Raw genomic sequence first — 55558 nt, 5'->3', positions numbered from 1 at the left:
CTTCTGCACAAACATTCGTTCGTCGAACTCGGCGCCCGGCAGCGGGCGAAAGCCTTGCTCGACGCCGGCACCTTCCGCGAATTGCTCGACCCGTTTCAACGCGTCATGTCGCCATGGCTCGAACGTCAGGGCGTGGTGCCGCAGGCCGATGACGGCGTGGTGATCGCCAAGGGCAGCCTCGAGGGTTCGCCGGTGGTGATCGCGGCGATTGAAGGCGCGTTTCAGGGCGGCAGCCTCGGTGAAGTCGGCGGCGCGAAAATCGCCGGCGCACTGGAACTGGCCGCCGAGGACAACCGCAAAGGCATTCCGACCCGCGCCATCCTGCTGCTGGAAACCGGCGGCGTGCGCTTGCAGGAAGCCAACCTCGGGCTGGCGGCGATTGCTGACATCCACGCGGCGATTGTCGATTTGCAGCAGTTCCAGCCGGTGGTCGGCGTGGTCGCCGGCAGCGTCGGCTGCTTTGGCGGGATGTCGATTGCCGCCGCGCTGTGCAGCTATTTGCTGGTGACCCAGGAGGCGCGCCTCGGCCTGAACGGCCCGCAGGTGATCGAGCAGGAAGCCGGGATCGAGGAATACGACTCCCGCGACCGGCCCTTCATCTGGAGCCTGACCGGCGGCGAGCAACGGTTTGCCAGTGGTCTGGTGGACCGTTATGTCGCCGATGACGTGGCGCAGATTCGCCAACAGGTCGGCGAGTTGCTGCAACAAGGCCTGCCAGCGCAACCGCGCAGTCAACGGGCCGAATGGTTCCTGCAACGCCTGACGAGCCTGGACACTGACAAGCAAATCGAGCCTTCGGTGGTTCGCGATCTGTATCAAGGAGAGCGCTCATGAGTGGTTATTCCGTGCGCGGTTTGAACTGGTTCAACGCCTTGAGCGCTGGGGCGAATGCCGTTCAGGGTTTGCCGGCATCGCTGAAGGTCGCTGACGGTGAGCTCGGGCGCTTTATCGCGGTGGTCGCCGATCCGCAAAACCGTTTCCCCCGCGCTCGCAACGGCGAAGTCGGTTTGCTCGAAGGCTGGGGTCTGGCCAAGGCGGTGGATGATGCGATCACCGCCGACCGAGACAAAACGCAAAAGCGCCCACTGATCGCCATCGTCGATGTGCCGAGCCAGGCCTACGGTCGCCGCGAAGAAGCCCTCGGCATTCATCAGGCTCTGGCCGGTGCGGCGGACGCTTATGCCCGCGCCCGTCTGGCCGGGCATCCGGTGATTGCGCTGCTGGTGGGCAAGGCCATGTCCGGGGCGTTTCTCGCTCACGGTTATCAGGCCAATCGCTTGATTGCCCTGCGTGATCCGGGGGTGATGGTGCATGCGATGGGTAAGGCGTCGGCGGCGCGGGTGACCTTGCGCAGCGTCGAAGAACTGGAAGCCCTGGCGTCCAGCGTGCCGCCGATGGCGTATGACATCGACAGCTATGCCAGCCTCGGGTTGCTCTGGGAAACCCTGTCGGTGCAGCAGATCGAGCAGCCGACGGCGGAGGATCTGGCGCGAGTAAGCGAATGCCTGAAGCAAGCCATCGGCGATATTTCGTCGACTGATCTGAGCAATCGTCTCGGCGCGAAAAATCGTGAAGCGTCCAGCCGCGTACGGGAACTGCTGAGGGCGCAGTGGTGAACACGCCTCTGGCCCACGACCTGCTGTGGGGCATGACGCCGGCGCAGTTGCCGGCGGATGCGCCGCAGTGGGCGATTGATTCGCTGGCGGCCGGGCAACCGGTGGTGGTGCGGCGGGCGTTGAGTGAAGACGGGTTCGTGGCGGTGGGCGTGCGCGGTCGGTTGCGCGAGCAGCGCTTGGCGGCGTTCATGGCGATCGATTCGATTGCCTGTCGGGTCAGCCCGGAAGCGCTTTGTCAGGTCGAGAGCGAGCGTGATCTGCCGGTCATGCACACGCTGCGGCAACTGCGGCCGGTACTCGATGATTGCGGCTGGATCTGGGGCGTCAGTGGCAGCGTCGGGTTTGAATTGGCCAGTGGATTTACGGCGATGCACCAAGCCAGCGATCTCGATTTGATCCTGCGTACACCGCAACTCATCACCCGTAATCAGGCACGCAAACTGGTGGCGGTTTTCGATCAGGCGATCTGCCGGGTCGATCTGCAATTGCAGACGCCGTTCGGTGCCGTCGCCCTGCGCGAATGGGCCGGAAATGCTCTGCGGGTGCTGCTGAAAAACGCCCATGAAGTCTGTCTGGTGTCTGATCCGTGGAACCCGCAGGAGCAGGCAGCGTGAGCAGTCTGCTGGTGTTTCCCGGTCAGGGCGCGCAGCAGCCCGGCATGCTCCAGCGTTTGCCTCGGGAAACGCTGATCGAGGCCAGTGAAAGCCTCGGTGAAGATGTCTTGCGGCTGGATTCCAGCGAAGCGCTGCGCGGCACCCGGGCGGTTCAGCTTTGCCTGCTGATCGCCGGAGTCGCGGCCTCGCGGCAATTATTGCGGGACGGACTTGCCGCGGATTACGTCGCAGGTCTGTCCATCGGTGCCTACCCGGCAGCGGTGGTCGCCGGAGCGTTGAGTTTCAGCGATGCGTTGCATCTGGTCAGTCTGCGTGGCGAGTTGATGCAGCAGGCTTATCCACAGGGCTTCGGCATGACCGCGATCATCGGCCTGCAATTATCCACAGTCGAAACGCTGCTGGCGCAGGTACACAGCGCAGAAACACCGGTGTACCTGGCCAACATCAACGCCGATAACCAGGTGGTGATCGCTGGCGGTGACAAGGCGATGCAAGCGGTCGCCGAGCTGGCGCGCAGTCGTGGTGCCGGGCTGGCAAAACGTCTGGCGGTCAGCGTGCCGTCGCACTGCCCGTTGCTGGATCAGCCTGCGCAAACCCTCGCCGAAGCGTTCGCCAGGGTAGAACTGAAAATACCGAAAATCGCTTACCTGAGCGGCAGCCGCGCAAGGCCTGTGACCCAGGTAGAAGCACTGCGCGACGACCTCGCCTTCAACATGTGCCGCGTGGTGGACTGGCGCGGCACCGTGCAAAGCGCTTACGAGCGCGGCGTTCGTCTACAGATCGAACTGCCGCCCGGTGCGGTGTTGACCGGGCTGGCGCTCCGGGTGTTCGAACAGGGCACCGTCACTGCCTTCGACAGTGCCCGGCTCGACACCTTGCAGGCGCTGTTGCGTGAAGAGGAGGGCCGACGACCCTAAATCACCGACTCAGGCTTCGAACAACAAAAACAACATTCGACGATGCACTTTGAGGACTACAACAATGATTATTTACGGTGTGGCGCTGCTGGCGATCTGTACGCTGGCAGGGGTGATCATGGGTGACCTGCTCGGCGTGCTGCTGGGGGTCAAATCCAACGTCGGCGGGGTCGGCATCGCCATGATCCTGTTGATCTGCGCGCGGTTGTGGATGCAGAAGCGCGGCGGCATGACCAAGGAGTGCGAGATGGGCGTCGGCTTCTGGGGCGCCATGTACATTCCCGTGGTGGTGGCGATGGCCGCGCAACAGAACGTCGTCACCGCCCTGCACGGCGGCCCGGTGGCGGTGCTGGCGGCGATCGGTTCGGTGGTGGTCTGTGGCTGCACGATTGCCCTGATCAGCCGCACCCACAAGGGCGAGCCTTTGCCCGACGAACCGGCGGAAATCTCCCCGGTCGGCACACCGGTAGGAGGTCGCTGATATGTGGGATCTCATTGAAAAAGGTCTGGAACACAACGGTCTGATCACCGCGTTCGCCTTCGTCGGCGTGATCATGTGGGTCTCGGTGATCCTCTCCAAACGCCTGACCTTCGGGCGGATTCACGGCTCGGCGATTGCCATCGTCATCGGCCTGGTGCTGGCCTGGGTCGGCGGCACGATGACGGGCGGGCAGAAGGGCCTGGCGGACCTGACGCTGTTCTCCGGCATCGGGCTGATGGGCGGCGCGATGCTGCGGGACTTTGCGATCGTTGCCACGGCGTTTGAGGTGCAGGCGACCGAGGCGAAGAAGGCCGGGATGATCGGCGTGATTGCGCTGCTGCTGGGCACGATCCTGCCGTTCATTGTCGGCGCGTGCATGGCCTACGCGTTCGGTTATCGCGATGCGGTGAGCATGACTACCATCGGCGCGGGTGCGGTGACTTACATTGTCGGGCCGGTGACGGGTGCGGCGATTGGCGCGACGTCGGATGTGATGGCGTTGTCGATTGCCACCGGGTTGATCAAGGCGATTCTGGTGATGGTCGGCACGCCGGTGGCGGCGCGTTGGATGGGCCTGGATAACCCGCGCTCGGCGATGGTGTTCGGCGGGCTGGCCGGTACGGTAAGTGGTGTGACGGCGGGGCTGGCGGCGACGGATCGGCGGTTGGTGCCTTATGGCGCTTTGACCGCGACCTTCCACACCGGGCTTGGGTGCTTGCTGGGTCCATCGCTGCTGTTCTTCATTGTTCGCGGAATCGTTGGCTAACAGATCGTTGATCGTTCCCACGCTCTGCGTGGGAATGCAGCCCGGGACGCTCCGCGTCCCAAAAGCGGACGCAGAGCGTCCATTGAGGCATTCCCACGCAGAGCGTGGGAACGATCGTTAGGTGGTCTGGCGATTGGCATACATCCGGCACTCCGCCAGCAATGCCAGCAAATTCGGATCCCGCTCTTTTGCCTTCAAAAACACCACCCCGATGTGCTGCTGCAACCGGTACTTCTCCTGCAACGGAATCAGCTTCACCCGGTTCTCGTACACCGCCGCAATCCTCCCCGGCAGCAACGCATAACCGACCCCGGAGCTGACCATGCTCAGCAGGGTGAAGATGTCGTTGACCTGCATCGCCACCTTCGGCTCGAACCCCGCCTGCCTGAACACCCGGATACCATCCTGATGGGTGGCGAAGCCTTGGGTCAGGGTAATAAAGGTCTCATCGCGTACCTCTGCCAGATCCACTTCGCTGCGCTGGGCGAAGCGCGAATCGGCTGGCGTAGCGAGGAAGATGTCGTCGGAAAACAGCGGAATCTGTTCGCAGTCCGGGTCGTTGACGGTGTCGTCCAGCGACACCAGGATCGCGTCGACTTCCATGTTCTTCAGCTTGTAGAGCAGGTCGATGTTCGAGCCGAGGATCAGGTCGATGTTGAGTTCGCTGCGGCGGATCTTCAAACCCATGATCAGCTGCGGCACGGTTTTCACCGTCAGCGAATACAGCGAGCCTAGCTTGAAGCGCTCGGCCGAGAACCCGGCGGCTTCGCGGGTCAGGCGCACGCTTTCGACCACGTCCTGAATCAGTTTCTGCGCCCGCTCTTCGAGCACGTAGGCACTCTCCAGCGGCGTCAGGTTGCGTCCTTCGTGTTTGAACAACGGGCAGCGCAGGGCGCTTTCCAGCGAATGGATCGCGCGGTGCACGCTGACGTTGCTGGTCTGCAACTCGGCGGCGGCGCGGGCGAGGTTGCCGGTACGCATGAAGGCGAGGAACACCTCGAGTTTCTTCAGGGTCAATTCTTCGTCGATCAGCATGGCGCGGACTCTTCTTGGTATCGGTCGATTGTGCCCAAATATCAGGGCAGGTGCAGGCCCGCGTTGAACGGAAACATTGCGCTTTTACGCTCAAGGCCCGAGCCTTGCGCGCTGCGGTAAATGAAATCGAGGTGTGCGACACATGTATCACGGAGAAAAACTGAACGCCTGGACGCATCTGGTCGGGGCGGTAGCGGCGTTTGTCGGGGGCGTCTGGATGCTGGTGATTGCCAGCCTCGACGGCAGCCCGTGGAAGATTGTCAGCGTGGCGATTTACGCCTTCACCTTGCTGGTGCTCTACAGCGCGTCCACCGTTTACCACAGCGTGCGCGGGCGCAAGAAAGCGATCATGAAGAAGGTCGATCACTTTTCGATCTACCTGCTGATCGCCGGCAGTTACACGCCGTTCTGTCTGGTGACGCTGCGCGGGCCGTGGGGCTGGACGCTGTTCGGGATTGTCTGGGGGCTGGCGTTGATCGGCATCCTGCAAGAGATCAAGCCGCGCTCGGAGGCGCGGATCCTGTCGATCGTGATCTACGCGGTGATGGGCTGGATCGTGCTGGTGGCGGTCAAGCCGCTGATAGCAGCGCTCGGGACGGCGGGGTTTGCCTGGCTGGCGTCGGGTGGCGTGCTGTACACCGTGGGGATCATCTTCTTTGCCCTTGATCACCGGTTGCGACATGCCCACGGGATCTGGCATCTGTTCGTGATCGCCGGGAGCCTGCTGCACTTTGTGGCGATTCTGTTTTACGTCCTTTAATCGCAAATCCTGTGGGAGATTCTATGTTGCAGGGGAACCCTGCAATCTTAGATTCGGTTGGTATTCGCTCTGATTTTTCATGAGGGCGAATGCCACCCGGCAAAGCTTACGGGCGAGGATGACCAAAGCCTGAGTTCTGGCTAGACCTCTTGCCAGATAGGATTCATAGAACGGTTTCCAAACAGGGGACCGGCAAGCTGCCATAGCTGCATTGTGTGCAAGACGCCGTAATTCCCCGTCACCTTTTTTGCTCAAGTGGCGAGGACTGTGTTTCTTGCCTGAGTCCTTTGCCTTCAAGTCCAATCCCAGAAAGGCGATGAACGCATCGGCGCTGGCGAACTCACCTCGCATGTACGTAGTTGCCAGGCCCGTTGCCGTGAGTTCACCAATCCCTTCAATCGCTTTGCAGCGTCTGATGTTTTCGCTAATGCCGGCCTCTTGGCTGACTTTGCGAAGTAATTCCTGAATGGCCTGATCAAGCTGTTTGAAATGCTCCAACCCATGGGCCAAAAGATCTTCAAGGAGAGGTTCGTTTGACCAGCTCAGCATGATACTGACTCGGGCCTTCATCAGCTGCGCACGCTTGTTAAGCAGACTTTTCAACACCGTGTAGTGCCGTGGTGGTGGGCTCCAGACCCGCAGCCGGTGCTGTTCACTGGTTAGATAACGCGCCAGAAGACGTGCATCACAAGGGTCGGTTTTTGCACGCTGACCGATGCTTTCGCGGTAATGGCTCACCCGGTAAGGGTCCACGACGTAAACCCGATGCCCCATACCATGGGCCAGTTCGGCCGTGTCCAGGTGGTAGAGATTAGTGGCTTCCAGGGCGATCGAGCTTTGTGCGGGCAAGGTCTTCAGCCAACGACCTACAGACGTGCGGTCATTGTTGATGACCTGGGTAATTTCCAGATCTTCGCGATAAACAACGATTTCGGCCTTGGCCACATCGACACCAATCACCGTTGGCGAGGTAAGGATTGTCATGACGAATCCTCGGAGCTAGGGTTTAAGAGCTTGTCGGGGTCTACCGTAGCGCTGGCTTGCCTCTATCGTCGGTTTTACCGATGAATTCCTTATCGGCGCTTTAGGTAGAAAGGGCGGGACGAGAAGTCTCCCACGGTCCGTACTGGCTAGAGTCGGAATCGAGCTTTTAGTCCCGCCCACCCCTTCAAGTCTAAACATACAAGCGAGCTTGCTCGCGAAGGCGTCATTTCAATCGGCATCTTTGTTGACTGTTACACCGCTATCGCGAGCAAGCTCGCTTCCACAGGGGACCAAGGTTTGCAGTTGTATCTGTGCGCGGCTGCTGAATATCTGCAACAGGTCGCCGAGGGTATGTGGCGGTGGTTCGGTGGCACGAGTCACCGCGTACAGCGTGATCGGCAGCGGCGGGGCGAGAGGGCGGATAGTGGTGGTGGCCGATGAGGCACCGAGGGCGGTGAACGGGTCGATCACCGCCACTCCGGCGCCAGACTCCACCATCGCCCGCGCCAGCGAATACGTCTGCACGGCAATCCGCACCCGAGGCGGCGGCTCGACGGCTTCCAGATAACTGTCGAGCCGGGCGGCCAGTGGATCGGCGCTGGACAGCCCGATCAGCGGCGCCCCGGCCAGAGCCATCAGCGGCAACGGCTGACCGGCATCTTCCTCCGGCCAATAACCTTTCGGCGCCAGCGCCACCAAAACCCCCGAGGCCAATGCCTGGGCCTTCAGCCCCGGATGATCCGGCAACTGCAACGTCAGGGCCACGTCCACTTCGCGCATCAGCAGGTTCTGCATCAGCTCGCGGCTGTGGGCGCTCGACAGTTCGCAGGCGATGTCCGGGAATTGCGCCGTCCACTGCTGGATCGCCGGCGGCAGCAACGACAGCGCCAGCGCCGGGGTCGCGCCGATTCGCAGGCTGTGGCCGGGTTCGCGGCGCAGGCTCTGGGCCAGACGCCGCACGCCCTGCAGGCTTTCCGTGACCTTGTCGACTTCGCGTTCCAGCTCCAGCGCTTCCGGGGTCGCCTGCAACTTGCCGCGCACCCGCAGAAACAATGGAAAGCCCAATTGCTGCTCGGCGTGCTGCAGCACCTTGGTCACCGCCGGTTGCGAGACGTGCAGCAACTGCGCAGCGGCGCTGACCGAGCCGGTCTGGCGAATGGCCTGGAAAATCTCGATATGACGAAGGCGCATGACGATCCCATAACCTTTGTTTATAGGTTTGTCATCTTTATTCATTGTTCGGCGCCTGTCACCTCACCCTAACCTCGGCCTCGTCTTCAAGAACGATTAAGGACGGACATGGCTCAGCGTGTGTGCATCATCGGCGGCGGCGTGATCGGGTTGGCAACAGCCTGGGCGCTGGTGCGCGACGGTTTCGAAGTGACAGTGGTCGAGGCGCGGCAGGCGCTGGGCAGCGAAACCAGTTTCGCCAACGGCGGCCAGTTGTCCTACCGCTACGTTGCGCCGCTGGCCGATGCCGGCGTGCCGTTGCAGGCGATCGGCTGGATGCTGCGCGGCGACTCACCGCTCAAGTTGCGCCCGCGCCTGGACCCGGCGCAGTGGCGCTGGATGGCCTCGTTTCTCGCCGCGTGCCGCACCTCGGTCAACCGCGAAAACGCCGCGCACCTGTTGCGTCTGGCACTGTTCAGCCAGAGCACGCTGAAACGCTGGCGCGAGGACGACGGACTGGTCGGTTTCAACTGGCGGCGCAACGGCAAACTGGTGACCTTCCGCAGCGCCGCCAGATTCGAGCATGCACGCAAAGGCCTCGCCGATCCGCAGCAACAGCAGGTGTTGTCCGCCACCGAATGTGCGCAACTGGAACCGGCACTGGCCGATGCGCCGTTTGTAGGCGCGATCTACACGCCGGATGAAGAAGTCGGCGACTGTCACGGTTTCTGCCAACAGTTGGCGGCGCGCTTGAAGGCGTCGGGCCGTTGCGAGTTTCGTCTCGGTCAGGCGGTTACCGGCATTCGTCACAGCCACGGCGCGGTCACGGCGATTGAGCTTGGCGACGAAACCCTGCCGGTCGAACAACTGGTGATCGCCGCCGGCCATCGCAGCCCGTTGCTGGCGCTGCCCGGCCTGCGCCTGCCGCTGTATCCGCTGAAGGGCTACAGCCTGACCGTGCCGATCGGCAGCGAGCATCGGGCGCCGGACGTGAGCATCACCGACTACGACCGCAAGATCGTCTACGCGCGCATCGGCGAACAACTGCGCGTGGCGGCAATGGTCGACATCGTCGGTTTCGACCCGGCGGTGGATCCCGAGCGACTGGCGCTGATCAAGCGCCAGGCCCGAGACACCTTTCCCGACGCCGGCCACTACGACGCCGCCGTCGAATGGGCCGGCATGCGCCCGGCCACCCCCACCGGCGTTCCGCTGCTGGGTGCCACGGCCTATCGCAATCTGTGGCTCAACCTCGGCCACGGCGCGCTCGGTTTCACCCTGGCCTGCGGCAGCGGGCAGTTGCTCAGCGAACTGATCGGCGAGCAGCGCACATCCATTGATCTGCACGGGTTCAATCCCCGTGCGGCGTGACGGTTTCTGCTAAAACACCCCACCCACAACGGAGAATAACAATGCAAAAAATCACGTTGCTCGGCTGCACTTTGGCGCTGGTTTTCGGCGCTCAGGCGCAGGCCAATGAAGTGCCGCTGACCGGTACGCTCGGCAAGATCGCCAGCGCCAACAGCATCACCCTGGGTTATCGCGATGCGTCGGTGCCGTTCTCGTATGTGGGCGATCACACGGGCCAGCCAATGGGGTATTCGGTGGAACTGGCGGATAAGATCGTCGAGCGCATCCAGCAGCAACTGGCGCTGCCGGAACTGAAGGTGAAGTACAACCTGGTGACGTCGCAGACGCGGATTCCGCTGGTGCAGAACGGCACGGTCGACCTTGAGTGCGGCTCCACCGGAGTGACCGCCGAACGGCAGAAGCAGGTCGCGTTCTCCTACGGTTTCATCTACGTCAAAGGGCAGCTGCTGACCGCCAAGGACAGCGGCATCCAAAGCTTCGACGACCTGCGCGGCAAGAACGTGGTGACCACCGCCGGCACCACCAACGAGCGCTATCTGAAGAACTACAACCTCGACCATAAACTGAACATGTTCGTGATCAGTGCCAAGGATCACGGCGAGGCATTCCAGATGCTGCAATCAGGGCGTGCGGCGGCGTTTTACATGGACGATGCGCTGCTTTACGGCGAGCGGGCCAAGGCGCGCGATCCGCATAATTGGGTCGTGGTGGGAGAGGAGCAATCGCGGGAAATCTACAGCTGCATGGTGCGCAAGGATGATCCGCAGTTCCTCGCGCTGGTCAACGGTGTGCTGGCCGACCTGTACAGCTCGGGGGAAATCAACGGGATCTACCGCAAGTGGTTCGAACAACCGATCCCGCCGAAGGGCCTGAACCTTGAGTTCCCGATGACCAGCGAACTCAAGGCAATCATCGCCAGACCGATCAGTGATCCGGTGCAGTGACGGGTTAGAAATCACCCCACAGTTGCTGCGCCACCGCCAGTGCCACAACCGGCGCGGTCTCGGTGCGCAGCACGCGCGGGCCGAGGCGGGCGGCGTGGAAGCCGCTGGCCTTGGCTTGCTCGACTTCGGCGTCTGACAGGCCGCCTTCAGGGCCGATCAGGAACGCCAACGTCGCCGGCTTTGCATGGCTGACCAGCGGCTCGGCCACCGGGTGCAGGACCAGTTTCAGTTCGGCTTCGGTCTGCTTCAGCCAGTCGGCCAGCAGCACCGGTGGATGAATCACCGGCACCCGCGAACGACCGCATTGCTCGCAGGCGCTGATCGCCACCTGACGCCAGTGCAGCAGGCGTTTGTCGGCGCGTTCGTCCTTGAGGCGGACTTCGCAGCGTTCGCTGAAGATCGGGGTGATTTCGGTCACGCCCAGTTCGGTGGCTTTCTGGATTGCCCAGTCCATCCGCTCGCCCCGGGACAGGCCCTGGCCGAGGTGGATTTGCAGCGGCGATTCGACCTGACCGGCGAACTGCTCGTCGATCTGCACCACCACGCGTTTCTTGCCGACTTCCACCAGCGATCCGCGAAACTCGTGGCCGGAACCGTCGAACATCTGCACCGCATCGCCCTCGGCCATGCGCAGCACGCGGCTGATGTAATGCGCCTGGGCTTCCGGCAGTTCGTGTTCGCCGGTGCTGAGCGGGGCGTCGATAAAGAAGCGGGACAGTCTCATGGTGGTTCTCTTTAAGTAGATCGTTCCCACGCTCTGCGTGGGAATGCCTCGTTGGACGCTCTGCGTCCGCTTTTGGGACGCGGAGCGTCCCGGGCTGCATTCCCACGCAGACGGTTCGACGCCTCGACGTGGGAACGAGTACGAGTCGTGCTTAGCCCGGATCACGGAACCCGGGATGGAAATCCTTCGGCACCGCCACGCTGACGCTGTCACGAGTGGCAATGTCGATGCCTTCGCTGGCGACTTCGGCTAGGAAGTCGATCTGCTCCGGGGTGATCACGTACGGCGGCAGGAAATACACCACGCTGCCCAACGGGCGCAGCAATGCGCCACGCTCCAGCGCATGCTGGAACACCTTCAGGCCGCGACGTTCCTGCCACGGATAAGCCTCTTTCGTGGCTTTGTCCTTGACCATCTCGATCGCCAGCACCATGCCGGTCTGACGGACTTCCGAGACATTCGGATGATCCACCAGATGCGCCGTGGCTGAAGCCATGCGCTGGGCCAGCGCCCGGTTGTTTTCGATCACGTTGTCCTGCTCGAAAATATCCAGGGTCGCCAATGCCGCCGCACACGCCAGCGGGTTGCCGGTGTAGCTGTGCGAATGCAGGAAGGCGCGCAGGGTCGGATAATCGTCGTAGAACGCGCTGTACACCTCGTCGGTGGTCAGGCACGCGGCCAACGGCAGATAACCGCCGGTCAGGGCTTTCGACAGGCACAGGAAGTCCGGACGGATGCCGGCCTGTTCGCAGGCGAACATCGTCCCGGTGCGGCCGAAGCCGACGGCGATTTCGTCGTGAATCAGGTGCACGCCGTAACGGTCGCAGGCCTCGCGCAGCAGCTTGAGATAGACCGGGTGGTACATGCGCATGCCGCCGGCGCCCTGGATAAGCGGCTCGACGATCACGGCCGCGACGCTCTCGTGGTTCTCGGCCAGGGTCTGCTCCATCGCCGCGAACATGTTGCGCGAGTGTTCTTCCCAGCTCATGCCCTGCGGGCGCAGGTAGCAATCCGGGCTCGGCACCTTGATGGTGTCCATCAGCAGGGCTTTATAGGTTTCGGTGAACAGCGGCACGTCACCGACCGACATCGCCGCCATGGTCTCGCCGTGGTAGCTGTTGGTCAGGGTGACGAAGCGCTTCTTGTTCGGCTGGCCGCGGTTGAGCCAGTAGTGAAAGCTCATTTTCAGCGCGACTTCGATGCAGGACGAACCGTTATCGGCGTAGAACACCCGGTTCAGGCCTTCCGGCGTCATCTTCACCAGACGCTCGGACAGCTCGATCACCGGCTGATGGCTGAAGCCGGCCAGAATCACGTGTTCCAGCTGATCGACCTGATCCTTGATGCGCTGGTTGATGCGAGGGTTGGCATGGCCGAACACGTTGACCCACCAGGAGCTGACCGCGTCCAGATAACGCTTGCCTTCGAAGTCTTCCAGCCAGACGCCTTCACCGCGCTTGATCGGGATCAGCGGCAGCTGTTCGTGGTCTTTCATCTGGGTGCAGGGATGCCACAGCACCGCGAGATCGCGTTGCATCCACTGGTTGTTCAGGCCCATGTTCAGTCTCCTCGAGGCGGCTCGCGTCAGGCGCGGGCAAACAATCGCGCAAGCCTATGCAATGCGTCGCGCCGGGACAACCCATTGTGTCGATTGAGCTACTTTGTATGGGCCGATAGACGTCGCTGGCGGCGTTTTGATGGCTGACGTATTCTTCGCGGTTCTTTGGGTCGTCTGACCCGCAAAACTGCATTTTCCTACGTGTTTTTCCGGAGTTCGCTGAATGTCTGTCGGTTGGCTGCGCGCCTGTGCGCTAGTGGTGTTGGGGCTGTTTAGCGTTACGGCGCTGGCCAAGGATAAAACCGCAATCGTGATCGGCGGCGGCCTGTCGGGCCTGACGGCGGCTTACGAACTGCAGAACAAGGGCTGGCAGGTCACGCTGCTGGAAGCCAAGCCGAGCCTGGGCGGTCGCTCGGGCATGGCCACCAGCGAGTGGATCGGCAACGACAAAACTCAACCGGTGCTGAACAAGTACGTATCGACCTTCAAGTTGAACACCACGCCAGCGCCTGAATTCGTACGGACTCCGGGTTACCTGATCGACGGCGAGTATTTCTCCGCCGCCGACCTGACCACCAAACAGCCTGCTACGGCCGAAGCGCTGAAGCGCTACGAGAAAACCCGTGACGATCTGGCGCGTTCGATCGACGACCCGCAGAACCCGGCCGCGACCAACACCCTGCACGCCCTGGACCAGATCAACGTTTCGAGCTGGCTCGACAAGCAGAACCTGCCGGCCACCGCGCGTCAGCTGATCAACCAGGACATCCGCACCCACTACGACGAGCCTTCGCGCCTGTCGCTGCTGTACTTCGCGCAGCAGAGCCGGGTGTATCGCGGCGTGTCCGACCGTGACCTGCGCGCTTCGCGACTGGTCGGTGGCAGCCCGGTGCTGGCCCAGGCCTTCGTCAAACAGCTGAAAACCATCAAGACCGATTCGCCGGTGTCCGCCATCACCCAGGACAAGGACGGCGTGACCGTCAAGGTCGGCAGCGTGGGCTATTCGGCAGACTACGTCGTGCTGGCGGTGCCATTGCGCGCCCTCAACAAGATTCAGCTGACCCCGGCGCTGGATGCCCAGCACCTGGCTGCGATCAAGGGCACCAACTATGGCTGGCGCGACCAGATCATGCTGAAGTTCAAGACGCCTGTGTGGGAAAGCAAGGCGCGGATGTCCGGCGAGATCTACAGCAACACCGGTCTTGGCATGTTGTGGATCGAGCCAGCCCTGAAGGGCGGCGCGAACGTGGTGATCAACCTGTCCGGCGACAACGCCCGCGTCATGCAGGCCTTCGGCGACAAGCAGATGGTCGATCAGGTGCTGATTCGTCTGCACGCGTTTTATCCACAGGCCCGTGGCTCGTTCACCGGCTATGAAATCCGTCGCTACAGCACCGATCCATCGACCGGCGGTTCTTACCTCGCCTTCGGTCCTGGCCAGATCAGCAAATACTGGCGTCTGTGGGAGCGTCCGCTGCAACGCGTAGCGTTTGCCGGCGAACATACCGACACCTTGTACCCGGGCACCCTGGAAGGCGCACTGCGCACCGGCCAGCGCGCGGCCAGTCAGGTTGAAGACCTGGCGGCGGGCAAATCCTTCGAACCGGCCAAAGTCGGCCCGGCAGCAGCCACCGCCGCAGCGGCAGGTGCAGCGGGCGCGGCAGTGGCGGCGAAGAAAGGCAACTTCTTCACCAACCTGTTCGGCGGTTCGGACGACGACAAGAAACCAGAGCCAGTGAAAGCGCCAGAGCCGGCACCTGCTCCAGCCGCCCCAGCGCCTGCACCGACCCCGGCCCCTGCGCCAGCCCCGGTGGAAGCACCGAAGCCAGCAGCTCCGGTGAAAGCCGAGCCGGCGAAGAAAGCGGCAGCCAAGCCAGCAGCGAAGAAACCGGCGGCCAAGACCGAAGCGAAAAAACCTGCAGCGAAACCTGCGGCGAAAAAAGCTGAACCGGCGAAGAAGTCAGCGGCCAAACCGGCGGCAACCACCGAGACGAAGGCTCAGTAACCTTCAGGCTTAAAAAAAAACGCGGCTCAATGGCCGCGTTTTTTTATATCTGAATCTTTGGCCGGTTTTTGAAGGACACCACAGTCCTACATACATCGTCGATCTATCGGATGCTTCCCACAGAAATACAGGAAAGAGGCGATTGAGGGCGCTTCAGCTTGATTCTATGTTCTTCAATAAATTTGGAGGGCGATATGAAAGCAGTGGTTCTGATTGCTATGTTGGTAGCATTGTCCGGCTGTGTGGATGGTCGGTTGGTACTTAAAGGCCATGATTCAGAGTTGGCCCATAAGTGTCGGATAGATCCATATAAGCCCGACTGTCTCGATCCACCACCGTTGTTCAAAAGTTCTTGAATCCGGGTTTTCTTGCCACGGTTGGAGAAACCATTCAGGAAAACGTCCATTCATAAACTTCTATCCCGTCCGGCAGTTTTCTCAGCCATATTGGTTTTGGCTTCGGGAGGCGGCCAGGAACGAAGCCGAAGCGCGCCCAGCGCACGCCTCCCGTGCGTTGGTCATAAATCACCAGATTTCCATCGTTCTGAATGACCAGACAAGTGTTGTACCAAAGCGATTTGTCGATGCTGTGTGTACTTTCGGCAATCCATAATCGTTTTCTCGAAGCATCATAAAGAAAACCGTTATTGCTGATCACAAACTGCAGGGGCTCACGCATTTTTTTCTGATGCAAAGTAATGCTATGAGCTTGGTGCGCATCTGCGATCCAGATTACAGCCTCTCCATCCTTGATTAACAAGTTGCCGTCGGCTTGCAATATCAAGCGGAATCGTCCGTTCTCGGATGTCAGAAACTGTCCGGGCGACATAGTCTGATTGGGCGGTAATACGGGTGATCCAATTGCTTGAAATGGGATGTAACGAATAGCCATGTTTTCCACCTTTGAGAGGAGTTATCGAGCACCCATTCAATCAAGGTGAAATACACAAGTGGCTATACATATTGCTTGGCTGAAACAATTTTTTCCTTGTCATTGCCCCTTCAGAGAAAACGGTCTTGCCCCGAGCGCGGCCCCTACGAGCTCAGCAGATTTCGCGCAACCTGCGCCTGACATCGCGACACAAAATCGTCTTTAATCTTTCCTTAACTCCCCTGTTCAAGACTCTTGATCGTATTTCTCGATATTTCAAAGCGAAATTTTCCGCTTTAATTCGATAGATAACTCGCTAGTCTTGGTTCGCAGTTCTCATAGGATTTGGGCAATGCAGCTACGTAACTCTTCTTCGCGCTACGGTTGGGTCAGCATCTTCATGCACTGGGGCGTGGCGCTGGTGGTCTTCGGGCTGTTCGCGCTGGGTCTGTGGATGGTGGGGCTGGATTACTACAGCACCTGGCGCAAAGACGCGCCGGATCTGCACAAGAGCATCGGTCTGGTGCTGCTGGGTGTGATGGTGTTGCGGGTGTTGTGGCGCTTTGTCAGCCCACCACCGCCAACGCTGCAAAGCTACAGCCGCATGACCCGCATCGGCGCCAAGTTCGGCCATGGGTTTCTCTACCTTGCGCTGTTCGCCGTGATGATTGCCGGTTACCTGATTTCCACCGCAGACGGTGTCGGGATCCCGGTGTTTGGCCTGTTTGAAGTTCCTGCACTGGTTTCCGAACTACCGGATCAGGCAGATACCGCCGGTGTGATTCATCTCTGGCTGGCATGGGCGCTGGTAATTTTTTCCGGCCTTCATGCGTTGGCAGCATTGAAGCACCACTTTATCGATCGTGATGCGACCCTGACACGAATGCTGGGACGCAAAGCCTGATGTTCAACCTCGACTCCAAAGGAAAACAAAGCATGTTGAAAAAGACTCTGGCCGCTCTGGCAATCGGCTCTGCCGTCCTGTCCGCCAACGTGATGGCCGCTGACTATGTGGTTGATAAAGAAGGCCAGCACGCCTTCGTCGACTTCAAGATCAGCCACCTGGGCTACAGCTTCATCACCGGTACCTTCAAGGACATCGATGGCAAGTTCAGCTTCGACGCTGCCAAGCCTGAAGACAGCAAGATCGAGTTCAACGTGAACACTGCCAGCGTGTTCACCAACCACGCCGAGCGCGACAAGCACATCGCCAGCGCTGACTTCCTCAACGCCAGCAAGTTTGCCAAGGCGACCTTCGTCTCCACCAGCGTCAAGTCCACCGGTGCCAACACCGCTGACGTGACCGGCGACCTGACCATTCTGGGCGTTACCAAGCCAGTGGTCGTGAAGGCGACCTTCCTGGGCGAAGGCAAGGATCCATGGGGCGGCTACCGTGCCGGCTTCGAAGGCACCACCACCATCAAGCGTTCCGATTTCGGCAAGCAGAAAGACCTGGGTCCGAAGTCCGACGCGGTCGAGCTGTACGTTTCGTTTGAAGGTGTGAAAGCGAAGTAATTTTCGCCGGCCACACAAAAACGCCCCCGGTCTTGCGATCGGGGGCGTTTTTTATTGCCTGCCGTAACGCTCGTCTCGGCGGCGCGCAAAAAAAATGCCCCGGTTTTCAGGCCGGGGCATTTTTCATTGCAGTGGAAAACTCAGCGATTGCGGGTCAGCAAGGCCGGTTTTTCACCGCGTGGGCGGCTTGGCAGTTGATCCAGCTGCTCAGGCGTCGGGAAGCGGTCGGCTTTCGACTCCTTGTGCATGATCTTCGGTCCGCTGCTGCGCGGGTTCTGCACGGCCGGTTCAGCGCGTTGCTGATCGTCACGGGCCGGGCGGCGGTTGCGCGAGTTCTCATCGCGACGACCCTGACCGTCACGCGGGGCACCGTTGCGTGGGCCGCTGCGCTTGCCTGGCGGAGTGCCGGTGCTCGAACCGTTGCTGTTGCGTGGGCCGTTCTGGCGACCTTGTGGCTGACCGCCGCGTGGTGCGCCCGAACCTGCGCCTTGCGCCGGAGCGCCCGGGCGACGGTTGCGACCTCCGGCCGGCGCCTGCTTCGGCACGTAATCAACGCGGTTACCGAAGTTATCGATATCGTCGTCGAGGAACTCGTCCGGAGCACGGTCAGCTGCGGCGCGTGGCGGCTGGCTTGGCTGGCGCTGTTCGCGGGCCGGAGTGCCTTCACGCGGCTTTTGTTGACGGGCTGGACGCTCGCCACGCTCACCGGCCGGTTTTTCCTTGCCCTTGTCTTTGCCCTTGTCTTTACGACCGCCGCCACCGCCGCCGCCATTCGGGCCGTCGCCGCGTGGGCCACGGGCATTGCGCGGGTTGCGCATGTCCGGACGCTCACGGGCTTCCGGCTTCTCGGCCTCGATGGTGCTGGCATCGAAGCCCATCAGGTCGCCGTCGGCGATTTTCTGCTTGGTCATGCGCTCGATGCTTTTCAGCAGTTTTTCTTCGTCCGGTGCGACCAGCGAGATCGCCTCGCCCGAACGACCTGCCCGGCCGGTACGGCCGATACGGTGCACGTAGTCTTCATCGACGTTCGGCAGTTCGAAGTTGACCACGTGTGGCAACTGGTCGATGTCCAGGCCACGGGCGGCGATATCGGTCGCTACCAGAATGCGCACTTCACCGGCCTTGAAGTCGGCCAAAGCTTTGGTGCGGGCGTTCTGGCTCTTGTTGCCGTGGATCGCCACAGCCGGCAGGCCGTGTTTGTCCAGGTACTCGGCCAGACGGTTGGCGCCGTGCTTGGTGCGGGTGAACACCAGCACCTGTTCCCACGCGCCGGCGGTGATCAGGTGGGCCAGCAGCGCACGCTTGTGGCTGGCCGGCAGACGGAACACGCGTTGTTCGATGCGCTCGACCGTGGTGTTCGGCGGCGTCACTTCGATGCGTTCCGGGTTGTGCAGCAGCTTGCCGGCAAGGTCGGTGATGTCTTTGGAGAAGGTCGCCGAGAACAGCAGGTTCTGACGCTTGGCCGGCAGGCGCGCGAGGACTTTCTTCACGTCGTGGACGAAGCCCATGTCAAGCATGCGGTCAGCTTCGTCGAGCACGAGGATTTCAACGTGGGACAGATCGACGCTGCCCTGGCCGCACAGGTCGAGCAGACGACCCGGGCACGCAACGAGGACGTCCACGCCACGGGACATGGCCTGAACCTGTGGGTTCATGCCGACGCCGCCGAAGATGCAGGCACTGACGAATTTCAGGTCGCGGGCGTAGATCTTGAAGCTGTCGTGAACCTGGGCCGCGAGTTCGCGGGTCGGGGTCAGGACCAGCACGCGCGGCTGGCGCGGGCCGTGACGCTGGGATTTGTCCGGGTGGCCGTTGGGGAACAGCCGCTCCAGGATCGGAAGGGCGAAACCGCCGGTTTTACCGGTACCTGTCTGTGCCGCAACCATCAGGTCGCGACCTTGCAACACGGCGGGAATGGCCCGCTGTTGCACCGGAGTAGGCTCGGTATAGCCCGCATCTTCGATAGCGCGGACCAAAGCCTCGGAGAGACCGAGGGAAGCAAAGGACATGAGTAATCCTGTTTCAGTTAGGGCTTGGCCCAATGGGAGTCTTGCCTGGCGCGAATGGCGTTTAAGAGGACGCAATCCCGTCCGGTCCTGCTGCGGTTCCGAAGGCACGTCCGGAGCGCTCGCGCGGGCTGAAAAGCTGCGCTGTAGCGGGTCGGGAGGCCTGTTACGGTTCCGGGCGTCCGGGCGTGAGCCTGGCGGGAACGCCGGAGTATAACAGAGCAATCACTGCGCGCCGCTTTCCTGCTGCTCAACGGTTTTGCCGCTGGCGGTGGCGGTGCCCAGCGGCGCCGTCAGGGCGGGGGCCGCCCCGTAGCGGGCGCTGAGCTCGGCATAGGCCGGTTCGCGCTTGAAACGCTTGAGTTCGGCGCCGAAGCGCTGCACCAGCAAATCCATCCCGGCATTGCGCCGCACGGCCAGAAACTGGCTCTGGCGGCTGATGACCGTGGGGTTTTCCGTGATCTTGTCGCGAATACCCAGTTCATCGAGCAAATGCTGACCCACGCGGCGATCGGTGATCAGCAGGTCGATGCGCCCGCGCACCAGTTTGCCGAAATTGGCTTCGTGGGTCGGGGCCGGTTCGCGGGTGAACAGAGTCGATTCGCGGAAGTCGGGACTGTACAGATAGCCCGGCGAGGTGCCGACGGTCAGGTCTTTGAGGTCTTCCAGGCTACTAAAAGGGTGTGGTCGCTCGTTGGCGTAGAACATCACGAACTCGACGTCCGACAGCGGTTCGCTCGGGTAGAGCAGGGTGGCGTCGCGTTCGTCGCTGTGAAAGATGTCCAGCGCGCCGTCGGCCTGGCCGGTTTCGAGCATCGACAGGCAGCGTTTCCACGGCAGGAACTGCCATTCGACTTCGATGCCCAGGCGCTTGAACACGATGGCGGTGGTTTCGTAGTCCAGACCGAGGTTCTTGCCGCCCTGTTCATAGACGTACGGCGCCCACGGTTCGGTGACGATACGCAGCTTCTCGCCCCGAGCCGCAAAGCTCAGGCAAGCAAAAACCAGCACGGCGAATAACTGCGTGATCAAAGGCATGGCTTGAGATTACGACGAGAAACGGCAAAGAGCCAGAAACTGGCCGTAGAAGCTCTGTTTCGGGCGTTAAAAGCAAAAGATCGCAGCGGCGAAAACGCTGTTGGCGTTGTCGCGGCTGCGATCTTCTGGTCTTACGGTGACGTCTTTTTAGCGCGGCAGCTTCAGGTTGTTCCAGATCGCCAGGCTCGGTTCGGCCTGGTTCATGGAATAGAAGTGCAGGCCAGGCGCGCCGCCTTGCAGCAGGCGTTCGCACATCTCGCTGACGACCTGTTCGCCAAAGCGCTGAATGCTTTGGCTGTCATCGCCGTAGGCTTCCAGCTGCTTGCGGATCCAGCGCGGGATTTCCGCACCGCAGGCATCGGAGAAGCGCGCGAGCTTGCTGTAGTTGGTGATCGGCATGATCCCCGGCACGACCGGAATGTCCACGCCCAGCGCCTGCAAACGGTCGACAAAGTAGAAGTAGCTGTCGGCGTTGAAGAAGTACTGGGTGATCGCGCTGTCGGCGCCGGCACGGGCCTTGCGCACGAAGTTGGCGAGATCGTCTTCGTAATTGCGCGCTTGCGGATGCATCTCCGGGTAAGCGGCAACTTCGATGTGGAAATGATTGCCGGTTTCTTCACGAATGAATTCAACCAGTTCATTGGCGTGACGCAGCTCGCCGCTGGTCATGCCCATGCCGGATGGCAGGTCACCGCGCAGGGCGACGATGCGCTTGATGCCGGCAGCCTTGTACTCGTTCAGCAGGCCGCGCAGGTCGTCCTTGCTGTCGCCGACGCACGACAGGTGCGGGGCGGCGGGGATTTTGACTTCGCTTTCCAGCTGCAACACGGTGTTCAGCGTGCGGTCACGGGTCGAACCGCCAGCGCCGTAGGTGCAGGAAAAGAAATCAGGGTTGTAAGTGGCCAGCTGACGGGCAGTGGCGAGCAGTTTTTCATGCCCAGCATCGGTCTTGGTCGGGAAGAACTCGAAGCTGTAGCGACGGTCTTGGGACATGGAGGGGACCTCCAGCTACAAGCTGCAAGCTTCAAGCTGCAAGAGCAGCGGAGGTGCGCTGGTCTCTTGTGCCTGAAGCTTGCGGCCTGACACTGTTTTGACAAATAGGGGCAGAGCTTTCGGGCTTCGCGCGGCAAGCTCGGCTTGTGGCCTTGCTTGCCGCTTGAAGCTTGAAGCTCGCAGCTGCTCTTAGTAGCGGTAAGCGTGCGGCTTGAACGGGCCTTCGACGGTCACGCCGATGTAGTCAGCCTGTTGCTTGGTCAGTTGAGTGACCACGCCGCCGAAGCCGCGAACCATTTCCAGGGCCACTTCTTCGTCGAGTTTCTTCGGCAGTACTTCAACGGTCAGGCGCTCGGCTTTCTGGGCTGGCGACAGGTCGGCGTACTTCTGGCCGAACAGGAAGATCTGCGCCAGAACCTGGTTGGCGAACGAACCGTCCATGATGCGGCTTGGGTGACCGGTGGCGTTGCCCAGGTTCACCAGACGGCCTTCGGCCAGCAGGATCAGGTAGTCGTCGTTCTGAGCGTCGAAAGCGCCCGGGCCGGTACGGTGGATCTTGTGTACCTGTGGCTTCACTTCTTCCCATGCCCAGTTCTTGCGCATGAAAGCGGTGTCGATTTCGTTGTCGAAGTGACCGATGTTGCAGACAACGGCGCGCTTCTTCAGGGCTTTGAGCATGTTTGCGTCGCAAACGTTGACGTTACCGGTGGTGGTCACGATCAGGTCGATCTTGCCCAGCAGCGCTTTGTCGATGCTTGCTTCGGTGCCGTCGTTGATACCGTCGATGAACGGCGAAACCAGTTCGAAACCGTCCATGCAGGCTTGCATGGCGCAGATCGGGTCGACTTCGGAGACCTTAACGATCATGCCTTCCTGACGCAGGGACTGGGCCGAGCCCTTGCCCACGTCACCGTAACCGATGACCAGCGCTTGCTTGCCGGACAGCAGGTGGTCGGTACCACGCTTGATGGCATCGTTCAGGCTGTGACGGCAGCCGTACTTGTTGTCGTTCTTGGACTTGGTCACCGAGTCGTTGACGTTGATGGCCGGGATTTTCAGCTCGCCCTTGGCCAGCATGTCCAGCAGACGGTGTACGCCGGTGGTGGTTTCTTCGGTCACGCCGTGAACGCGGTCCAGAACCTGTGGGTACTTGTCGTGCAGCAGCTGGGTCAGGTCGCCGCCGTCGTCGAGGATCATGTTGGCGTCCCATGGCTGGCCATCCTTCAGGATGGTTTGCTCCAGGCACCACTCGTACTCTTCTTCAGTCTCGCCTTTCCAGGCGAAAACCGGGATGCCGGCAGCAGCGATGGAAGCAGCGGCCTGGTCCTGAGTCGAGAAGATGTTGCAGGACGACCAGCGTACTTCGGCACCCAGGGCAACCAGGGTTTCGATCAGCACGGCAGTCTGAATGGTCATGTGGATGCAGCCGAGGATTTTTGCGCCTTTCAGCGGCTGCTCGGAAGCGTACTTGCGACGCAGACCCATCAGGGCCGGCATTTCCGACTCGGCGATGATGGTTTCGCGACGGCCCCAGGCAGCCAGGGACATGTCGGCAACTTTGTAATCGTTAAAATCTGCAGGCGTGATAACAGCGCTCATGAAGAGCCTCCATTCGTAATGTATGCGAATGGGCGCCGTTGTGCGTTTAGTGTCCGGCCTGAGCCGGTCAACGCCCCATCCGAGCCTGACAGGTTGAACCTGCTGCAGCGCCCCTCGGACAGGTGGCGGGAAAACGGTATCAAGTGAACGTTACCGTTTTGAAACGGGGGCGATTATAGCCGTCTAGACTGATCTTCCAAAGGGTTTCTGTCGGCCAGATGAAGATCGCCAATCGCGACCATAGTAGAAGCCTCATGGAGAGTGACCGCTCAGTCTGCCAAGATGGCGCCATCATTCGGCAAGACGCTCAGGAGTGAAGATGAATTTCCACACCCGCAAGTGGGTAAAACCCGAAGACCTCAACCCTAACGGCACTCTGTTCGGCGGCAGCCTGCTGCGCTGGATCGACGAAGAAGCGGCGATCTACGCCATTGTTCAACTGGGCAACCAGCGCGTGGTGACCAAATACATTTCCGAAATCAACTTCGTCAGCGCCTCGCGCCAGGGCGACATCATCGAGTTGGGCATCACCGCCACCGAGTTCGGCCGCACCTCGATCACCCTGACCTGCGAAGTGCGCAACAAGATCACCCGCAAGAGCATCCTGACCGTCGAGAAGATGGTCTTCGTCAACCTCGGCGAAGACGGCCTGCCGGCCCCGCACGGGCGGACCGAGATCAAGTACGTCAAAGACCAGTTCAAGGATGAAACACCCGTAACCGAGTAATCGCACCACCCTGGCGAACGGAAGCCGAGCGGCGCGTGTCGTAGCCTTATGACCCCGCCACCGGTTTCCCGCCATGACCACCCCAACAGACGGCAAGACCCCCGACCTCTCGGCCAAGGAACAACACGAAGTCGAGAAAAACCAGCCGCCCCGGGCGGCGGTCCTGCATGAAATCATCCGCAAACAGGGCGACCAGGAACTGGAGCGCAGCATCGCCGCGCTGTGGTGGTCGGCACTGGCGGCCGGGCTGACCATGGGCCTGTCACTGATGGGCATGGGCCTGCTCAACTCGCGTCTGCCCGAGGGCGACGAATTCAAGGTGATCGCCAGCTTCGGTTACTGCGCAGGTTTTCTCGCGGTGATCCTCGCCCGCCAGCAACTGTTCACCGAAAACACCCTGACCGCCGTGCTGCCGGTGATGACCAAACCGACCCTGGCCAATTTCGGCCGGTTGATCCGGCTCTGGACAGTGGTGCTGTTCGGCAACTTGTGCGGGACGATTCTGGTGGCGTACGTGATGCTCGAACTGCCGATCTTCGACAGCAAGACCGACGAGGCCTTCCTCGAAATCGGCCGCAAGGTCATGGAGAACCACGCGAGTCAGATGTTCGCCAAGGGCATCGTTTCCGGCTGGATGATCGCCACCATGGTCTGGATGATTCCGTCCATGGAGAGCGCGAAGATGTGGATCATCATCCTCATTACCTATCTGATGGCACTGGGCGATTTCACTCACATCGTGGTGGGGTCGGCGGAGGTGTCGTATCTGGTGTTTGCCGGCGAGTTGCCGTGGAGTGATTTCTGGACGGTGTTTGCCGGGCCGACCCTGGCGGGGAACATCATCGGCGGCAGTTTTATTTTTGCCCTGATCAGTCATGCACAGATCCGCAGTGAAAGCGGTGCGCCGAAGGAATCTGCGGATCAGGCCGAAAAGCCCGATCCGCAGCGGATCAAGAAATGATCAGTGGTGCGCGGGCTCGGCAGCGGTCACCGGCTCATCGCGGGTTGCGTGCTTGACCAGTTTGCCGATGGTCAGGCCCTGCAACAGGATCGATGACAGCACCACGATGTAGGTGATGCTCAGCAGCAGATCGCGCTCCGGGCCCAGCGGCAGGGCCAGGGCCAATGCCACCGAAACACCGCCGCGCAAACCACCCCAGGTCAGGATCCGGATAGTGCCGCGCGGCACGGTGCGCCAGCGCCGCAACAGGACGATGGCGGGGGCCACGGTGAGCAGGCGCGACAGCAGAATCGCCAACGCCAGCAGACTTGCCGCCGCCACGTGCAACCAGTTGAACGGCAGCAGCAACAGCTCCATCCCGATCAGGGCGAACAGCAAGGCGTTGAGCATGTCGTCGAGCAATTCCCAGAAACCGTCCAGGTATTTGCGCGTCATGTCGTTCATCGCCAGGTTGCGACCGAGGTTACCGATGATCAGACCGGCGACCACCATCGCAATCGGCGCCGAGACGTGCAACTCGGTGGCCATCGCCGAACCGCCGATCACCAGCGCCAAAGTCAGCATGACTTCGATCTGGTGCTGCTCGATGCTCTTGATCATCAGGTACACCAGATAACCGATCAGCCCGCCGAACAGCACGCCGCCGATGGCTTCATGGGCAAACAGCATGGCTGTGGCGCCGACGGTCGGGGTTTCACCCAGTTGCGCGATGCCCAGCAGCACGGTGAACACCACCACGGCGGTGCCGTCGTTGAACAGCGATTCGCCGACGATGGTGGTCTTCAGCGGCTTCGAGGCGTTGGCCGTACGCAGCACGCCGAGTACCGCAATCGGGTCGGTCGGGGAAATCAGCGCGCCGAACAACAGGCAGTAGAGGAAGCTCACGTGCCAGCCGAACAGGGCAAAAATGTAATAGGCGAGGCTGCCGATCACGGCGGTGGCGATCAGTACGCCGAAGGTCGCCAGCAGGCCGATGGGCCAGCGGTAGCTGCGCAGGTCGTTCAGGTTCACGTGCAAGGCGCCGGCGAACAGCAGGAACGACAGCATCCAGTTCATCAGCAGATCGCCGAAGTCGATCTGGCCGATCAGTTGCTGCACGCGTTCTTCGAGACCGGGATAACCGAGCAGGCTCAGGCCTTGCAGCAACAGGGAAAACATCAGTGCGGTAACCATCACGCCGATGGTCGGGGGCAGGCCGATGAAGCGGAAATTCACGAAAGTGAGGAGGGTGGTGAGGCAGATGAAAGCGGCGACGAGTTCAAGCATCCGGGGTCCTTTGGATGGGGGGTGAAAGACAGGGCGCCCATTCATGGACGCAAGGGTTGGATGGGCTGACGCCGGGTGGGGACACAATTGTGTCCCCCGGGAAAATCAGCCGGACACATTGACCGCAGCGACACCCCGACGTTGCAGGTAGATGAAGAACAGCGCCGTCAGCACGGTCAGCACGCCCACCAGCGCGCCGGTCCACGGCAAGTCCGCCAGGTCCGCGCCACTGGCCACCACCAGTCCGCCGATCCACGCGCCGGCGGCATTGCCGAGGTTGAACGCGCTCTGGTTCAGGGTCGAACCGAGGTTCGGTGCTTCATGCGCCTGATCAATGATCAGCAGTTGCAGGATCGGGCACAGGGCGAAGGCAAAAATCCCCCACAGCACCAGCGTGATCGCCGCCGGAACCACCGAGCGGCTGGTCTGGCTGAACGCCGCCAGAATCACCACCACCGCCAGTGCGACACCCACCAGCGAAGGCAACAGGCGGCTGTCGGCCAGGCGTCCGCCGAGCATGCTGCCGCCGGTCAGGCCGACGCCGAACAACAGCAGCATCACCGTCACGCCGTGGGGGCTGACGCCAGTGATGTCCTGCAGAATCGGCGCGATGTAGGTGAACACGCTGAACAGACTGGTGGACGCCAGCACGCTCATGCCCAGCGCCAGCAACACGTTGACCTTGCCCAGCACCTTGAATTCGCTGGCGAGGTTGGCCTTGTCCATCGGGATGTGTTTCGGCAACCACAGCCATTGGGCGAGGGCGGCGATCACACCAATCACCGAGACCGCCCAGAAGGTCGAACGCCAGCCGGCGTACTGGCCGAGCGCAGTGCCCAGCGGTACGCCGAGCACGTTGGCCAGGGTCAGGCCGGTGAACATCATCGCAATCGCCTGCGCCCGCTTGTTCGGCGCGACCAGCCCGGCGGCCACCACCGAACCGATGCCGAAGAACGCGCCGTGGCACAGCGCGGTGACCACCCGCGCCGCCATCAGCGTTGCGTAGTTCGGCGCCAGCGCGCACAGCACGTTGCCGAGGATGAACATCAGCGTCATGCCCAGCAGCGTGGCCTTGCGCGGCATGTTGGCGGTGCCGATCGCGAGGATCGGCGCACCGAACACCACGCCCAGGGCGTAGCCGGTGATCAACAGGCCTGCGTGGGGAATGCTCACTGCGAGGTCGCGGGCGACATCGGGCAGCAGACCCATGATGACGAATTCAGTGGTGCCGATGCCGAAAGCGGCAACAGCAAGTGCAAGCAAGGCGAGTGGCATGCGCAAGGTCTCTGTCGGTAGTCTTGACGCTTTGATCAGGCATACGCAGGCCGGCGACCGGTCTCGGACGAGAACGGGGCAGGCAGGAATTATTGGAATTTATCTGTGCGCAACTGAGTGCGGCGTGGTCGCTTGCAGTATAAACAGCTGCTGACACATCGCGAATCAATAATCTGACTAATTGGCTCAGGCTCAACAACAAGAATCAAGGAGTGGCACGTGCTGGCGACAGCTCTGGTGTTGGTGGCGGCGCTGTTGCACGCAGCGTGGAATACGTTGATCAAGTTCAGCGCCGAGCGGCTGCTGGTGGTGGCCTGCATGGACACCGTGGCGCTGTTGTTCGTCGCGCTGGCGATCCCTTTCATCAGCCTGCCGCCGCCGGAAATCTGGCCGTGGATTCTGGCGTCGGCGGCGTTCGAACTGCTCTATCGCTATCTGTTGATTCAGGCTTATCGGGTCGGCGATCTGGGGCTGGTCTATCCGTTGATGCGCGGACTGTCGCCGCTGGTGGTGCTGGCGCTGACCCTGATCTTCGCCGGCGAAGTGCTGACCACCCAGCAGATCTTCGGGATCATGTTGATCCCGCTGGGCATGGCTTGCCTGCTCTGGCAGGGCGGCGGCGGGAAACACTTGCCGTGGTCGATGCTGCCGGTGGTGGCGCTGATCGGCTTGTGCATCGGTTGCTACACCTACATTGATGGCCAGGCGTTGCGGCGCTGGTCGCATCCGCTGGATTACCTGGTCTGGGTCACGCTGCTCAGTGCCTGGCCGTTTCCGATGCTGGCGTGGGTGGCCAAGCGTCCGGCGTTCATGCTGTTCTGGCGAGAGCAATGGAAGCTGGGACTGGCGGTCGGGTTCTGCGTGTTGTTCAGCTACGCTCTGGTGCTGTGGGCGATGCAGTTGGGCTCGATTGCCGAAGCGGCGGCTTTGCGTGAAATCAGCGTGATTCTGGTGGTGCTGTTCGGCATGCGTTACCTGAAAGAACCTTTCGGCCGGCCGCGGCTCTTAGCCTGTGGGCTGGTGCTGATCGGCATGCTGGTGATGAAGTTCTGACCCGCCAACACTCTAAAAACTGAAGAAGGACGGCGTTATGACGGTGGCTCTGTGGTGCGTTTTGATTGCGATCTTTCTGCCCTACCTGTGCACGGGCGTGGCCAAGGCTGTCGGTGGGTATCGGCTGAGCGACAATCACGATCCCCGGGATTTTCTCGAAAGCCTGAACGGCGTGGCGCGACGTGCCCATGCGGCGCAACTGAACAGTTTTGAAGTGACGCCGGCGTTTGCGGCGGCGGTGATCGTTGCGCACCTGGTCGGCACGGCAGAGCTGGTGACGGTCAACGTGCTGGCGGTGCTGTTCATCACCAGTCGCCTGCTCTACATCATTTGCTATCTGGCGGACTGGGCGATTCTGCGATCGCTGGTGTGGTTTGTCGGGATGGGGCTGATCGCTTCGTTCTTCTTTGTGTCTGTCTGATTCTTGAGCGCTGCTACTTGCCTCTTCGTCGGATCGCCGCCCGGAGCAAGCCCGCTCCCACAGGGTTCTCTGGTGCACACAGGATTTGTGCTCGCTATTGATACCTGTGGGAGCGGCGGTGCGACGATTCGACTTGCCCGCGAAGGCGATAGCTCAAGCGCCGAGGCGCTTAAGGTTTGTCCTTCACCGTGTCGGCGACTTGGGGCACTTGCGGCAACGCCGCACCTTTTGGCCAGAGCATCCAGATCTGCCCTTGCTGCTTCATGTCGCCGGCCAGTTGCCCGGCGGCATCGCCGGTGCCCCAGAACAGATCCGCACGAACTTCGCCGGCAATCGCGCCGCCGGTGTCTTGCGCAGCCACCGGGCGTACCAGTGCCGTGCCGTCCGGGCGGGTGGTCGACAGCCACAACAGGCTGCCCAGCGGAATCACCTTGCGATCCACCGCCGCGCTGTAACCGGCGGTCAGCGGCACATTCAGCGAGCCGCGCGGGCCTTCGTTGCTGTCCGGGTTGCGGGTGAAGAACACGTAGCTCGGGTTGCTCGCCAGCAGTTCCGGAATGCGCGACGGGTTGGCCTTGGCCCAGTTGCTGATCGCTCCCATGGTCACTTCTTCTTTTTTCAGCTCGCCTTGTTCCACCAGCCAGCGGCCGATCGGCCGGTACGGGTGACCGTTCTGGTCGGCGTAGGCGATACGCAGTTGCCGGCCGTCATCGGTCTGGATCCGCCCCGAACCCTGAATCTGCAGAAATTGCAGGTTCATCGGATCGGTCAGCCACGCCACGACCGGCGCCTTGACGCCCTGGCTTTCGATGGTTGCCGCGTCGTCGTAAGGCTTGAGCACGCGACCTTCGAGGCGTCCGCGCAGGCGCTTGCCTTTCAGTTCCGGGTAAATGCTGTCCAGCGACACAATGATCATGTCTTCGGGCACGCCGTACACCGGCACGTTGGCGGTGGCTGTTTGTGTCAGGCTGCCGGGATAGACCGGTTCGTAGTAGCCGGTGATCAGACCGTTGGGGTTGTCGTTCTCGGCGCGCAGGCCGAACACGTCGAGGTTCTGCTTGAGGAAGGCGCGGATGTCGCCGGCTTTTTGCGGCACGTTGGCGGCTGCCGCACAGGTCGCGCCCCAGACCGGGTCAGCCTTGAGCCGGGTGCAGGCGCTGCGCCACGAACCGAAACCGGCCACCAGGTCGCTATCGGACACTGCCGGCAGGGCTTCCCAGGTGGCGCTGGAATACGTGGCCAGGGCGTGGGTTTTCGGCTTGGCGCTGTCGCCACCGGTGCAGCCGGCGAGGATTGCCAGCAGCGGGAGGGTCGCGATAAGCGGATGACGCCAGGCCTTGAAACGGCTGTTCATGGAGAATTTCCTATGCCGGTTGCAGAAGTGCTCCATGCGCTCAAGCAACCCTTATTGTTAATAGGGCTATTGGTGTTTGGCGGTGACCCGAGGATACTGGCCGCCGATTTCCGTGACCTGAAGCCACCATGACTCTTAAAAGAATTTCTGTTGTATTGCTGGCCTGTCTGACCTTGTCCGCCTGTGGCGGTGTCGACCCGAACTCCCCGCTGGGTCAGCGCAAGGCGATCTTCAAGCAGATGCTCAAGACCGGCGAAGACCTGGGTGGCATGCTGCGCGGACGCATTGCCTTCGACGGGCCGAAATTTGCGGAAGGTGCGGTCAAGCTCGATGCGTTGTCCCATGAGCCGTGGAAGCATTTCCCGCAGGTGCGCGAAGAAGATCACACCAGCGCCAAGGACGATGTCTGGCAGAAACAGGCCCGCTTCCAGGAAATGGCCCGCACCCTTGAAACGGCCACCGGTGAACTGGTGATCGCCAGCAAGGTTCAACCCTACAAGGCCAGTAACCTGGGGCCGGCCGTGCAGAAAGTCGAAGATGCCTGCAGTGCCTGCCACAAAGAGTTTCGCGACCACTGATGTTCAAGGGATCACAGCTTGGCCGTGATCCCCGGCTTTCTCACTTGTCGAGTTCGTCCAGCGCGTCCTGCAATTCCTTGCGCGATTCGGCGAGCTTGTTCTTGCGCTTGTCGATCTTCTCCGGATCGCCTTTCTTCATGGCCTTGTCCAGATCAGCCTGACGCTTGCTCACTTCGTGCTTGGCGTCGAGCACCTTGTTTTCGCGTTCTTTCTTCAGGCCGGCGTCGGTGCAGTGTTCGGTGACTTCGCGCAGGGCGGTTTCGAGGCCGGCCTGCTGGTCGGCGTTGCCGCGGGACTTGGCCTGTTCGATCTGGTTGACGATGCCCTGCTTCTTGGCGGCACAACCGGTCAGGCCCGGCGCGTCTTCGTCGGCCATCACGGGGGCGGCGAGGACTGCGCAGAAAGACAGCAGGGCGAGCGGTGCGAGAAATTTCATAAAAGCTCCATGTGCAAAGGCAATCGGGTCGGTGAAGCACTGCGCTGTTGGAGCGCTCCGGCGGACATTGGGTTCCCGGCGGGCCGGGGATCGCGTGTTCAGAAGCCGTCGACGCCGGCGGCTTGCAAGGTTTCACTCAGGGCCAGTACCTGCGGGTCGCGAAAAAAGGCGCTCAATTGCGCCGCGCGGCCCGGGCCGATTCCGGCTTCTGCCTGCCATTGTTCGGTATTGCGTTGTGCCAGCGCCTGCCATGAATCGGCGAGTGTTGCCTGACCGGTCGGTGGCAATCCCAGGGCTTTGAGCCACTGCAGGAACGGCCGTTGGCGGGCGCTGTGAAAACTGTGCAGCAGGCGGGCACTGCTGCGCTCGCCGAGACCGGCAATGTTAGCAAGCTCCGGCCCGTCGAGGGTCAACCAATCCAGCAGGCTGTTCAGGCGGCCTGTTTCCAGAAGTTTCTCCCAGGTGCCGCGACCGACATGGGGCATGGCCAGTCCCTGCTTGCCGCTGAGCCAGGTCAGGCGCGCGAGGAACTGGCTTTCGCAGCCCGGTGTCGGTTGCCAGCAGCTCAGGGCGTGAAAGTCGCTGGCGAGCGGAATGGTCAAATCGGCGCGTTCGGTACTGCGCAGTACCACGCTGTCGAGGCGCGGGATCGTCAGCCCGGCCAGGCTGATTGCGACCTGATCGCCGGGGCGAATGTCCAGTTCCTGCCAGCGTCTGAGTGAACTGACGCTGACCCGTTTGATCTGCCGGTCATCGAGCATCACCGGCGACAGTTCGAGCACTGGTGTAATGCGCCCGGTGCGGCCGATCTTGAAGTTCACCTTGCGCACATCGGCCAGCACTTGGGCGAAAGGGTATTTCCAGGCGACAGCCCAGTAGGGCGGACGGGCCTGCCAGCGCTCCGCCGGTGGCCGCAGGCTCTGACGCAGGACCACGCCGTCCGTGGCGAATGGCAGTGGCGAGCGATACCAGTGATCGCGCCAGTGTTGCGCTTCGTTCAGGCTGGCGACGGCCTGGGTGTAGGGCTCCGTGGTAGGAAAACCGAATTGCGCCAGAGCGGCGATCCGCTCGGGTAATTCGTTCGGCCCTTGCGGCCAGTCCCAGACAAACAGCCCGATGCCGGCAGCGTGTTCCGCGTCCAGATCCTTGCGCCCCAGCAGCCCGGCCACGGTGGCGCGGGCGTTGGCGCTGCCGGCAAGTGCTTGTTTATGTCCGCTCAAGCGCCAATAGAGTTCGCCTTGCACCAGCAGATCCTGCGGTTGCTTCAGCTGCTGCGGAATGGCTCCGATCTTTTTTGCTGAAGTCGTCCAGTCCTGCCCGCGAACTCCATCCCCGCGACTGATCGCCTGATGCAGTCGACCGTCGCGATAGATCAGGGTGACCGCTACGCCATCGACCTTGGGTTGTACCCAGACGTTTTGGCGGTCGCGCAGCCAGGTGGCGATGTCTGCCGTATCGTGAAGTTTGTCCAGACCGGTGTGCGCGACCGGGTGCGCAACCGGGCCTGATGCGGTGCGTACCGGCTCGGGTGGTGAGGGAAGTTTGAAGCACCGGCGCCATTGGTTCAGGCGCAAGCGTGACTGATCGTAGAGCTCATCGGCGATCACCGAGCGGCCTTCGCGATGATAGGCGTCGTCCCAGCGATCGATCTGTTGTTGCAGGGCGGCGACTTCGCTTGATGCCCGGGCGGCGGCCCAGTCGGGGCAGTCGGCAGCGAAGGTGTTGAGGTGGAAAAACGGCAGGAAAAACAGAATCAGGCGAAATGTGGCAAGCATTGTGAGCGTCCTTGCTCAGGGAGAAACTTGAAGGCTAGGCGAGGATCCGTTCTTGAGAGAGGTGGGTGTTTTGCGAGCTGTTTCCATTCTGAATGTGGTGTCGCTGATTCGGGCCTCTTCGCGAGCAAGCTCGCTTGTATGTTTAGACTTGAAGGGGTGGGCGGGACTAAAAGCTCGATTCCGACTCTAGCCAGTACGGACCGTGGGAGACTTCTCGTCCCGCCCTTTCTACCTAAAGCGCCGATAAGGAATTCATCGGTAAAACCGACGATAGAGGCAAGCCAGCGCTACGGTAGACCCCGACAAGCTCTTAAACCCTAGCTCCGAGGATTCGTCATGACAATCCTTACCTCGCCAACGGTGATTGGTGTCGATGTGGCCAAGGCCGAAATCGTTGTTTATCGCGAAGATCTGGAAATTACCCAGGTCATCAACAATGACCGCACGTCTGTAGGTCGTTGGCTGAAGACCTTGCCCGCACAAAGCTCGATCGCCCTGGAAGCCACTAATCTCTACCACCTGGACACGGCCGAACTGGCCCATGGTATGGGGCATCGGGTTTACGTCGTGGACCCTTACCGGGTGAGCCATTACCGCGAAAGCATCGGTCAGCGTGCAAAAACCGACCCTTGTGATGCACGTCTTCTGGCGCGTTATCTAACCAGTGAACAGCACCGGCTGCGGGTCTGGAGCCCACCACCACGGCACTACACGGTGTTGAAAAGTCTGCTTAACAAGCGTGCGCAGCTGATGAAGGCCCGAGTCAGTATCATGCTGAGCTGGTCAAACGAACCTCTCCTTGAAGATCTTTTGGCCCATGGGTTGGAGCATTTCAAACAGCTTGATCAGGCCATTCAGGAATTACTTCGCAAAGTCAGCCAAGAGGCCGGCATTAGCGAAAACATCAGACGCTGCAAAGCGATTGAAGGGATTGGTGAACTCACGGCAACGGGCCTGGCAACTACGTACATGCGAGGTGAGTTCGCCAGCGCCGATGCGTTCATCGCCTTTCTGGGATTGGACTTGAAGGCAAAGGACTCAGGCAAGAAACACAGTCCTCGCCACTTGAGCAAAAAAGGTGACGGGGAATTACGGCGTCTTGCACACAATGCAGCTATGGCAGCTTGCCGGTCCCCTGTTTGGAAACCGTTCTATGAATCCTATCTGGCAAGAGGTCTAGCCAGAACTCAGGCTTTGGTCATCCTCGCCCGTAAGCTTTGCCGGGTGGCATTCGCCCTCATGAAAAATCAGAGCGAATACCAACCGAATCTAAGATTGCAGGGTTCCCCTGCAACATAGAATCTCCCACAAGATACGAATGAAAAAGCCCCGCACGGCGAACCGTGCGGGGCTGCTTGTACCGCCAGGAAAATTACAGGCCGGCAGCGGAACGCAGAGCGTCGGCGCGGTCGGTTTTTTCCCAGGTGAAGGTGGTGAAGGTGTCTTCGCCAACGGTCTTGGTCTGCGGAGCACGGCCGAAGTGGCCGTAGGCTGCGGTTTCCTGGTACATCGGGTGCAGCAGGTCCAGCATGGTGGTGATCGCGTATGGACGCAGGTCGAACACTTCGCGGACCAGTTTGATGATCTTGTCATCGCTGATCTTGCCGGTGCCGAAGGTGTTCAGCGAGATCGAGGTAGGCTGGGCCACACCGATCGCGTAGGAAACCTGGATCTCGCAACGCTCGGCCAGGCCGGCAGCGACGATGTTCTTGGCAACGTAACGGCCAGCGTAGGCAGCCGAACGGTCAACCTTGGATGGATCTTTACCGGAGAACGCGCCACCGCCGTGACGGGCCATGCCGCCGTAGCTGTCGACGATGATCTTGCGACCGGTCAGACCGCAGTCACCTACCGGGCCGCCAATGATGAACTGGCCGGTCGGGTTGATGTGGAACTGGGTGTCCTTGCTCAGCAGTTCGGCAGGCAGCACGTGCTTGACGATCAGCTCCATCACGCCTTCGCGCAGGTCGTTGTACGACACTTCAGGGTTGTGCTGGGTCGACAGAACCACGGCGTCGATACCGACAACCTTGCCGCCTTCGTAACGGCAAGTCACTTGCGACTTGGCGTCCGGACGCAGCCAAGGCAGCAGACCCGATTTACGGGCTTCGGCCTGACGCTGCACCAGCTGGTGCGAGAAGGTGATCGGTGCGGGCATCAGCACGTCGGTTTCGTTGCTGGCGTAGCCGAACATCAGGCCCTGGTCGCCGGCGCCCTGATCTTCAGGCTTGGCGCGGTCGACACCCTGGTTGATGTCAGGGGACTGCTTGCCGATGATGTTCATCACGCCGCAGGTCGCGCCGTCGAAGCCGACGTCGGAGCTGGTGTAGCCGATGTCGCAGATCACGTCACGAACGATCTGCTCCAGGTCGACCCAGGCGCTGGTGGTCACTTCACCGGCAACGATGGCCACGCCAGTCTTGACCAGGGTTTCCACCGCAACGCGTGCGTGCTTGTCCTGGGCGATGATGGCGTCCAGCACTGCATCGGAAATCTGGTCGGCGATTTTGTCCGGATGTCCTTCAGACACGGACTCGGAGGTGAAGAGGGAGTATTCGCTCATCTCGATGTTTTCCTGAATTTACCGATGGTGAGTGTCGCCAGCCGGTCGCTGAAAATGGCGGACCTGGATCTGGAAACCATTACGTAAGCCTACATAGAGGCTTTCCCCGGGAACGAGTCCCGCAGCGGTGGCCCAACGGGCCAGATCGTCCTGTTCAAACCCCAACCACAGATCACCGCAGGCCTCCCTGGCCCAACTCTGGTTGTGGCTACATAACTCTGTCACGAGCAGGCTACCGCCCGGTTGCAGCAGGCTGGCCATGTGCTTGAGCGCTTCGGCCGGCGCGGCGAAATGGTGCAACACCATGTTCAACACCACGCAATCGGCCTGAAGGCTTGTGCCATTCAATGCATCGGCCAATTGCAGGCTGACGTTAGCCAGCTGTTCACGTTCACATACCTGGCGGGCCAGTTCGAGCATCGCCGCGCTGTTGTCCAGTGCGGTTACGGTGCCGAAGCGACGCGCCAGTTCCGGCAGGAATGCACCATCGCCGGGGCCGACTTCAATGGCCGTGGCAGCGCCATTGAAATTCAGTTTGTCGAGCAGGGCCAGCACGCTTTCACGGTACTGCGGCAGGCCGGCAATCAAATCCTGCTGGGCGCGGAATTTCTCCGCGACCCGGGCGAAAAAGTCCTGGCTATTGGCCGCGCGTTGCCCGTGGACCTGTGCGATCCGGGCTTCCACGTCGGCTGGCAGCGCCAGATTGTCGACTTCTTCTAACAACGCCGCGTGCAACTTGCCGCCCAGCAACTCGGTGTGGGGCAGGGCGCGGCGATAGAACACCGCATTGCCTTCACGGCGAGTCGCCACCAGATCCGCCTGCGCCAGCACTTTAAGGTGATGGCTCATGCCGGACTGGCCGATATCGAAAATCTGCGCCAGTTCCAGTACGCCGAACGAGTCGTTGGCCAGGGCGCGCAATACATTCAGCCGCAGCGGATCGCCGCCGGCCTTGCACAGGGCCGCCAGCTCGTCGCAATCGTCATGGCGAATGGAAGGCACACGTAAGTTCATAGGGCTGGCAGTCTAGTGACGGCCTGAAAGCATCGCAAGGTCTATATCAAAAAGTTTTGATATTGCTCGATGGATGGCGCATTCGATTGCACTTCTCACCGCCCGGTTAACTCTACAAACGAACAGCGGAAAGGTTTCACCAACCGAAACCGATGTTATCCATGGGAAAAACGCCTCCGGATGACTATCTGTCATTGCCCCGAGGCGCTCGGGTGAGGGAAAATGCCCTCCTTTTTTCCGTTTCAATCTATTCACACCCAGGAGATCAGCGATGCCTAGCCGTCGTGAGCGTGCCAACGCCATTCGTGCCCTCAGCATGGATGCCGTGCAAAAAGCCAACAGCGGCCATCCCGGTGCCCCTATGGGTATGGCAGATATCGCCGAAGTGCTTTGGCGCGACTACCTCAAGCACAACCCGAGCAATCCATCGTTCGCCGACCGTGACCGCTTCGTGCTGTCCAACGGCCACGGCTCGATGTTGATCTACTCGCTGCTGCACCTGACCGGCTACGACCTGTCGATCGACGACCTGAAGCAATTCCGTCAACTGCACAGCCGTACCCCGGGCCACCCGGAATTCGGTTACACCCCGGGCGTTGAAACCACCACCGGCCCGCTGGGTCAGGGTCTGGCCAACGCTGTGGGCTTCGCCCTGGCTGAAAAGGTACTGGGCGCGCAGTTCAACCGTCCTGGCCACAACATCGTCGACCACCACACCTACGTGTTCCTGGGTGATGGCTGCATGATGGAAGGCATTTCCCACGAAGTCGCTTCCCTTGCCGGCACTCTGGGTCTGGGCAAGCTGATCGCCTTCTACGATGACAACGGCATCTCCATCGATGGCGAAGTCGAAGGCTGGTTCACCGACGACACGCCGAAGCGTTTCGAATCGTACAACTGGCAAGTGATTCGCAACGTCGACGGTCACGACCCGGAAGAGATCAAGACCGCCATCGAGACCGCTCGCAAGAGCCCGCTGCCGACCCTGATCTGCTGCAAGACCACCATCGGTTTCGGTTCGCCGAACAAGCAAGGCAAGGAAGATTGCCACGGCGCCCCGCTGGGTGACGCGGAAATCGCCCTGACCCGTCAGGCGCTGAACTGGAACCACGGCCCGTTCGAAATCCCGGCCGACATCTATGCCGAGTGGGATGCCAAGGAAAAAGGCCGCGCCGCCGAAGCCGAGTGGGATCAGCGTTTCGCTGCCTACTCCGCCGCGTTCCCGACCGAAGCCAATGAACTGATCCGTCGCCTGAGTGGCGAGCTGCCGGCCGACTTCTCCGAGAAGGCCGATGCCTACATCGCTGAAGTCGCGGCCAAAGGCGAAACCATCGCCAGCCGTAAAGCCAGTCAGAACGCCCTGAACGCGTTCGGCCCGCTGCTGCCGGAAGTGCTGGGCGGTTCGGCTGACCTGGCCGGTTCCAACCTGACCCTGTGGAAAGGCTGCAAAGGCGTCAGCGCCGAAGACGCCAGCGGCAATTACATGTACTACGGCGTGCGCGAATTCGGCATGACCGCGATCATGAACGGCGTTGCCCTGCACGGCGGTCTGGTGCCTTACGGCGCGACCTTCCTGATGTTCATGGAATACGCCCGCAACGCAGTGCGCATGTCCGCTCTGATGAAGCAGCGCGTGATCCACGTCTACACCCACGACTCCATCGGTCTGGGCGAAGACGGCCCGACGCACCAGCCGATCGAGCAACTGACCAGCCTGCGCAGCACGCCGAACCTCGACACCTGGCGTCCAGCCGATGCCGTTGAATCGGCCGTGGCCTGGAAAAACGCTCTGGAGCGCAAGGACGGCCCGTCGGCGCTGATCTTCTCGCGTCAGAACCTGCAGCACCAAACCCGTGATGCCGGCCAGATCGCCGACATCCGTCGTGGTGGTTACGTGCTGAAAGACTGCGCAGGCGAGCCTGAGCTGATCCTGATCGCTACCGGTTCGGAAGTCGGTCTGGCCGTTCAGGCCTACGACAAACTGACCGAGCAGGGCCGCAAGGTGCGCGTGGTTTCCATGCCATGCACCAGCGCGTTCGACGCTCAGGACGCCAGCTACAAGCAATCGGTCCTGCCGTTGCAGGTTGGCGCGCGTATCGCGATCGAAGCGGCTCACGCCGACTTCTGGTTCAAGTACGTGGGTCTGGAAGGTCGCGTGATCGGCATGACCACCTACGGCGAATCGGCTCCGGCTTCGGCACTTTTCGAAGAGTTCGGCTTCACCCTGGAAAACATCCTGGGTCAGGCTGAAGAGCTGCTGGAAGACTGATCCAGAAAAGGTGTCGCCTGAACTGACGCCTTCGCGGGCAAGCCCGCTCCCACAGGTTCTTTGGTGTACACAAAATGTGTGACCAGCCTAGAACACTGTGGGAGCGGGCTTGCCCGCGAAAGCGGTGGTTCGGGCAACATCGCACTGCCTGATTCACCACGGTAATCGAGAACCCCATGCCTCAACCGCGTCCCTACAAAGTTGCACTCAACGGCTACGGCCGGATTGGTCGTTGCGTCTTGCGTGCGTTGTTCGAGCGAGGCTCGGCGGCAGGGTTTGAAATTGTCGCGATCAACGATCTGGCCGACATGGCCAGCATCGAATACCTGACACGCTTCGACTCCACTCACGGCCGGTTCCCCGGCGAAGTGAAGGTCGATGGCGATTGTCTGCATATTAATGGCGACTGCGTGAAGGTCCTGCGCAGTGCCACCCCCGAAGGCATCGATTGGGCGTCGCTGGGCGTCGATCTGGTGCTCGAATGCTCCGGCGCCTACCACACCCGCGCAGACGGCCAGCGTTTCCTCGACGCCGGCGCGCCGCGTGTGCTGTTCTCGCAGCCGATGGCCAGCGAGGCGGATGTCGACGCCACCATCGTCTACGGCGTCAATCAGGATTGCCTGACTGGCGACGAACTGCTGGTGTCCAACGCCTCCTGCACCACCAATTGCGGTGTGCCGCTGTTGCGTCTGCTGGATCAGGCGGTCGGCCTGGATTACGTATCGATCACCACTATTCACTCGGCGATGAACGATCAGCCGGTGATCGACGCCTATCACCACGAAGACCTGCGCCGCACCCGTTCGGCGTTCCAGTCGGTGATCCCGGTGTCCACCGGTCTGGCGCGTGGTATCGAGCGCCTGCTGCCGGAACTTGCCGGGCGAATTCAGGCCAAAGCCGTACGCGTGCCGACGGTCAACGTGTCCTGCCTCGACATCACGATGCAGACCGCGAGCGACACCGACGCCGGCGAGGTCAACCGGATCCTGCGCGACGCCGCCACCAGCGGCCCGCTCAAAGGTCTGTTGGCCTACACCGAATTGCCTCACGCCAGTTGTGATTTCAACCATGACCCACATTCGGCCATCGTCGATGCCAGTCAGACCCGCGTTTCCGGCCCACGGCTGGTGAACATCCTGGCCTGGTTCGACAACGAATGGGGTTTTGCCAACCGAATGCTGGATGTTGCAGAACACTATCTGCAAACAGCGACTTCAAAAAAACCGTAGGAAGTGCGACCCATGACCGTGTTGAAGATGTCCGACCTCGATCTGCAAGGTAAGCGCGTATTGATCCGCGAAGACCTCAACGTCCCAGTCAAGGACGGTGTTGTCACCAGCGATGCGCGTATCCTGGCTTCGCTGCCGACCATCAAGCTGGCCCTGGAAAAAGGCGCGGCCGTGATGGTCTGCTCGCACCTGGGTCGTCCGACCGAAGGTGAGTTCTCCGCCGAGAACAGCCTCAAGCCTGTCGCTGACTACCTGAGCAAGGCCCTGGGCCGCGAAGTGCCGCTGGTGGCTGATTACCTGGGCGGCGTTGACGTCAAGGCCGGCGACATCGTGCTGTTCGAAAACGTGCGCTTCAACAAGGGCGAGAAAAAGAACGCCGACGAACTGGCCCAGCAATACGCCGCCCTGTGCGACGTGTTCGTGATGGACGCTTTCGGCACCGCTCACCGCGCAGAAGGTTCGACCCACGGCGTCGCCAAGTTCGCCAAAATCGCCGCTGCCGGCCCGCTGCTGGCTGCTGAGCTGGACGCACTGGGCAAAGCCCTGGGCGCCCCGGCCAAGCCGATGGCGGCCATCGTTGCCGGTTCCAAGGTCTCGACCAAACTCGACGTGCTGAACAGCCTGAGCCAGATCTGCGATCAACTGATCGTCGGCGGCGGCATCGCCAACACCTTCCTGGCTGCGGCCGGTCACCCGGTCGGCAAGTCGCTGTACGAGCCGGACCTGCTGGACACCGCTCGCGCCATCGCCGCCAAGGTCAGCGTGCCGCTGCCGGTCGACGTGGTAGTTGCCAAGGAATTCGCTGAAAGCGCCGAAGCGACCGTGAAACTGATCGCTGACGTTGCTGCTGACGACATGATCCTCGACATCGGCCCGCAAACCGCGGCCAACTTCGCCGAACTGCTGAAGTCGTCGAAAACCATCCTGTGGAACGGCCCGGTCGGCGTGTTCGAATTCGACCAGTTTGGCAACGGCACCAAAGTGCTGGCCCAGGCCATCGCGGACAGCGCGGCGTTCTCGATTGCCGGCGGTGGCGACACCCTGGCGGCCATCGATAAATATGGCGTGGCAGAAAAGATCTCCTACATTTCCACCGGCGGTGGCGCGTTCCTCGAATTCGTCGAAGGCAAGGTGCTGCCGGCCGTTGAAGTCCTGGAAAGCCGGGCCAAGGCCTGAGGCCGCCCGATTGGCCAGGCAAAGGAGTGTTCAGATGGTCAAGTCGTTAGCGCTGTTGTTGCTGACCGGTACATTGGCGGCCTGCGGGAGTAACCCGAAGGCTGCGCCGGAGCCGGCACCCGGCGACGCACAGAAAGGCTGCTACCAGGCCGACTGGCAGGCCGAAACCAACCCGGTGCTGAACAAGCGCTCGGGCCCGGACGGTCTGGACAAATACGAGACGCAAACCCCGGCCAAGGAACATGGTTGTCCTTGACCGGTCTGACTCTTTACTCAAGTCCGGCGGCGTGCGCTGCCGGTCGAGGAACACGGATGAAAGGCTTGATCGCCGTTGCGGCACTGGGATTGTTGGGTGGTTGCGCGCAGTGGAACCCGTTCCAGTCGTCCGCCCCTGTGGATAACTGGACCACCTGGACCTGCGACAGCCAGGCCAAGGTGCTGTGGCGCTTCACTGATGCCGCCCGCAAGGAAGTCGATGTGCGTCTGGGCGGCGGTGATCAGGTCTATCGCCTGAAAGAAGAGCCGGGCGCCTCGGGCGCGCTGTACAGCGATGACATGCTGGCGTTTCACATCAAAGGTGAGGAAGGCCTGGTCTACTGGGTCGCCACCAATGATTTGATCGGTCGGGGCTGCAAAGCCGAATAAAACAGAATTTGCTTTATCGAATCACCAGGCCGGGCCTCAACCCCCGATCTGCAATCACTTGAATAGCCGCCGCCGCTCCGGCAGGCTGGCACGATTAACGACCCAAACCGGGAGAGACACACACAATGGCACTTATCAGCATGCGCCAGATGCTGGACCACGCAGCCGAGTTCGGCTACGGCGTTCCAGCCTTCAACGTCAACAACCTTGAGCAGATGCGCGCCATCATGGAAGCCGCTGACAAGACTGACTCCCCGGTGATCGTTCAGGCTTCGGCCGGTGCCCGCAAATACGCCGGCGCCCCGTTCCTGCGTCACCTGATCCTGGCGGCAATCGAAGAATTCCCGCACATCCCGGTGTGCATGCACCAGGACCACGGCACCAGCCCTGACGTCTGCCAGCGTTCCATCCAGCTGGGCTTCAGCTCGGTCATGATGGACGGCTCCCTCGGCGAAGACGGCAAGACCCCGACCGACTACGAATACAACGTCCGCGTAACCCAACAAACCGTCGCCATGGCTCACGCCTGCGGCGTTTCGGTAGAAGGCGAGCTGGGCTGCCTGGGTTCGCTGGAAACCGGCATGGCCGGTGAAGAAGACGGCATCGGCGCCGAAGGCGTTCTGGACCACAGCCAGATGCTGACCGACCCGGAAGAAGCCGCTGACTTCGTCAAGAAGACTCAGGTTGATGCCCTGGCCATCGCCATCGGCACCAGTCACGGCGCCTACAAGTTCACCAAGCCACCTACCGGTGACGTGCTGGCGATCGACCGCATCAAGGAAATCCACAAACGCATCCCGAACACCCACCTGGTGATGCACGGTTCCTCGTCGGTTCCACAAGAGTGGCTGGCGATCATCAACCAGTACGGCGGCGACATCAAAGAAACCTACGGCGTACCGGTTGAAGAAATCGTCGAAGGCATCAAGCACGGCGTGCGCAAGGTCAACATCGACACCGACCTGCGTCTGGCATCCACCGGCGCCATGCGTCGCCTGATGGCCACCAACCCGAGCGAATTCGACCCACGTAAATTCTTCGGCGAAACCGTGAAGGCGATGCGCGATGTATGTATCGCTCGTTACGAGGCTTTCGGTACTGCCGGCAACGCTTCGAAGATCAAGCCGATCTCGCTGGAAAGCATGTATCAGCGTTATCTGAAGGGTGAGTTGAACGCCAAGGTCAATTGAGACTGGGGGTTTAGCTGATTTGAAAGAAACCCGCCGTGAGGCGGGTTTCTTTTTGCCTGGGTTTTTTATGTCTAGCTCATATATACGTTGCGTGAGATGTCACCTATAACGGACAAAAAGCCGGAACGGCTTACTGAAGTCCGATATAGGTGACATTGATGATCTTGTACAACCCGCCGCTGTTTGGTGAACGAATCCGTCAGTACAGGCGTGCGAAGGGTTATACCCAGGCGCTGTTGGCGCAGAGAGCGGCGTGCAGCCGTAAGACCATTATTGACCTTGAAGCGGGAGGGAATGTGGCCCTATACACCGTGTTCAGGGTTTTGACAGCGCTGGGAATGACGCTTGATATCGTGGATAACCGGATAGATATCAAATCCTTGGCGGAACTGGTTGAACACGATGAGTAAGCTGCAACGGAGTCCGTCTACGGATTTTTACGGGAGGTGATTTTTGCGTGGGGTAAGAATTATCCAACGTAGTTGAGTACCTAGACGGCTGATCAATAGGACGTAGTCCATGTTCCGCTACCGCAACATTTGAAGATTCATGTTGTGCAAACACAACATTTCACTTCGAGAAACCCGCCGTGAAGCGGGTTTTTTAGATAGAACGGATTATTTCGGCTCGACGTGATCCAGTGCCTGATTCACCGCCAGTTCTCCAAGCATCACCAGTTGCGCAATGCCTATCGCGGTTTTGCGGTCGGCGGGGGCGAGGGTGGCGGCGAAGTTGTTGAGCATTTCGCTGGCGGAGCCGAGGGTTTCGCTGGCGTTGGCCAGCAGGGATTCGGTGTTGTAGGCGGGATTGGCGAAGTACATGCGGTCGGGTTCGTTGACCGTGGCCATGATGCGGGAGCCGGGGCAGAGGTAGTGGTCGAGGGCGCGTTCGGCGGCTTCGTTGAGTTTTTTGGGGTCGATGGAATCGTAGGGGGAGGCCGGGTCTGTGACCGGCGGATGAGGTGTCGATTGAATCATGTTTCGTCTCCGGGAAGTGGAGCCGACACCGGATCGCTACTAAACGATGGGGTGGCAGCTGAACGCAGGTTAGTAGACCGGGGAGACGCGAACCGGCGCGCCCGAAAGCGCCCTGCGTACAGCTACCATCAAGCGCAGATACCGAGATATCTCACTTTCTGGAGTGCAAATACGCCTCGCGAACCCTCGGGCTACTAAACCCGATCACTGTGAATCAGTGACCGAAATCAAGTTACCGATGGCCCTCCAGGCGCACAAGCCGGCGGATTCTGGCGTACCGGTAGGCAGCGACGCAAGCCGTTGTAGGCTTCGGGACGTTACGCGCACTGCCTTTAAACAGCGGCCTTAAACGTGCGAGCCACCGCTATTTATCGTGATCGATGTCCAGCTTGCTGAACGTCACCTGCCCCCCCTCACTGGTGTACCCGGTGTTGTCCTGCACATACACGCCTGCCTTGAAATACAGCGGCTTGTTGCGCCATGTCGCGCTGATCTGCGAATCCCATTGATACCCGGCCGCACTCACGCCCAGCGCACCGCCGGGGCTCAGGTGAATGAGGTAGTTGAACTCGCGATTGAGTTTGATCCCGGTGGCAAGGGTGATGACGCGGCTTTCGTCCTGATCCGGATGGGTGCGCAGTTTGATCACCAGGTTGCCGGTCTCGGTTTTGTCTTTGTACTGGTACTCAAGCTTGAGCATCGGCTTCTGGCTTTCATAGGCGTGGATCTGGCCGATGACGATCTTGCCGGAGCTGGGCACCTTGTTGACCGAGAGGGTCGCGCGCAGCAGGTTGTCGGCGTCCGGGTAATACCAGTTGCGCAATGTTCCGTTGCTGTAGGTTTCGCGCAATTCGGTGCGCGGGTAGATCGCGTTTTCGGTTTTCGAGCCGGTCACCGGGGACCAGAAGAACAGGGTGCCGGTGTCGGAATGGAAGTACTGATCCTTGAAGCCGTTCACCAGTTTGGAGGTTTCGACGGTGTAGGGCGGGCTGCCAACGGGAACGCTGAGGTTCCAGGTTGCGAGGTCGATCATGTCGGTTCTTCCACTCTGTTGCTGTTGCACGCGCGTGCCAGAAGCTCTAGCCCGCGGTTCTTGGGGGCGGCCTTTATAAGCGTAGAGGGATTTTTTGTTAACGGCCGTCTGGCGGATGATTGGCGTCAACATCCTGTCGAAATGCCATCTTTCCCGGTTTTCGGGGGCTTCAGCGGTGACCGTTAGTCGGCTGCCTATCGGTTTGGTTAAATGATGGCTGGATGACAGCTATTGCTTTTACAGATCCCGGACTAGAGTGAAGGCTCAGTGACTGTACGGTTTTCACGAGAAACCGCGCGGAACGCTGATCCGAGATGCCCCGACACGAGATGTCCCGACAAGAGAAGCAGCATGGAATGCGCGCAACCCCAGCCAGGTGAAGGCAGCTCAGTCCTTTTGATCGTTGATGATTACCCTGAAAATCTGATCAGCATGCGCGCGTTGCTGCAGCGCCAGGACTGGCAGGTGATGACCGCGGCTTCCGGTTTCGAAGCCCTTAGCCTGCTGCTCGAACACGACGTCGATCTGGTGCTGCTGGATGTGCAGATGCCGGGCATGGACGGTTTCGAAGTCGCGCGGCTGATGCGCGGCAGTCAGCGCACGCGCCTGACCCCGATCATTTTCCTCACCGCCAACGAGCAGTCCCAGGACGCCGTGATCAAGGGCTACGCCAGCGGCGCGGTGGATTACCTGTTCAAACCGTTCGATCCGCAGATTCTCAAACCGAAAGTCCAGGCGTTGCTGGAGCACCAGCGCAATCGCCGGGCCTTGCAGCGTTTGAGTCAGGATCTGGAATCGGCGCGAGCCTTCAATGCGTCGGTGCTGGATAACGCCGCCGAAGGCATTCTGGTGTTGGGTGAGGATGGTTTGATTCGCTTCGCCAACCCGGCGATTTCCCGGCTGCTGAATGCGCCGGTGAAAGAACTGGAAGGGCAGGAGTTTCTCGATTTCCTGCAGAAACCGCACATTCCGCTGTGGGCCGACTCCGAGTTTTATGCCAGTTACAAACGCGGCGAGACGTTGCGCTTGCACGACGCGCTGCTGCGTACCGCGCCGGGGCAGCAAGTGCCGGTGGCCTTGTCCTGCGCGCCGCTGCCGAGTGAACAGCACGCGATGGTGGTGACGGTGCTGGACATGTCGGTGGTGCGCCATCTGCATCAACAGCTGGAATTTCAGGCGGTCACCGACCCGCTGACCGGGCTGCTCAATCGCCGGGGTTTTTACCAGACTGTGGAAAACCTGCTGTTGCGCGGCGAGCGCACGGACAGCAGTTGGGTGCTGATGTACCTCGATCTCGACGGCTTCAAGAGGGTCAACGATTCCCTCGGCCATGATGCAGGGGACCGGGTGTTGCGCTGGGTCTCCGAACAACTGAAAGCCTGCCTGCGGCCATTCGATATTCTGGCGCGGATGGGCGGCGATGAGTTCACCGCGCTGCTGGATCTGGAATTCCCCGAACAAGCGGCGAAGATCGCCGAGAAGCTCATCGAGCGGGTGTCGATCTGTCAGCAGATCGAAGGCCTCGATATCGCTCTGGGTGCGAGTATCGGCATCGCCACCTACCCGGATTGCGGCAACAACCTCGACGGGTTGATGCGCGCCTCGGACATTGCCATGTACGAAGCCAAGCGTGCCGGGCGTCAGCAATATCGCTTTTACGATCACGAAATGAACGGCCGTGCGCGCTCTCGGCTGATGCTGGAAGAGAGCGTGCGCAACGCCATCGAGAACCGCGATTTCAATCTGGTGTATCAGCCGCAGGTGGCGATTGGTGACGGCCGGATTCGCGGTTTCGAGGCATTGCTGCGCTGGCAGCACCCGAGCGTCGGCGACGTGCCGCCGGGGTTGTTCCTGCCGTTACTGGAAGAGGCGACGTTGATCAGCCGGCTCGGCAGCTGGATTTATCACCGCAGCGCCGGGCAGCGTAAGGCCTGGGAGTCCGAGTTTTCCAAAGATCTGGTCATCGGCGTGAGCCTGAGCAACACCCAGTTCGGCCTGCCAAATCTGGTCACTGAATTGCGCCAGGTGCTGGAGCGCCATGGTTTGCAGCCACACCAGATGGAAGTGGAAGTGACCGAGGAGGCGCTGACGATCAATCCGGACGAGACCCGCAAACAGCTGAAGCTGCTACGCAATCTCGGGGTGCGGGTGGCGCTGGATGATTTCGGTTCCGGGTCCTGCTCGCTGGCGCATCTGCGTGATCTGGAGCTGGACACTCTCAAACTCGATCGGCACCTCATTGCCCGATTGCCGGACTCGTCTCGCGACGCTTCGCTGGTGCGCACGGTCATCGACCTGTGCAAGGAATACGGCTTGCTGGTGATTGCCGAAGGCGTGGAAACCGTCGAGCAATACCAGTGGCTGCAAGCCCATGGTTGCGAGTACGTGCAAGGGTTCCTGGTGGCGCGGCCGTTGGTCGCCGAGGACACCGCACGCTTTACCGAGCCGTTCGACTGGAGCGCGTTGGCCGGTTGAATTCGCTACACTGGCGGCCTTTTCATGACCCGTGCCGCCCCATGACTGCGTTGAAATACCTCCAGGCCTATCCCGCGAATCTGCAGGATCAGGTGCGCCAATTGATCGCCGACAACCGCCTCGGTGATTACCTGAGCCAACGCTATCCGGGCCGCCACGATGTGCAGAGCGACAAGGCGTTGTACGGCTACGCGCTGGACCTGAAGCAGGAATACCTGCGCAACGCCCCGGCCATCGACAAGGTTCTGTTCGACAACCGCCTCGACCTGACCCATCGCGCCCTCGGCTTGCACACCACGGTCTCGCGGGTGCAGGGCGGCAAGCTCAAGGCCAAGAAAGAAATCCGCATCGCCTCGCTGTTCAAGGACGCCGCGCCGGAGTTTCTGAAGATGATCGTCGTCCACGAGCTGGCGCACTTCAAGGAGTCGGATCACAACAAGGCGTTCTATAAGTTATGTGAGCACATGCTGCCGGGCTACCACCAGGTCGAGTTCGACCTGCGGGTGTACCTGACGTGGCGGGACATGCAATAAGACATCAAACAACGGAGCGCATGCATGGACGTAAGCAAGACCAAGAGCAGTTTCTACCGGCGCTTGTACGTGGCGTACCTGATCGACAGCGGCCTGGCCAGCAGCGTGCCGGCGCTGACCGAAGTCACCGGCATGCCCCGGCGCACGGCGCAGGACACCATTGCGGCGCTGGCGGATCTGGATATCGTCTGCGAGTTCGAACAGGAAGAGGGCGCGCGCAATCATGCGGGGCGCTATCGGATTCGCGAGTGGGGGGCGATTGATCGGGGGTGGATTGAGCGGAATTTGCGGCAGATCAAGGCTGTTCTCGAGTATCCCTGACCTCAGCAGAGCCTTCGCGGGCAAGCCCGCGAAGGGGAAATCTCAAGACCGCCGCATACCAATATGCGGAATGTCATCCTCAAGATATTCCTCACCCGCGACCACAAACCCGTACCGCCCGTAATACCCCTGCAAATGCGCCTGGGCCGACAGATAGATCGGCACTTCAGGCCAACGCTTCTCGGCCTGTTTCAGCGCCTGTTCCATCATTTCATGCCCCAATCCCTTGCCACGGCCGGCCGGCGCCGTCAGCACGCGGCCGATCACCACGTCGCCACCCTGGGATTCCGGATCCAGCAGGCGCAGGTACGCCACCAGCTGATCACCGTCCCAGCCCATCAAATGGCAGGTGTCACCGTCCAGATCCTGACCGTCCGGATCCAGGTACGCGCAGCGCTGTTCGACCACGAACACTTCCGAGCGCAATTTCAAAATGGCGTACAGCTGCTCCAGTCCCAGATCGCTGTGATGTTTGCAGACCCACTCGATTGTCATCTTCCGATTCCTTGAACTACGTCGCCCGATACTAAGCGCAGCGCCGAAATATGTCTGTATGGCTGAGAAATCTGTGACAAAGGCCAAAATGCCATCATTCCAATATCGCGGCCCGCCGTACTTTGTGTAATCTGCTGGGAAGCGCTGTGCAATGGCTTCAATGAGCTAATGTTAGGGCCTGGGATTCGCCGGTAAGGGGCCTTGGGGTTTTGACTGAAAACACGCCGGGCGGCCCGCCCGCTAAGGATTTTCAAGCATGCCGCGATTGCATCGAGCCTTTGCTTTGATCGGATTGCTGTTGCTGGGTCAAAGCGCTGCAGCGGAGAAATTGCGTCTGGTATTCGACGTCTGGCCGCCCTTTACCGATGACACGCTGGTCAACGGTGGGCTGGCGACCGACATCGTGAGCACGGCCCTGGCCCGTGCCGGTTATGCCAGCGGTTATGAGCAGGTGCCGTGGGCGCGGGCGTTGATGGGGGTTGGCGAAGGACGTTACGACGTGCTGGTCAACGCCTGGTACAACGACGAGCGCACGAAGCTGGGGCAGTTTTCTGCTGAGTACCTGCTCAATCGCGTGCGTTTCCTCAAGCGCAAAGACGCGCCCATCGAATACAACAACCTGCAGGAACTGCACACCTATCCGATTGCGGTAGTGCGCGGCTACGCCTATTCGGCGCCGTTCGATGCCGACACCGCGTTGCAGAAAGTCCCTGTGCATAACTTCGCCATGGCCGTGCGCATGCTGGCGGCGGACCGGGTCAAGCTGACCCTGGAAGACGAATACGTCGCCCGCTATTACCTGGCCCGGGAATCACCGAAGGTGCGCAACGCGGTGGAGTTCCTGCCCAAGCCGTTGAGCGAGAACAGCCTGCACATTCTGGTCAGCCTGAAGAACCCGCAGCACGAACAGATCGTGGCCGGGTTCGACAAGGCGATTGCATCGATGAAGGCCGATGGCAGCTATGACAAGTTGCTCAGGCAGCACGGGATGTGAGGCGGCTCAATCTTCGGCTGTGTCTTTGATCAGGTGCGCCGCCAGCGTGCGCAACGGCCCGAGTTGACGGCAGATCAACGCCAGTTGCGTCTGCACCAGCCGCTGGCCTTCGTCGATTTCGTCCGGCATTTGCTCAAGCTCGTTGGCCAGCGCTTCTTCCTCATCGCTCTGAATCGCGATCGGCTGTTTGCTCGCCAGACCCTGGGCGATTTCATCGATACTTGCCGCCAGACTCACGCCGGCGCCGTCGATCAGGTGTTCGCGCACCTCGGCCGGCAGCTGGGTTTCCCGGTGTGCACCAAGCCCTGACAGATAGCTGAGCAAGGTGTGCGACAGCACCAGAAAGCGGAAGCCCACGTCGGCTTCCTTCCGGAAATGCCCCGGCTCCATCAGCATGTTCGCCAGCGTCGTGGAGAGTGCCGCGTCGGCGTTGTGCGCGTTGCGCCTGGCCAGGCGATAGGCGAGGTCGTCGCTCTTGCCGGCGGCGTATTGCTGCATGATCTGGCGCAGGTAAATGCTGTTGCAGGTGAGGGTGTTGGCCAGCACTTTGTTCAGGCGTCGACCCTGCCAGTCCGGCAGGAACAGGAACACCGCCAGCCCCGCGATCAGGCTGCCGAGCAAGGTATCGAACAGCCTCGGCACAAACAGACCATAACCATCGCCGACCTGGTTGAAGCAGAACAGCACCATGATCGTGATCGCGGCGGTCGCCACGGTGTAGCGGGTGGTGCGGTTGGTAAAGAACACCACGCCGGCAGCGATGGCGAAGCACGACTGCACCAGCGGATTCGGGAACAGATCGAACAGCGCCCAGGCAATCGTCAGGCCGATCGCCGTGCCGAAAATCCGCTGACCGAGTTTGCGCCGGGTGGCGCCGTAGTTCGGCTGGCAGACGAACAGCGTGGTGAGGATGATCCAGTAGCCTTGCGACGGGTGAATCAGGTGCACCATGCCGTAGCCGATGCTCAACGCCAGCGGCAAACGCAGGGCGTGGCGGAACAGCAGCGAGGTCGGCGTCAGCTGCGTGCGCAGACGAATCCACACGTCCTTGAAGTTGCGCGGCGAGCGGTCGAGCAGGCTGCTGTCGGTGGCATCCGCCAGGGCGTCGGGGTTGCTGGCGTCGCTGAGCAAACGGTCGAGGGTGCCGAGGTTGGCCGCCAGTGCGCGCAGTGAACGCAGCAGTCCGCGCCAGGCCGGGTTGCTCTGGATGCGCAGGTGTTCGAGGGAAGCGTGCAGGTCGCTCAGGGCTTCGGCGAAACTCGCGTCGTAGATGAACGGCTGACGCATCTGGATCGATTCGGCCAGCGCCCGGCAGGCCTTGCCTTGCTGGCGCAGCAGGCGCTGGCAGCGGAACAAGACATCGCTGTGGAAAAACGCATCGGCCAGCGCGTTATAGGGATAGTGCGAAGAGCTGGCGCGTTCGTGAATGTCTTGCGCCAGGAAGTACAGCTTCAGGTAACGGCTGACTTTCGAGCCGGGGCGACCGTTGCCGACCCGGTGCAGGATGATTTCCTTGGCGCTGTTCAGGGCTGCGACGACCCGGCCGTTTTGCTGGGCCAGTTCCAGTCGCCGTGCTTCGACGTCCATCTGACGGATCGGCTCGAACAGCGAGGATTTCAGCTTCAGGTAATAGCCGAGTTCGCGGAACAGCCGCGCCAGACTCTGCTGCACCGGCTGATTGGAAAACATCGCCTGCCACAGCACCGACAGCAGGCCGTACCACGCAGCGCCGGCCACCAGCAGCATCGGCTCGTGCCAGAAATCCGTGACCGCGCCGCCGCGCTGATCCACGCCGATCATGGTGTAGACAGAAAGTATCAGCGTCGCAGAAGCGATCGCACCATACCTTTCGCCGAGCGCCCCAAGCATGGTCAGGCCGAAACTGGCCAGTGCCAAAGCGATGACAAAAACGATGGGGTAGGGGAACAGCAATTCCACGGACAGCGCCGCGACGCTGAAACACACCAGCGTCACCGCCAGTGCATTGAGGCGGCCCTGCCAACTGTCGTCGGTCTCGGCCAGGGCGCTGGCGATGATCCCGAGGAACAACGGGATCAGCAGCCCCATTTCATCCTGATACCAGCACAGCGCCATGCTGCCGGTCAGGGCGATGAACACCCGCACGCTGTAGCTGAATTTATCCAGCGCCCACAGGCGCCGCAAAGACTGACGAAACGAAGTCGAGGACATGAAGTGCGAAGGCCTTCCGAGGCGATGCCGCTAAATTGAGCCAGTAATGACGCCGACGCAATGGCGCCGATCACATCTGACAGCAAAAAGTGTTCCTTTCATGCACCACATACCACTGTGGGAGCGAGCTTGCTCGCGATGGGGTCGGCACATGCAACATGGTTGTTGGCTGACAGTCCGCGTTCGCGAGCAAGCTCGCTCCCACAGTTTGATTTGTGTTTGTCAGACGTACTGCGCGGCGGCGTAGCCAGAGGCCCACGCCCACTGGAAGTTGAAACCGCCCAGATGCCCGGTGACATCCAGCACTTCGCCAACAAAATAGAGGCCCGGGCTTTTCAGCGATTCCATGGTCTTGGACGACACTTCGCGGGTGTCGACGCCGCCCAGCGTCACTTCGGCGGTGCGATAGCCTTCGGTGCCGGCCGGGACGACTTTCCAGCTGCCGAGCTTTTCGGCGATGTCCGCCAGTTCGGCGTGGGTGTACTGCTTCATCGGTTTGGAGACAAACCAGTTGTCCGCCAGCAGGTTGGCCATCTTCTTGGTGAAGATTTCACCGAGCAGGGTTTTCAGCTCGCTGTTCGGACGCTCGGCGGTTTGCTGTTGCAGCCAGCTCGCGGCGTCATGATCGGGCAGCAGGTTGATTTCGACCGTGTCGCCCGGCTCCCAGAACGAGGAAATCTGCAGAATCGCCGGGCCACTGAGGCCGCGGTGAGTGAACAGGATGTTCTCGCGAAAACTCTGATCGTTGCAGCTGACCAGACAATCCACCGAGGTGCCGGACAGTTCGGTGCACAACTCCTTGAGCTGGTCGGTGATGGTGAACGGCACCAAACCGGCGCGTGTTGGCAGCAGGTCGTGGCCGAACTGCTTGGCGACTTGATAACCGAAACCGGTCGCGCCGAGGGTCGGGATCGACAGACCGCCGGTGGCGATCACCAGCGACTGGCACTGGATCTGGCCGAGGGTGGTGTCGAGCAGGTAACCGCCCTCGACCTTCTCGATGGTCTGGATCGAGGTGTCGAGGTGCAGGTTGACGCCGACCTGATCGCACTCGTCCAGCAGCATGCCGAGGATGTCGCTGGATTTGTTATCGCAGAACAGCTGACCGAGTTTCTTCTCGTGGTACGGCACGCCGTGTTTGGCGACCATGCCGATGAAGTCCCACTGGGTGTAGCGGGCCAGCGCGGATTTGCAGAAGTGTGCGTTCTGCGAGAGAAAATTGCTCGGTTCGGTGTACATGTTGGTGAAGTTGCAGCGCCCACCGCCGGACATCAGGATTTTCTTGCCGGCCTTGTTCGCGTGGTCGAGCAGCATCACCTGACGCCCGCGCCCGGCGGCGGTCAGTGCACACATCAACCCTGCGGCGCCAGCGCCAATGATCACGACTTCGGTAGAGCGCAAAACGGTGTCCTCACACAATGACCACGCAGATCGTTCCCACGTCGAGGCGTCGAACCGTCTGCGTGGGAATGCATCCTGTGACGCTCCGCGTCACGATTTAAAAGCGGACGCAGAGCGTCCATGGCGGCATTCCCACGCGGAGCGTGGGAACGATCATTTAAGCGTTCTTACAAAACGCGAACGCGCAGCGAACGACCCTTGATCTTGCCGTTGTTCAAGCGCTGCAGCGCCTGCATGACCACGGTGCGTTCAACAGCCACATACGACTGGAAGTCGAAGATCGCGATCTTGCCGACCTGAGCGCCCGGAATCCCGGCTTCACCGGTCAGTGCGCCAAGAATGTCGCCCGGACGCACCTTGTCCTTGCGCCCGCCAGCGATGCACAGCGTGCTCATCGGCGGTTGCAGCGGGGCACCGCCCTGGGATTTCAGGTTGTCCACCTGATCCCAGTTCAGCGGGGTTTTCTGCAGTTGTTCGATGGCTTGCGCGCGGTGAGCTTCGGACGGCGCCACCAGGCTGACCGCGATGCCTTTCTCGCCGGCACGACCGGTACGGCCAACACGGTGAATGTGGATTTCCGAATCGCGGGCCAGTTCGACGTTGATCACCATGTCCAGCGCATCGATGTCCAGACCACGGGCGGCAACGTCGGTGGCAACCAGTACCGAAGTACTGCGGTTGGCGAACATCGCCAGCACCTGATCGCGGTCACGCTGTTCCAGATCGCCGTGCAGGCCGACAGCGGAAATGCCTTTGGAGGTCAGGTGATCGACGGTTTCCTGCACCTGCTGCTTGGTGAAGCAGAACGCCACGGTGGAGGCCGGGCGGAAGTGGTGCAGGACCTTGGTCACCGCGCTCATGCGCTCTTCCGGGGAAATCTCGTAGAAGCGCTGTTCGATCTGGGTGTCGTCGTGGAACGCTTCGGCTTTCACCGTTTGCGGATCGCGCATGAACTTCGACGCCAGCTGCTTGATGCCCACCGGGTAGGTGGCCGAGAACAGCAGGGTCTGACGGCGGGCCGGGGTCTGCTCGATGATGTCTTCGATGGCGTCGTAGAAACCCATGTCGAGCATGCGATCGGCTTCGTCGAGGATCAGCGTGTTCAGGCCGTCGAGGACCAGCGAACCCTTGCGCAGGTGCTGCTGAATGCGGCCCGGGGTGCCGACGATGATGTGCGCGCCGTGCTCCAGCGAGCCGATCTGCGGGCCGAAGGACACGCCGCCGCACAGGGTCAGGACCTTGATGTTGTCTTCGGCACGGGCCAGACGACGGATTTCCTTGGCAACCTGGTCGGCCAGCTCGCGGGTCGGGCAAATCACCAGTGCCTGGCAACCGAAGTAGCGCGGATTGATCGGGTTCAGCAGGCCGATGCCGAACGCGGCGGTCTTGCCGCTGCCGGTCTTGGCCTGGGCGATCAGGTCCATCCCCTTGAGGATCACCGGCAAGCTCTGCGCCTGGATCGGCGTCATCTGGGCATAACCGAGGGAGTCGAGGTTAGCCAGCATGGCGGCGGACAGCGGCAAAGTATTAAAAGCGGTGGCGATGGTGGTCACGGGACTGGCCTGCAAAACAAAATGTCGCGCAGTGTACCAGTCCAGTGGCCAATAGCCCTAAGACTCGATGTGCTCTTCCGGACGTCTGACTCGCCGTCCGTCATTCTTTGAAAGTTGAGAAAAAATGGTCGCAGCGAGCATCGCCATGATCCCAACGGTCACGAACGTGAGTTGAAACGCGCCCAACACGGTCTCAACGCCGTCATTGCCGATCTCTGCCGTAAAGCCGCCGAGCAACGCCCCGGCGCACGCCACGCCAAGACTCAGCGACAACTGCGCCACCACCGACAGCAGACTGTTGCCGCTGCTGGCGCTGGCGTCGTCGAGGTCGATCAGGGTCACGGTGTTCATCGCTGTGAATTGCAGCGAGTTGATCGCCCCGAGAACCGCCAGCAGGCACAGCAGCAGCCAGTACGGCGTCTGCTCGCTGACCAGCCCCATGCTCGCCAGCATGATCCCCAGAAACAGGGTGTTGCCGGTCAGCACGATGCGATAGCCCAGACGCTCGATCAGCGGCCGCGCGCCCCACTTGGCAACCATCGCGGCCGCCGCCAGCGGCAGCATGCTCATCCCGGCCTGGGACGGCGAATAACCCAGCGCCACTTGCAGCAGCAACGGCACCAGAAACGGCAGGGCGCCGCTGCCCAGGCGGGCGAACAGGTTGCCGAGGATGCCGACCGCGAAGGTG

Annotated in this window: 53 protein-coding genes and 1 riboswitch (2 of these 54 cut by a window edge); of the genes, 29 read left to right on the top strand and 24 right to left on the bottom strand. The window is 61.1% G+C overall.

The genetic code is table 11. The features are described from left to right. The 6 genes from ABTV87_RS27360 to madM form a co-directional block, all read left to right on the top strand. Positions 1–834, top strand: the 3' portion of a protein-coding gene (locus ABTV87_RS27360; RefSeq protein WP_433898643.1) for a biotin-independent malonate decarboxylase subunit beta. The gene continues 18 nt to the left of window position 1, outside the view; 834 of the gene's 852 nt are visible here — the last part of the coding sequence; the start codon falls outside the window, past its left edge; the stop codon is at positions 832–834. Next, positions 831–1616, top strand: a complete 786-nt coding sequence (gene mdcE, locus ABTV87_RS27355; protein WP_085608869.1) for a biotin-independent malonate decarboxylase subunit gamma — start codon at positions 831–833, stop codon at positions 1614–1616. The genes ABTV87_RS27360 and mdcE overlap by 4 nt, the downstream gene beginning before the upstream one ends. Then, on the top strand, positions 1610–2230 hold the full coding sequence (locus ABTV87_RS27350; protein WP_433898642.1) for a malonate decarboxylase holo-ACP synthase: 621 nt from the start codon (positions 1610–1612) through the stop codon (positions 2228–2230). Before mdcE ends, ABTV87_RS27350 begins: the two co-directional genes overlap by 7 nt. Then, on the top strand, positions 2227–3147 hold the full coding sequence (gene mdcH, locus ABTV87_RS27345; protein ID WP_433898641.1) for a malonate decarboxylase subunit epsilon: 921 nt from the start codon (positions 2227–2229) through the stop codon (positions 3145–3147). The genes ABTV87_RS27350 and mdcH overlap by 4 nt, the downstream gene beginning before the upstream one ends. Positions 3148–3211: 64 nt before the next feature. Continuing rightward, the gene (madL, locus tag ABTV87_RS27340) at positions 3212–3628 is read left to right on the top strand and encodes a malonate transporter subunit MadL (protein ID WP_433898640.1); all 417 of its coding nucleotides are present in this window, start codon (positions 3212–3214) and stop codon (positions 3626–3628) included. Between the two features lies 1 nt (position 3629). After that, the gene (gene madM, locus ABTV87_RS27335) at positions 3630–4394 is read left to right on the top strand and encodes a malonate transporter subunit MadM (RefSeq protein WP_007953314.1); all 765 of its coding nucleotides are present in this window, start codon (positions 3630–3632) and stop codon (positions 4392–4394) included. A 117-nt stretch (positions 4395–4511) separates the two neighbouring features. Here madM and ABTV87_RS27330 read toward each other — a convergent pair whose 3' ends face one another. Then, positions 4512–5429 carry a LysR family transcriptional regulator gene (locus ABTV87_RS27330; protein ID WP_074690186.1) on the bottom strand — a complete coding sequence of 306 codons (918 nt, stop codon included), beginning with the start codon at positions 5427–5429 and terminating at the stop codon, positions 4512–4514. A gap of 142 nt (positions 5430–5571) precedes the next feature. On the opposite strand from ABTV87_RS27330, the gene trhA reads away from it, so the two are divergent. Then, positions 5572–6189 carry a PAQR family membrane homeostasis protein TrhA gene (trhA, locus tag ABTV87_RS27325; RefSeq protein WP_011336351.1) on the top strand — a complete coding sequence of 206 codons (618 nt, stop codon included), beginning with the start codon at positions 5572–5574 and terminating at the stop codon, positions 6187–6189. A gap of 21 nt (positions 6190–6210) precedes the next feature. Here the strand turns inward: trhA and ABTV87_RS27320 are convergent, their stop codons facing one another. Further along, positions 6211–7173, bottom strand: coding sequence for an IS110 family transposase (locus tag ABTV87_RS27320; RefSeq protein ID WP_103387456.1), 963 nt, complete (start codon positions 7171–7173; stop codon positions 6211–6213). Positions 7174–7401: 228 nt separating this feature from the next. Beyond that, entirely contained in the window at positions 7402–8364 is a 963-nt protein-coding gene (locus tag ABTV87_RS27315) for a LysR family transcriptional regulator (RefSeq protein WP_433898639.1), read from the bottom strand. Between the two features lie 108 nt (positions 8365–8472). Here ABTV87_RS27315 and ABTV87_RS27310 point away from each other — a divergent pair, with 108 nt between their 5' ends. Both ABTV87_RS27310 and ABTV87_RS27305 read left to right on the top strand, forming a co-directional pair. Continuing rightward, on the top strand, positions 8473–9714 hold the full coding sequence (locus ABTV87_RS27310; RefSeq protein WP_433898638.1) for a D-amino acid dehydrogenase: 1242 nt from the start codon (positions 8473–8475) through the stop codon (positions 9712–9714). Positions 9715–9755: 41 nt separating this feature from the next. After that, on the top strand, positions 9756–10658 hold the full coding sequence (locus ABTV87_RS27305) for a transporter substrate-binding domain-containing protein (protein ID WP_433898637.1): 903 nt from the start codon (positions 9756–9758) through the stop codon (positions 10656–10658). A gap of 4 nt (positions 10659–10662) precedes the next feature. On the opposite strand, the gene ABTV87_RS27300 is transcribed toward ABTV87_RS27305, so the two are convergent. Next, positions 10663–11382, bottom strand: coding sequence for a 16S rRNA (uracil(1498)-N(3))-methyltransferase (locus tag ABTV87_RS27300; RefSeq protein ID WP_433898636.1), 720 nt, complete (start codon positions 11380–11382; stop codon positions 10663–10665). Between the two features lie 151 nt (positions 11383–11533). Further along, a complete protein-coding gene (locus ABTV87_RS27295) occupies positions 11534–12940 on the bottom strand; it encodes an adenosylmethionine--8-amino-7-oxononanoate transaminase (protein WP_085608877.1) in 1407 nt (468 codons plus the stop codon). 223 nt (positions 12941–13163) lie between these two features. Between ABTV87_RS27295 and ABTV87_RS27290 the strand changes: the two genes are divergently transcribed. Beyond that, a complete protein-coding gene (locus ABTV87_RS27290) occupies positions 13164–14945 on the top strand; it encodes a flavin monoamine oxidase family protein (protein ID WP_085608878.1) in 1782 nt (593 codons plus the stop codon). 390 nt (positions 14946–15335) lie between these two features. Here the strand turns inward: ABTV87_RS27290 and ABTV87_RS27285 are convergent, their stop codons facing one another. Next, positions 15336–15836, bottom strand: coding sequence for a hypothetical protein (locus ABTV87_RS27285; RefSeq protein WP_433898635.1), 501 nt, complete (start codon positions 15834–15836; stop codon positions 15336–15338). 331 nt (positions 15837–16167) lie between these two features. On the opposite strand from ABTV87_RS27285, the gene ABTV87_RS27280 reads away from it, so the two are divergent. Further along, entirely contained in the window at positions 16168–16719 is a 552-nt protein-coding gene (locus ABTV87_RS27280) for a cytochrome b (protein ID WP_433898634.1), read from the top strand. A gap of 32 nt (positions 16720–16751) precedes the next feature. Further along, on the top strand, positions 16752–17330 hold the full coding sequence (locus tag ABTV87_RS27275; RefSeq protein ID WP_045121911.1) for a YceI family protein: 579 nt from the start codon (positions 16752–16754) through the stop codon (positions 17328–17330). Between the two features lie 140 nt (positions 17331–17470). On the opposite strand, the gene ABTV87_RS27270 is transcribed toward ABTV87_RS27275, so the two are convergent. The 4 genes from ABTV87_RS27270 to ahcY form a co-directional block, all read right to left on the bottom strand. After that, complete coding sequence (locus tag ABTV87_RS27270; protein WP_221535403.1) at positions 17471–19339, bottom strand: DEAD/DEAH box helicase; 1869 nt, start codon at positions 19337–19339, stop codon at positions 17471–17473. Between the two features lie 222 nt (positions 19340–19561). Beyond that, complete coding sequence (locus tag ABTV87_RS27265) at positions 19562–20374, bottom strand: substrate-binding periplasmic protein (protein ID WP_433898633.1); 813 nt, start codon at positions 20372–20374, stop codon at positions 19562–19564. A 147-nt stretch (positions 20375–20521) separates the two neighbouring features. Continuing rightward, positions 20522–21367, bottom strand: a complete 846-nt coding sequence (metF, locus tag ABTV87_RS27260; protein WP_085608882.1) for a methylenetetrahydrofolate reductase [NAD(P)H] — start codon at positions 21365–21367, stop codon at positions 20522–20524. 189 nt (positions 21368–21556) lie between these two features. After that, positions 21557–22966: an adenosylhomocysteinase gene (ahcY, locus tag ABTV87_RS27255; RefSeq protein ID WP_007959684.1), complete on the bottom strand. Its 1410-nt coding sequence runs from the start codon at positions 22964–22966 to the stop codon at positions 21557–21559. A gap of 23 nt (positions 22967–22989) precedes the next feature. Continuing rightward, positions 22990–23088: riboswitch (S-adenosyl-L-homocysteine riboswitch) on the bottom strand. A gap of 197 nt (positions 23089–23285) precedes the next feature. Between ahcY and ABTV87_RS27250 the strand changes: the two genes are divergently transcribed. Next, a complete protein-coding gene (locus ABTV87_RS27250; RefSeq protein ID WP_007959686.1) occupies positions 23286–23693 on the top strand; it encodes an acyl-CoA thioesterase in 408 nt (135 codons plus the stop codon). Between the two features lie 73 nt (positions 23694–23766). Continuing rightward, positions 23767–24654 carry a formate/nitrite transporter family protein gene (locus ABTV87_RS27245; RefSeq protein ID WP_433898632.1) on the top strand — a complete coding sequence of 296 codons (888 nt, stop codon included), beginning with the start codon at positions 23767–23769 and terminating at the stop codon, positions 24652–24654. On the opposite strand, the gene ABTV87_RS27240 is transcribed toward ABTV87_RS27245, so the two are convergent. Together ABTV87_RS27240 and ABTV87_RS27235 are read right to left on the bottom strand one after the other, a co-directional pair. Then, a complete protein-coding gene (locus ABTV87_RS27240) occupies positions 24655–25920 on the bottom strand; it encodes a cation:proton antiporter (RefSeq protein ID WP_039767965.1) in 1266 nt (421 codons plus the stop codon). Positions 25921–26025: 105 nt separating this feature from the next. Beyond that, the gene (locus tag ABTV87_RS27235; protein WP_007959692.1) at positions 26026–27195 is read right to left on the bottom strand and encodes an MFS transporter; all 1170 of its coding nucleotides are present in this window, start codon (positions 27193–27195) and stop codon (positions 26026–26028) included. Positions 27196–27414: 219 nt separating this feature from the next. Here ABTV87_RS27235 and ABTV87_RS27230 point away from each other — a divergent pair, with 219 nt between their 5' ends. Together ABTV87_RS27230 and ABTV87_RS27225 are read left to right on the top strand one after the other, a co-directional pair. Further along, positions 27415–28248, top strand: coding sequence for an EamA family transporter (locus ABTV87_RS27230; protein WP_127800354.1), 834 nt, complete (start codon positions 27415–27417; stop codon positions 28246–28248). 37 nt (positions 28249–28285) lie between these two features. Beyond that, a complete protein-coding gene (locus ABTV87_RS27225) occupies positions 28286–28669 on the top strand; it encodes an MAPEG family protein (RefSeq protein WP_007959694.1) in 384 nt (127 codons plus the stop codon). 169 nt (positions 28670–28838) lie between these two features. On the opposite strand, the gene mltA is transcribed toward ABTV87_RS27225, so the two are convergent. Further along, positions 28839–30023 carry a murein transglycosylase A gene (gene mltA / locus ABTV87_RS27220; RefSeq protein WP_221535818.1) on the bottom strand — a complete coding sequence of 395 codons (1185 nt, stop codon included), beginning with the start codon at positions 30021–30023 and terminating at the stop codon, positions 28839–28841. 128 nt (positions 30024–30151) lie between these two features. On the opposite strand from mltA, the gene ABTV87_RS27215 reads away from it, so the two are divergent. Continuing rightward, positions 30152–30601 carry a c-type cytochrome gene (locus ABTV87_RS27215; protein ID WP_085608888.1) on the top strand — a complete coding sequence of 150 codons (450 nt, stop codon included), beginning with the start codon at positions 30152–30154 and terminating at the stop codon, positions 30599–30601. A gap of 40 nt (positions 30602–30641) precedes the next feature. Here the strand turns inward: ABTV87_RS27215 and ABTV87_RS27210 are convergent, their stop codons facing one another. Next, complete coding sequence (locus ABTV87_RS27210) at positions 30642–31037, bottom strand: DUF1090 domain-containing protein (RefSeq protein ID WP_221535819.1); 396 nt, start codon at positions 31035–31037, stop codon at positions 30642–30644. 98 nt (positions 31038–31135) lie between these two features. Continuing rightward, positions 31136–32812, bottom strand: coding sequence for an NAD-dependent DNA ligase LigB (gene ligB, locus ABTV87_RS27205; protein ID WP_433898631.1), 1677 nt, complete (start codon positions 32810–32812; stop codon positions 31136–31138). 336 nt (positions 32813–33148) lie between these two features. On the opposite strand from ligB, the gene ABTV87_RS27200 reads away from it, so the two are divergent. After that, on the top strand, positions 33149–34111 hold the full coding sequence (locus ABTV87_RS27200) for an IS110 family transposase (RefSeq protein ID WP_103387456.1): 963 nt from the start codon (positions 33149–33151) through the stop codon (positions 34109–34111). A 73-nt stretch (positions 34112–34184) separates the two neighbouring features. Here the strand turns inward: ABTV87_RS27200 and metK are convergent, their stop codons facing one another. Further along, entirely contained in the window at positions 34185–35375 is a 1191-nt protein-coding gene (gene metK, locus ABTV87_RS27195; protein ID WP_007959699.1) for a methionine adenosyltransferase, read from the bottom strand. 18 nt (positions 35376–35393) lie between these two features. After that, positions 35394–36389 (bottom strand): ArsR/SmtB family transcription factor, encoded by a 996-nt coding sequence (locus ABTV87_RS27190; RefSeq protein ID WP_085608890.1) that lies wholly within the window; start codon positions 36387–36389, stop codon positions 35394–35396. A gap of 271 nt (positions 36390–36660) precedes the next feature. Between ABTV87_RS27190 and tkt the strand changes: the two genes are divergently transcribed. The 7 genes from tkt to ABTV87_RS27155 all read left to right on the top strand — a co-directional run bounded on the left by tkt (position 36661) and on the right by ABTV87_RS27155 (position 43308). Next, a complete protein-coding gene (gene tkt, locus ABTV87_RS27185) occupies positions 36661–38658 on the top strand; it encodes a transketolase (RefSeq protein ID WP_221535732.1) in 1998 nt (665 codons plus the stop codon). 176 nt (positions 38659–38834) lie between these two features. Next, positions 38835–39887: an erythrose-4-phosphate dehydrogenase gene (gene epd / locus ABTV87_RS27180; RefSeq protein WP_007959703.1), complete on the top strand. Its 1053-nt coding sequence runs from the start codon at positions 38835–38837 to the stop codon at positions 39885–39887. A gap of 12 nt (positions 39888–39899) precedes the next feature. Continuing rightward, positions 39900–41063, top strand: coding sequence for a phosphoglycerate kinase (locus tag ABTV87_RS27175; protein ID WP_007959705.1), 1164 nt, complete (start codon positions 39900–39902; stop codon positions 41061–41063). 34 nt (positions 41064–41097) lie between these two features. Then, on the top strand, positions 41098–41319 hold the full coding sequence (locus ABTV87_RS27170; protein ID WP_258712481.1) for a hypothetical protein: 222 nt from the start codon (positions 41098–41100) through the stop codon (positions 41317–41319). Between the two features lie 56 nt (positions 41320–41375). After that, positions 41376–41708, top strand: a complete 333-nt coding sequence (locus ABTV87_RS27165) for an MliC family protein (protein ID WP_011336325.1) — start codon at positions 41376–41378, stop codon at positions 41706–41708. A 125-nt stretch (positions 41709–41833) separates the two neighbouring features. Then, positions 41834–42898: a class II fructose-bisphosphate aldolase gene (gene fba / locus ABTV87_RS27160; protein WP_007959708.1), complete on the top strand. Its 1065-nt coding sequence runs from the start codon at positions 41834–41836 to the stop codon at positions 42896–42898. 158 nt (positions 42899–43056) lie between these two features. Next, positions 43057–43308 (top strand): helix-turn-helix transcriptional regulator, encoded by a 252-nt coding sequence (locus ABTV87_RS27155; protein ID WP_085608893.1) that lies wholly within the window; start codon positions 43057–43059, stop codon positions 43306–43308. Positions 43309–43515: 207 nt separating this feature from the next. On the opposite strand, the gene ABTV87_RS27150 is transcribed toward ABTV87_RS27155, so the two are convergent. Next, positions 43516–43875, bottom strand: a complete 360-nt coding sequence (locus tag ABTV87_RS27150; RefSeq protein WP_085608894.1) for a DUF6124 family protein — start codon at positions 43873–43875, stop codon at positions 43516–43518. Positions 43876–44239: 364 nt separating this feature from the next. After that, positions 44240–44908 (bottom strand): polysaccharide lyase family 7 protein, encoded by a 669-nt coding sequence (locus ABTV87_RS27145; RefSeq protein WP_007959711.1) that lies wholly within the window; start codon positions 44906–44908, stop codon positions 44240–44242. A 351-nt stretch (positions 44909–45259) separates the two neighbouring features. Here ABTV87_RS27145 and ABTV87_RS27140 point away from each other — a divergent pair, with 351 nt between their 5' ends. Genes ABTV87_RS27140 through ABTV87_RS27130 form a run of 3 tightly spaced genes read left to right on the top strand, consistent with a single transcriptional unit; the run spans position 45260 to position 48237 of the window. Further along, positions 45260–47383: a putative bifunctional diguanylate cyclase/phosphodiesterase gene (locus ABTV87_RS27140; RefSeq protein WP_085608895.1), complete on the top strand. Its 2124-nt coding sequence runs from the start codon at positions 45260–45262 to the stop codon at positions 47381–47383. Positions 47384–47424: 41 nt separating this feature from the next. Continuing rightward, the gene (locus tag ABTV87_RS27135) at positions 47425–47916 is read left to right on the top strand and encodes a M48 metallopeptidase family protein (protein ID WP_007959720.1); all 492 of its coding nucleotides are present in this window, start codon (positions 47425–47427) and stop codon (positions 47914–47916) included. A gap of 24 nt (positions 47917–47940) precedes the next feature. Beyond that, complete coding sequence (locus ABTV87_RS27130) at positions 47941–48237, top strand: winged helix-turn-helix domain-containing protein (RefSeq protein ID WP_007894945.1); 297 nt, start codon at positions 47941–47943, stop codon at positions 48235–48237. Between the two features lie 42 nt (positions 48238–48279). Here ABTV87_RS27130 and ABTV87_RS27125 read toward each other — a convergent pair whose 3' ends face one another. Continuing rightward, a complete protein-coding gene (locus ABTV87_RS27125; RefSeq protein WP_011336314.1) occupies positions 48280–48732 on the bottom strand; it encodes a GNAT family N-acetyltransferase in 453 nt (150 codons plus the stop codon). A 256-nt stretch (positions 48733–48988) separates the two neighbouring features. Here ABTV87_RS27125 and ABTV87_RS27120 point away from each other — a divergent pair, with 256 nt between their 5' ends. Beyond that, positions 48989–49726: a substrate-binding periplasmic protein gene (locus ABTV87_RS27120; protein WP_064380188.1), complete on the top strand. Its 738-nt coding sequence runs from the start codon at positions 48989–48991 to the stop codon at positions 49724–49726. 6 nt (positions 49727–49732) lie between these two features. Here the strand turns inward: ABTV87_RS27120 and yccS are convergent, their stop codons facing one another. The 4 genes from yccS to mdtD form a co-directional block, all read right to left on the bottom strand. Then, complete coding sequence (yccS, locus tag ABTV87_RS27115) at positions 49733–51916, bottom strand: YccS family putative transporter (RefSeq protein WP_007959728.1); 2184 nt, start codon at positions 51914–51916, stop codon at positions 49733–49735. 222 nt (positions 51917–52138) lie between these two features. Further along, complete coding sequence (locus tag ABTV87_RS27110) at positions 52139–53317, bottom strand: NAD(P)/FAD-dependent oxidoreductase (protein ID WP_007959730.1); 1179 nt, start codon at positions 53315–53317, stop codon at positions 52139–52141. Between the two features lie 167 nt (positions 53318–53484). Further along, positions 53485–54870, bottom strand: coding sequence for an ATP-dependent RNA helicase DbpA (gene dbpA / locus ABTV87_RS27105; RefSeq protein WP_007959732.1), 1386 nt, complete (start codon positions 54868–54870; stop codon positions 53485–53487). 57 nt (positions 54871–54927) lie between these two features. Next, a protein-coding gene (mdtD, locus tag ABTV87_RS27100) for a multidrug transporter subunit MdtD (protein WP_236188362.1) crosses the window boundary here: on the bottom strand, positions 54928–55558 show its 3' end. It continues 797 nt past the right edge of the window; the window shows 631 of its 1428 coding nt (coding positions 798–1428); its start codon lies beyond the right edge, outside the window; its stop codon occupies positions 54928–54930.

The organism is Pseudomonas sp. PSE1(2024), assembly GCF_050990555.1.
Taxonomy (GTDB): Bacteria; Pseudomonadota; Gammaproteobacteria; order Pseudomonadales; family Pseudomonadaceae; genus Aquipseudomonas; species Aquipseudomonas aphyarum.
The sequence above is the reverse complement of the archived record's forward strand: the minus strand, read 5'-3'. Positions and strand labels throughout refer to the sequence as shown.

Bases quoted from the DNA above. Each gene is read 5' to 3' on its own strand.
- mdcE (WP_085608869.1), top strand. From the start codon at position 831: ATGAGTGGTTATTCCGTGCGCGGTTTGAACTGGTTCAACGCCTTGAGC.
- madL (WP_433898640.1), top strand. From the start codon at position 3,212: ATGATTATTTACGGTGTGGCGCTGCTGGCGATCTGTACGCTGGCAGGG.
- madM (WP_007953314.1), top strand. From the start codon at position 3,630: ATGTGGGATCTCATTGAAAAAGGTCTGGAACACAACGGTCTGATCACC.
- ABTV87_RS27330 (WP_074690186.1), bottom strand. From the start codon at position 5,429: ATGCTGATCGACGAAGAATTGACCCTGAAGAAACTCGAGGTGTTCCTC.
- trhA (WP_011336351.1), top strand. From the start codon at position 5,572: ATGTATCACGGAGAAAAACTGAACGCCTGGACGCATCTGGTCGGGGCG.
- ABTV87_RS27320 (WP_103387456.1), bottom strand. From the start codon at position 7,173: ATGACAATCCTTACCTCGCCAACGGTGATTGGTGTCGATGTGGCCAAG.
- ABTV87_RS27315 (WP_433898639.1), bottom strand. From the start codon at position 8,364: ATGCGCCTTCGTCATATCGAGATTTTCCAGGCCATTCGCCAGACCGGC.
- ABTV87_RS27310 (WP_433898638.1), top strand. From the start codon at position 8,473: ATGGCTCAGCGTGTGTGCATCATCGGCGGCGGCGTGATCGGGTTGGCA.
- ABTV87_RS27305 (WP_433898637.1), top strand. From the start codon at position 9,756: ATGCAAAAAATCACGTTGCTCGGCTGCACTTTGGCGCTGGTTTTCGGC.
- ABTV87_RS27300 (WP_433898636.1), bottom strand. From the start codon at position 11,382: ATGAGACTGTCCCGCTTCTTTATCGACGCCCCGCTCAGCACCGGCGAA.
- ABTV87_RS27295 (WP_085608877.1), bottom strand. From the start codon at position 12,940: ATGGGCCTGAACAACCAGTGGATGCAACGCGATCTCGCGGTGCTGTGG.
- ABTV87_RS27290 (WP_085608878.1), top strand. From the start codon at position 13,164: ATGTCTGTCGGTTGGCTGCGCGCCTGTGCGCTAGTGGTGTTGGGGCTG.
- ABTV87_RS27285 (WP_433898635.1), bottom strand. From the start codon at position 15,836: ATGGCTATTCGTTACATCCCATTTCAAGCAATTGGATCACCCGTATTA.
- ABTV87_RS27280 (WP_433898634.1), top strand. From the start codon at position 16,168: ATGCAGCTACGTAACTCTTCTTCGCGCTACGGTTGGGTCAGCATCTTC.
- ABTV87_RS27275 (WP_045121911.1), top strand. From the start codon at position 16,752: ATGTTGAAAAAGACTCTGGCCGCTCTGGCAATCGGCTCTGCCGTCCTG.
- ABTV87_RS27270 (WP_221535403.1), bottom strand. From the start codon at position 19,339: ATGTCCTTTGCTTCCCTCGGTCTCTCCGAGGCTTTGGTCCGCGCTATC.
- ABTV87_RS27265 (WP_433898633.1), bottom strand. From the start codon at position 20,374: ATGCCTTTGATCACGCAGTTATTCGCCGTGCTGGTTTTTGCTTGCCTG.
- metF (WP_085608882.1), bottom strand. From the start codon at position 21,367: ATGTCCCAAGACCGTCGCTACAGCTTCGAGTTCTTCCCGACCAAGACC.
- ahcY (WP_007959684.1), bottom strand. From the start codon at position 22,966: ATGAGCGCTGTTATCACGCCTGCAGATTTTAACGATTACAAAGTTGCC.
- ABTV87_RS27250 (WP_007959686.1), top strand. From the start codon at position 23,286: ATGAATTTCCACACCCGCAAGTGGGTAAAACCCGAAGACCTCAACCCT.
- ABTV87_RS27245 (WP_433898632.1), top strand. From the start codon at position 23,767: ATGACCACCCCAACAGACGGCAAGACCCCCGACCTCTCGGCCAAGGAA.
- ABTV87_RS27240 (WP_039767965.1), bottom strand. From the start codon at position 25,920: ATGCTTGAACTCGTCGCCGCTTTCATCTGCCTCACCACCCTCCTCACT.
- ABTV87_RS27235 (WP_007959692.1), bottom strand. From the start codon at position 27,195: ATGCCACTCGCCTTGCTTGCACTTGCTGTTGCCGCTTTCGGCATCGGC.
- ABTV87_RS27225 (WP_007959694.1), top strand. From the start codon at position 28,286: ATGACGGTGGCTCTGTGGTGCGTTTTGATTGCGATCTTTCTGCCCTAC.
- mltA (WP_221535818.1), bottom strand. From the start codon at position 30,023: ATGAACAGCCGTTTCAAGGCCTGGCGTCATCCGCTTATCGCGACCCTC.
- ABTV87_RS27215 (WP_085608888.1), top strand. From the start codon at position 30,152: ATGACTCTTAAAAGAATTTCTGTTGTATTGCTGGCCTGTCTGACCTTG.
- ABTV87_RS27210 (WP_221535819.1), bottom strand. From the start codon at position 31,037: ATGAAATTTCTCGCACCGCTCGCCCTGCTGTCTTTCTGCGCAGTCCTC.
- ligB (WP_433898631.1), bottom strand. From the start codon at position 32,812: ATGCTTGCCACATTTCGCCTGATTCTGTTTTTCCTGCCGTTTTTCCAC.
- ABTV87_RS27200 (WP_103387456.1), top strand. From the start codon at position 33,149: ATGACAATCCTTACCTCGCCAACGGTGATTGGTGTCGATGTGGCCAAG.
- metK (WP_007959699.1), bottom strand. From the start codon at position 35,375: ATGAGCGAATACTCCCTCTTCACCTCCGAGTCCGTGTCTGAAGGACAT.
- ABTV87_RS27190 (WP_085608890.1), bottom strand. From the start codon at position 36,389: ATGAACTTACGTGTGCCTTCCATTCGCCATGACGATTGCGACGAGCTG.
- tkt (WP_221535732.1), top strand. From the start codon at position 36,661: ATGCCTAGCCGTCGTGAGCGTGCCAACGCCATTCGTGCCCTCAGCATG.
- epd (WP_007959703.1), top strand. From the start codon at position 38,835: ATGCCTCAACCGCGTCCCTACAAAGTTGCACTCAACGGCTACGGCCGG.
- ABTV87_RS27175 (WP_007959705.1), top strand. From the start codon at position 39,900: ATGACCGTGTTGAAGATGTCCGACCTCGATCTGCAAGGTAAGCGCGTA.
- ABTV87_RS27170 (WP_258712481.1), top strand. From the start codon at position 41,098: ATGGTCAAGTCGTTAGCGCTGTTGTTGCTGACCGGTACATTGGCGGCC.
- ABTV87_RS27165 (WP_011336325.1), top strand. From the start codon at position 41,376: ATGAAAGGCTTGATCGCCGTTGCGGCACTGGGATTGTTGGGTGGTTGC.
- fba (WP_007959708.1), top strand. From the start codon at position 41,834: ATGGCACTTATCAGCATGCGCCAGATGCTGGACCACGCAGCCGAGTTC.
- ABTV87_RS27155 (WP_085608893.1), top strand. From the start codon at position 43,057: ATGATCTTGTACAACCCGCCGCTGTTTGGTGAACGAATCCGTCAGTAC.
- ABTV87_RS27150 (WP_085608894.1), bottom strand. From the start codon at position 43,875: ATGATTCAATCGACACCTCATCCGCCGGTCACAGACCCGGCCTCCCCC.
- ABTV87_RS27145 (WP_007959711.1), bottom strand. From the start codon at position 44,908: ATGATCGACCTCGCAACCTGGAACCTCAGCGTTCCCGTTGGCAGCCCG.
- ABTV87_RS27140 (WP_085608895.1), top strand. From the start codon at position 45,260: ATGGAATGCGCGCAACCCCAGCCAGGTGAAGGCAGCTCAGTCCTTTTG.
- ABTV87_RS27135 (WP_007959720.1), top strand. From the start codon at position 47,425: ATGACTGCGTTGAAATACCTCCAGGCCTATCCCGCGAATCTGCAGGAT.
- ABTV87_RS27130 (WP_007894945.1), top strand. From the start codon at position 47,941: ATGGACGTAAGCAAGACCAAGAGCAGTTTCTACCGGCGCTTGTACGTG.
- ABTV87_RS27125 (WP_011336314.1), bottom strand. From the start codon at position 48,732: ATGACAATCGAGTGGGTCTGCAAACATCACAGCGATCTGGGACTGGAG.
- ABTV87_RS27120 (WP_064380188.1), top strand. From the start codon at position 48,989: ATGCCGCGATTGCATCGAGCCTTTGCTTTGATCGGATTGCTGTTGCTG.
- yccS (WP_007959728.1), bottom strand. From the start codon at position 51,916: ATGTCCTCGACTTCGTTTCGTCAGTCTTTGCGGCGCCTGTGGGCGCTG.